The following is a 54,919-nucleotide window of genomic DNA, read 5'->3' on the forward strand; positions in this document are numbered from 1 at the left end:
GTTGTTTGCTCTGCCCATTACAGACCCACTGTCAGGGCTTGGCGGAAGGGCAGCCTAGTCAATATCCCCACCCTAAGCCGCGTAAAACTTTACCCCAGCGTCATACTAAAATGCTGATGCTACTGAATGAGCGGGGGGAGGTGTTGTTAGAGAAGCGTCCGCCGAGCGGTATCTGGGGAGGCTTGTGGAGCTTTCCGGAAGCTCCCGATCAGAGCAGCTTGGAGCAGTGGTTACAGGCTTGGCAGGTGGAACAGCAACAGTGTTGGCCACGCTTGAGTCACACCTTTAGTCACTTTCAATTGCATATTGAGCCCTGGTTGTGGCGCGGCCTCAGTGTGCGGCAAAGCATGGAAGGTCGTCAGCAGCTTTGGTATAACCTGCAAGCGCCGCCGCAATTGGGCTTGGCTGCACCGGTTAAAGCCCTATTGGCTCGGTTAGAGGAGGAGTTAGCATGAGTCGTCAGGTATTTTGTCGTAAGCATCAACAGCAGTTGGAAGGCTTGGAGCGTCCGCCTTTCCCAGGGCCGAAAGGGCTGGATATTTACGAAAACATTTCCAAGCAAGCTTGGCAGGAATGGCTGGCACACCAGACCATGCTGATCAATGAAAAACGTCTGAATATGATGGATCCCGCCTCGCGACAGTTGATTCAAGAGGAGATGGGGCGTTTCTTCAGCGGTGAAGACCTCACCAAAATTGAAGGCTACGTGCCGCCGGAGTCTTGACAGTTTTGAGGCGGCTGGTTAGAGTTGCGCCCGCTTGACGCGTATGGCATTGACAGAGACTTGCCAATCCTTATAATACGCGCCTCGTTGCCCAGATAGCTCAGTCGGTAGAGCAGGGGATTGAAAATCCCCGTGTCGGTGGTTCGATTCCGCCTCTGGGCACCACTTGCGGAAGTGGTGAAATTGGTAGACACGCTGGATTTAGGTTCCAGTGCCGCAAGGTGTGAGAGTTCGAGTCTCTCCTTCCGCACCATGATGCCCAGATAGCTCAGTCGGTAGAGCAGGGGATTGAAAATCCCCGTGTCGGTGGTTCGATTCCGCCTCTGGGCACCATCACAAAAGGCTGAAAAAGCCTGCGAAAATTTGTGATGGGGTGGCTTGCAAAGCCACAATTTTTGCGTAAGATACGCAGCACTTCGCGAGCCGCATGCAGATGTGGCGGAATTGGTAGACGCGCTAGCTTCAGGTGCTAGTGTTCGCAAGAACGTGTGAGTTCGAGTCTCACCATCTGCACCAAATCCGGCTCGCAAGTAACAGGTAAATCACCTGGCTTCGCTTTCTGGTTAAACCAATATTGTGCTTAAACCGAGTAGAAGCAAAACACGCCCTACGCAGATGTGGCGGAATTGGTAGACGCGCTAGCTTCAGGTGCTAGTGTTCGCAAGAACGTGTGAGTTCGAGTCTCACCATCTGCACCATAAAGTCCGGCTAATGCCGGATTTTTTGTTTCTTTTCCCTGTATTTTAATGACTTGTCTGAGCGCGACCTGGCGGAAAAAAATCTTGCCTTTGCGCAAAAATCACGTATAAATCCCCCCCTCGTGTTCAACTACGCATCAGAGTCTTATGTTTAACAGGGCCTGAGTGTACGCCCCAAGTCTGCTTTTGCACTTGCCGGCCGTGCACTTCACAAGTGACGGTTAGCAGGGTGCTCCCCTGAGGCTATGCCTTTCTTGAATCCCCCTTGCTTGTGCTCTTACCCTATTAGTCATGGCTTTGTTTATTGAGTTGACGCTCAGAAGTGAGGATCACGGGTGTGTCCGTTACTTGAGTGGCTTTAGGGCCTAAGTGACGGTGGGGTAGCTGAACTGGATTTCACTGCGTAGAGCTTCTATGCTCCCCCCATACCTACTTATGTAGGAGGCACCATGATCTGGTTGAGGTGTTGGCAAATGCGCCGATCTGAACCAGTAACCCTGGAGGTGATGCGTGAGGGCTTCAAACAAGCAGGTATCCACAGCCTGGTGTGCAGGCCGGAACAGCATGTTGGCGTCGCCTGATTGTGCACCTTCAGCCCGGAGCCAAGACGCTGTCTTGTCGAGGGCATCTTCGCTTAATGTTCGTAGTCCGGTGGCGTGTAAGCCGCCGGGTGTCCCAGCCTGGTGCTGGTTATCTCCATTACTGTTAAGGCAACCGATGCAATGAGCACGTGGAACAGCCGCGATGCACTGAAGCTTTATAACATCCCCTATTGGGGTAATGGCTATTTTGACGTCAATGAAACTGGCGATGTGGTCGTGCGTCCACGTCGGGACAAAGAGGCAGAGGTTAGTTTGCCCGAGTTGTGCCGGCAGTTGCACGAGAAGGGGATAGCCTTACCAGCCTTGGTGCGTTTTACCGATATTCTGCATGATCGGGTGAACTCGCTTTGCCGCGCCTTCCAGGATGCGGTGCAGTATTACAAGTACAAGGGACAGTACACGGCGGTTTACCCGATTAAAGTGAACCAACAGCGCCGCGTGGTTGAGGGGCTGCTGGATAGCCAGCGTCGTGATCCACTGGCCAGGGTGGGCCTGGAAGCAGGCTCCAAGCCAGAGTTAATGGCGGTACTGGCGTTGTCCGAGCAAACCAATTCCTCGGTGATTATCTGTAACGGTTATAAAGACCGGGAATACATTCGCCTGGCGTTGATTGGCGAGTCCCTGGGCCACAAGGTTTATATCGTTATCGAGAAGCTGTCAGAGCTGGATTTGGTCTTACAGGAAGCCCGAGAGCTGAAAGTGCAACCGCGTCTTGGTCTGCGGGCGCGTCTGGCTTCCCAGGGTAAGGGCAAGTGGCAGAGCAGTGGTGGAGAAAAGAGTAAGTTTGGCTTGTCGGCTTTCCAGATTCTCCAGGTAGTGGAAAAGCTGAAAAAAGCGGATTCTCTCGACTCTTTACAGTTGTTGCACTTTCACCTGGGTTCACAGATTGCCAATATCCGCGATATTCAAATGGGGCTGCGTGAATGCGCGCGCTTCTATGCTGAATTACGTCAGCTCGGGGCACCGGTAGATGTCGTGGATGTGGGTGGTGGTCTGGGTATCGACTATGAGGGTACCCGTTCTCAGAGCACCTGCTCGGCGAACTACTCCATGAGTGAGTACGCCAGTAATGTCGTCTATGCCCTGTCCGAGGTGTGCGCCGAGAGCAACTTGCCGCACCCTAATATCGTCAGCGAATCTGGCCGTGCGCTTACTGCTCATCATGCGGTGATGCTAGCCAACGTAATTGATATTGAAGCACCGAAAGAGGTGCAGCCTGTGCGTCCGGGGGCGGCGGATCCAAAGATCCTGCACTCTCTTTGGGCCGCTTATCAGGAAGCGCTGACCGAGGCGGATGAGCGTAATGTGGTAGAAATTTACCACGATGCTATTTATGACATTGCCGAGGTACAGTCGCTCTATACCCACGGTATGATCTCTATTACCGAGCGTGCTAAGGCGGAGCAGATTTATCTGGCGATCTGTATCCAGATTCGCCCCTGGCTCAGTCTGAAAAACCGTGCGCATCGTGAAATTATCGATGAGCTGAATGAAAAGCTGGCTGATAAGCTGTTCGTCAACTTCTCGGTATTTCAGTCTTTGCCTGATGTGTGGGGGATTGAACAGGTATTCCCGGTGCTGCCGATCAGCGGTCTGGATCAGGAGCCGACGCATCGTGCCATTATTCAGGATATTACCTGCGACTCGGATGGCACCATTGAGCACTACGTGGATGGTCAGGGGGTGGAAAGCACGCTGCCCGTGCCGCCCTATAATCCGGAAAACCCCTATGTAATGGGCTTTTTCTTGGTAGGGGCTTACCAGGAAATCCTCGGTGATATGCACAACCTCTTTGGCGATACCCACTCCATGGATGTGCAGATCGATGATGATGGCCAATGGCAAATTACCAATGAGGTAATGGGGGACAGCGTGGAGCAGATTCTGCGCTACGTAAACTTCGATTCGAAGAACTTCCTCGAAGCCTATCGGCGCCAGCTGGCCAACTCCAGTATGAGTGCAGAGTTGCAGGCAGACTGCCTGGCATTCCTGGAAGAGGGACTGGCGGGTTATACCTATCTCGAAGAGTAAGGGATAACTCGTTAAGGAGCAGAAATGGGCAGGTGCGAACCTGCCCATTTTTATTACGACTAGAAAGCCTCCTAATCCTGAAGATGGATTCACAGCGGTAGTCACACAGGCTAAGCTAGCGCCCAGTTGCACGAAGCAGGATGCCGTCGTTTCGTGGTCACCTTCCCGTTGTATAGGATGCCGACCCTTGGCTTCAACGCACCACGCCTTTGCTTTAACGACTGAATGGAGTAAAGCCCTTAAACAGGTCTACACCTGTTTAGAACGTCAGCAGTATTCTCGTTTTCGGACCGACCTGCTTAATCTCGCCGTCACCCTGCAGCACCATGCGGAATTGCACCCAGATGTGCTCCTAGGCGCTATGCAGGCGGATAAAGACATGCCGGAAATCCTTGCCCGGCCACTCCACTGCGCCATTCTCTGTGAACTAACCTGTCGTCGTTTAAAGTGGCCATTGTTTAAGCGACTGGAGTTAGTCGCTGCGGCATTAACCTATGACTTAGGCTTCCATGATTTGTTGGAGCGTCTGTTGCAACAGAGCAAGCCCTTAACGGAAGAGCAATGGCAACAGGTACGTGCTCATCCAGGTAAAGGCCATGCGTTATTAGTGGCGGCTGGTATTCATGATGCAGGCTGGCTGGATGCGGTGCTGCAACACCATGAGCGTCTTGATGGCAGCGGTTATCCGGATGGTCTGGCTGGGGACAAAATCAGTGAAGGGGCGCGTATTCTGGGTCTGGCGGATATCTACACGGCGATGATTCGCCCCCGTGGTTATCGTCGGCAAAAGTTAGCGCTTGAGGCGCTGCGGGATTTGTTTCAGGCCGAAGCGCTGGGGATGGATCCTAAATTGGTGAAGGTTTTCATCAAAGAGCTGGGGTTATTTCCACCGGGTAGCTTAGTGCGCTTGAGTAATGAAGAAGTTGCTATGGTCTATGCACGTAGTAAGCGCGGGCCCTTACCGAGAGTCGCGGCAGTGATGAGTGATAAGGACGACTATTACCCCACTCCGGTAGAGCGGGCGCTAAGTGATGAGTTGAGTATTACTACCATGCTCGGGCCCCAGCATTACAAGTCGCTAAAAGCCAGCCTTAGCAGTTACTGGTTACGCCAGGGTATGATTTGAGGATGAGGGTGTACAGGGTGGCGGGTCTGCCTTAGTTCCAGTCTATACCCAGTGCATGTCGGGCCCAAAGTAACCAGGCCTCTTCCTCCTGATGATCTTTCAGCCAGGCGAAACGCTGCCAGTTGACCCCGCTACCCTGCACGATCACCCCTTCTTCCTGTAAGGGTTGGGCAAAGGCTTGCCCGGCCGGGCTCGATAAAGGAAAAGGAAGCTGGCCACCACTGCGTAATACCCGATACCAAGGTAAGCCCGCTGAGGCCGGCTGCTGCCCCATCCAGCGCCCGACCCAGCGTGCCTGGCGACCGAGTCCGGCCAGGCGGGCCAATTGGCCGTAGCTGGTGATATGCCCTCTGGGTAACTGTTGTAATACCAGGGTAAGACGTTGGCTTTTTTGTGCGGTGCTAAGCATGAAGAGACTGTCCTATTGGCATGCACTGACCTTGGCAGTCCATCCTGGCCCTGTCAATCCTGCCCTTCCCATCAACAGTTAAAGCGGGATAATAGCAGCAGAACAACTGAGGCTAGCGCATGAAAGCAGAAGTCGATAGCAAGCAAAATAGAGGCCTAGCGATATTGCAGGATTTAAAAGCCGATATATTGCGTGGTTATTTTGCCCCTGGTGAGAAACTCCTGATGTCTGCTTTGAAAGAGCGTTATGGGGTAGGAGTTAGCCCTATCCGTGAGGCTTTATCACAGCTGGTGTCAGAACAATTAGTGGTGGCGCAAAGCCAGCGGGGGTTTAAAGTGAGCCCGATATCCCGCGATGAGCTACTCGATATTTATGAAACTCGGGCGCATATCGAGGCATTGGCACTGGAGTTAGCATTAGAGCGTGGGGATGACCAATGGGAGGCTCAGATAGTCGCTGAGGCTCATCGCCTGTTTAAAATCGATGTCAGTAGTTATGCCGCTGATACATTGCTGGAAGTATGGGAAGAGCGTCATCGTGCTTTCCACCAGGCCATGGTAAAAGGCTGCGGTTCAGTGCAGTTATTGCAGGTGCGGCAAATTCTTTATGACCGCGCAGAGCGTTATCGACGTCTATGGCTTAAAGAAACCTTAATGAATGCTGAGTCGTTAGCGCGGAGTAAGGCCTTGCACCAGGATTTATTAGAGGCGGTGTTGTCTCGGGATAAAGTAGCGGTGAAAGCCTTGATTCATCCGCATTTGATGAAACCTGTTGAAGTGATTAAAGCGACCCTTTCGGCCAAGCAATTCTTTTAAAACAATTAAGTAGGATGGGGGCGTAATAAAAAAACGCCAGCATGGCTGGCGTTTTTTATAGGGGAGATTCCGCTTAGCTCTTGATGCGGAACTCTTCCAGATCACGGCCTGCTGCCAGTGCTTCTTCAATCCACTTGGGCTTACGGCCTTTACCCGTCCAGGTTTGCTCAGGGGCGGCTGGATTGTAGTACTGAGGAGCAGATTTAGCTTTGATGCTAGAGCCCTTGCTGCGGCCGGTGCCTTGCAGCTCAGAGGCAACAGCATCCAGGCTCAGACCATTTTCAACTGCCAGAGCTTTGATGCGGGCAATGATTTCAGCCTGCTGTTCTTTGCTGGCAATGGCTTTCTCAACACTGGCTTGCAGATCTTGCAGCTCAGCCAAAGACATGGATTGCAGATCAAGTTTCATAATCGTTCAAACCGTTCTAATAATTAAGGAGTGACAAAAGTGTAGCCGAATTATAGCGATTGCCTAGCGGAAAGTTATAAGGCAACACTCATTTATTTGTTTCTATGCTGTAATTTATTGTTGTAATAGGGCTGTTTTCAAGTCCCGGGGTTAGATTCTAACCAAAATGTCACAGGGCCATCATTAATTAAGTGCACCTGCATATCCGCAGCAAAGCGCCCTTGCTCGACTTTTAAGCCAGTTTTTTTCGCTTGTTTAATAGTGTATTGGTAGAGCTCTTGGCCTAATTCAGGGTTGGCGCCACTGGAAAAACTGGGGCGTAAGCCTTTGCGAGTATCAGCAACCAGGGTGAATTGCGATACCAGTAGTAATTGGCCTTGAATATCGAGCAGGCTTAAATTCATTTTGCCGTCAGCGTCGCTAAAAACGCGATACTTCAATATCTTTTCCAATAGTTTATCGGCACTGGCGGGAGTATCGTCGCGCTCGACACCTAGTAATACCAATAAGCCTTGATCGATCGCACCGACGACTTCGCCCTCTACTTCGACTCGTGCTGATTTAACCCGCTGTATTAATGCTTTCACTGCTATATCCTCCTTTGCCGCTACAGCATAAGGGCAAAGGCGCTTGCATGCATCTGTAAAAGATTAGGCGCTGCGTAAGGCAAAATGGCGGCTGGCGCGAATCAGATTATCCACCATTGAAGGCTCTAGTGGGCTATGTCTCCCCCCTTTTACCCAGTTTAATTCAGCGCTGGGCCAATGCTGATAGAGTTGCCAGGCTTGCTCTGCCGGGCAGATGGTGTCCAGCTCCCCCTGGATCAAAATAGCGGGGTGCTGGGCAAGGTGAGTCATATGCTCCAGCAAAGGATGCTGCTGGAGAAAGCATTGCTGGGTCAGATAATGGCAATGAATACGGCTGCGATTGAGTAACTCCGGATGAGGCTGAGGCAGCTGATGGTGTTGTTCCCGCTCCATCCAGCGCCACCATAACCGGGCTGCCTGCATTTGTTCTAATTCATTGCTGGAGTGGAGGCGCTGCTGATAGGTTGCCAAGAGAGAGTCATCGATTAGTGGCTGACCCTGACAGAGTTCGTGCCAGAGGCTGGGATAAAGCCGACTGGCGCCATTGCCCGCTTGGTAGTTCCAGGCGATGTCCTGGGGGCGGGCCAGGAAGATACCGCGCAAAATAAAGCCAAGAATTTGCCGCGGGTGCAGTTGCCCATAATAAAGCGCCAGAGCACTGCCCCAGGAGCCCCCCCAGAGCAGCCATTGCTCAATACCTAGATGGAGGCGAATACGCTCCATATCTTCAACCAGAGCCTGACTGTGATTTTCGGTTAACACTTGGCTGGCGCGTGATTGGCCACAGCCACGTTGATCGAACAGGATGATGCGATAACGCTGCGGATCAAAAAAACGACGCAAGATAGGGGAGCAGCCACTGCCGGGCCCACCATGAATCACTAAAACTGGTAAGCCCAGGCGATTGCCGCTTTCTTCCAGGTACAGTTGGTGACCCTGGCCAACATCCAGCCAGTGTTGCTGATAAGGGGACAGCTCAGGGTAAAGGCTATACATGGCAGTTCCTTGGCAGCTGGGAGCCTATTGAGTATAGCCAAGAATAAAAAACGCCCCGATTGGGGCGTTTTGTCGTGGTCAGACGGGAGTCTAACTCATCCTTATGAGCGAGAAGCGCGCTTACGCTCGTTTTCGGTCAGCAGCTTCTTACGAATACGGATGCTTTTCGGGGTGATTTCCACCAGTTCATCGTCTTCGATAAACTCCAGTGCCTGCTCCAGAGAGTGGCGCACTGGCGGGGTCAGCAGGATGTTTTCATCACTACCGGAAGCCCGCACGTTGGTCAGTTGCTTGGCCTTGGTGGGGTTGACGGTCAGGTCGTTACCACGGCTATGCAGACCGATGACCTGGCCTTCATACACTTCCACGTTGGGGTCAATAAACAGACGACCGCGCTCCTGCAGGCTGAACAGGGCATAGGCCAGGCTCTTGCCGGTGATGTTGGAGATCAGTACGCCGTTGATGCGCTTGGCAACCGGGCCGGGTTTAACGGAGTCATAACCTTCAAAGCTGGAGGTCATGATGCCGGTGCCGGAGGTCAGGGTCAGGAACTGGTTACGGAAACCGATCAGACCACGGGAAGGAATGCGGTATTCCAGACGAACACGGCCTTTACCATCCATCTGCATATCGCGCAGGTCACCCTTACGACGACCCATTTCTTCCATCACCGGCCCTTGGTAGTCCTCTTCACAGTCAATGACGACCTGCTCGTAGGGCTCCATGATCTGGCCATCAATTTCTTTCTGTACGACTTCGGGACGGGAAACCGCCAGTTCATAGCCTTCACGGCGCATGGTTTCGATCAGTACCGACAGGTGTAGTTCACCACGGCCAGAGACGATAAAGCGGTCGGGGCTATCGCCTTGACGCACACGCAGGGCCACGTTGTGCAGCAGTTCGCGATCCAGACGGTCTTTAATGTTACGTGAGGTCACGAACTTACCTTCACGACCGGCGAAGGGAGAGTCGTTAACCTGGAAGGTCATGCTGACGGTGGGCTCGTCCACAGTCAGAGCAGGCATCGCCTCAACGGCATCGGGCTGACACAGGGTGTCGGAGATGTTCAGCTCGTCCATACCGGTCACGCAGACGATATCACCGGCTGCCGCATCAGCGACTTCGACACGCTCCAGACCCAAGTAACCCATGATGTTGAGGACACGGCCATTACGCACCGCACCGTCACGATCGATGACTTTTACAGGGGTATTGCTCTTGACCCGGCCACGGCTGATACGACCGATACCGATAACGCCAACATAAGAGTTGTAGTCCAGTGCGGAGATTTGCATCTGGAAGGGGCCGTCGCGGTCAACCTGAGGAGGTGGTACCAGATCAACGATAGACTGGAACAGCGGGCTCATGTCTTCGGCCAGTTGGTCGGCTTCGGGGCCGGCAACGCCATTCAGGGCAGAAGCGTAAATGATCGGGAAATCGAGTTGTTCTTCGGTGGCACCCAAGCGATCGAACAGATCGAATACCTGGTCGATAACCCAGTCAGGGCGAGCACCGGGACGGTCTACCTTATTGACCACCACGATTGGCTTCAGGCCACGGGCGAAGGCTTTCTGAGTGACGAAACGGGTCTGAGGCATGGGGCCATCAACCGCATCAACCAGCAGCAGTACGGAGTCAACCATCGACAGTACCCGCTCTACTTCGCCACCGAAGTCGGCGTGTCCTGGGGTGTCAACGATGTTAATGCGATAGCCGTTCCAGTTGATCGCGGTGTTTTTCGCCAGAATGGTAATACCGCGCTCTTTTTCCTGGTCGTTGGAGTCCATGACCCGCTCTTGGCCTTCGTCACGGCGGTTCAGGGTGCCGGACTGCTGCAACAGCTTGTCCACCAGGGTGGTTTTGCCATGGTCAACGTGGGCGATGATGGCAATATTGCGTAGATTCTCGATCACTACTTATTTCCTGCTAACTGGGTTTCCGCGGGGCGGAGGTGGCCGAGACCGGGGGCTAAACGCGTCCTGGTTGAAGGCCTGAGTCGAAAGAAGGCGGCCATTATACTCAAGCTACCGCTAATTGGCTGCTCTAACGCGGCTTTTGTTGGAAAATTAACCAACTTTTCCGTGATTTGTCTGGGTTGCGCCAAACTGGTGCGGTTTTTGACCCTAAAATTTCACCAAAACAGGGCAAAATAGTCTTTGTGCACTATATTGGTGCTCTAGTAAGGTGTTGTGCATTGTTTTGGTGCTTAGCCTGCCCCGCTTTGGCAAGGGGGAATGGCTGACTCCTTTAGAATCAAGGGTTTAGCTAGTTGGCACGGAGGTTGCTTTTACTTAAGCGACTCAGTTGACAGCAACAACCTTATGGAGGCGCAAGCCTCCACCTTTTTTAAGCCCTGCTGTTAACCACAGGACAACATATAAGCCTCGCCCCAAACTGCGGAGACCGATCATGTCAGAGCAATCCCTGAAGCTGATCAAAGAACATGGTGTGAAGTGGGTAGATTTGCGCTTCACTGATTTCAAAGGAAAAGAACAGCACGTTACCGTTCCGGCCAAATACGTTGATGAAGATTTCTTCGACAACGGTCAGGCATTCGATGGTTCCTCCATCTCTGGTTGGAAAGGCATCCAGGCTTCTGACATGATCATTCGTCCAGACGACAGCACCTCTGTTCTGGACCCCTTCACTGAAGAACCCACGCTGATCATTTACTGTGACGTTATCGAGCCTGCCACTGGTGAAGGTTACGAGCGTGATCCCCGTTCTCTGGCCCGTCGTGCCGAAGAGTACCTGAAGTCCACCGGTATCGCTGACACCGCTTACTTCGGTCCTGAGCCCGAGTTCTTCGTATTTGACTCCGTAACCTGGGCTGCCGATATGTCCGGCTGCCGTTATGAGATCAAGTCTGAAGAAGCTCACTGGTCCAGCGACAAAGAGTTTGAAGGTGGCAACACCGGTCACCGTCCCCGTGTTAAAGGCGGTTACTTCCCAGTTCCTCCCGTTGACTCTGCGTTCGAGCTGCGCACCGCGATGTGTAACGCACTGGAGGCCATGGGGGTAGAAGTAGAAGTACACCACCACGAAGTCGCTACCGCTGGTCAGAACGAAATCGGTACCAAGTTCGACACCATGGTGCGTCGTGCTGACAAGACCCAGATTTTGAAGTACGTGGTGCACAACACTGCCCACCTGTACGGCAAGACTGCGACCTTCATGCCCAAGCCCATCGTTGGCGACAACGGTTCAGGGATGCACGTTCACCAGTCTCTGGCTAAAGACGGCGTTAACCTGTTCGCTGGTGAAGGCTACGGCGGCCTGTCTGAAATGGCGATCTATTACATCGGCGGTATCATCAAGCACGCCAAGGCACTGAACGCCTTCTGTAACCCGCTGACCAACTCTTACAAGCGTCTGGTTCCTGGTTTCGAAGCCCCTGTTATGCTGGCTTACTCTGCCCGTAACCGTTCTGCTTCTATCCGTATTCCTCACGTACAGAGCCCCAAAGGCCGTCGTATTGAAACCCGTTTCCCTGATCCCGGTGCTAACCCCTACCTGTGCTTCGCTGCACTGCTGATGGCGGGTCTGGACGGTATCCAGAACAAGATTCACCCCGGCGATGCGATGGACAAGGATCTGTACGATCTGCCCCCAGAAGAAGCCAAAGAGATCCCCACCGTGGCGGCAAGCCTGGAAGAGGCTCTGGCTGCTCTGGATGCAGACCGTGCATTCCTGACCAAGGGTGGCGTGTTCACTGACGATCTGATCGACGCTTACATCAACCTGAAGAAGGCTGACGTACAGCGCCTGAACATGACCACTCACCCGGTCGAGTTCGACATGTACTACTCCGTATAAGCGGGCTGCTGCCAGCTTATCGACAGCCCCCGCCGAGTCGGGGGCTTTTTTTTCAGCCGATTTTGTCTTGGTGCATATCAATGCACTATTTTGGTGCAAAACGCGTGGGGTATTCCCATCCGTTAGCCAGAGCTCACTTGCTCTCTGCCGGCCTGAAGCGGCCAGCTGCGCTTTAGTGGCGCAAGCAGCAAAGTGGGTATGGGCTTTGCATTTCAATTTAGCTAACTAGCAGCGCGTTTCGGGCGCTCGGACTCAAGGCGGTGTCATGCTCTATCGTGTTCTACTCGACAACCTATCCACAGCGGTATTGCGTCTGGATCGGGATCTGCGTCTTGAGTACATGAACCCGGCAGCGGAAATGCTGTTGCAGGTCAGCGGTCGTCGTTTTCTCGGGGCACATATCAGTGCCTTATTTAAGGATACGCCTGAAGCGATGGAAGTATTGGAGACCTCGGTACGTACCGGTCACCCCTTTACCCAGCGGGAGGCTCACCTGACCTTACACCACGGTCAAACTCTGGTAGCGGACTACAGCGTGACGCCGCTGGCGGATGACGGTCAGGCATTGATTTTGGAGTTGCAAACCCGTGATCGCTTGCTGCGTATTACCCGTGAAGAGGAAATGTACGCCAAGCAGGAAACCACGCGGGTGTTGATTCGTGGCCTGGCCCATGAAATTAAAAACCCCCTGGGGGGGTTGCGTGGTGCAGCCCAGTTGCTGGAGCGTGCACTGCCGGATGACTCGTTAAAAGAGTACACCCAGATCATCATCGAAGAAGCGGACCGCCTACGTAATCTGGTCGATCGCATGCTGGGGCCACGGGTATTGCCGCAGATTCGCAAGGTAAATATGCACCAGATCATTGAGCGCTGTTGCGGCCTGATCAACGCCGAAACCCAGGGCGGTCTGACCCTGGTGCGGGATTATGACCCCAGCATTCCGGAACTGGACGGTGATGAAGAACAACTGATCCAGGCGGTGCTGAATATCATGCGCAATGCCATGCAGGCGCTGACAGAGTCGGGCACCGATGACCCCAGAATTACCCTGCGCACCAGAACGGTGCGCCAATTTACCCTGGGGGCCGAGCGGCATCGCCTGGTGTGTTCACTGAGCATTATCGATAACGGCCCAGGGATTCCCGATTCGATGCTGGAGAACATCTTTTATCCGATGATCAGTGGCCGCGCTAGCGGTACTGGCCTGGGATTATCAATTGCCCAGGCGATCATGCATCAACATCAAGGGCTGATTAAGTGTGAAAGTCAGCCCGGCTTAACCGAATTTACTCTCTTTATTCCTTTGGAGCAGGATCATGGCCAGCGACACTAATGTCTGGATTGTCGATGACGATCGTTCCATCCGTTGGGTGTTGGAAAAAGCCCTGGGACAAGCGGGATTGCCGGCCCAGAGTTTCGAATCGGCCGATCAGGCTATGCGCCAGTTGGGGCGCCAGAGCCCCAGCGTACTGATCAGCGATATTCGTATGCCTGGCACCGATGGATTGGGGCTGTTAGAGCAGATGCAAAGCCAGCATCCCGGGGTGCCAGTGATTATTATGACCGCTCACTCGGATCTGGAGAGCGCGGTGGCCTCCTATCAGGGAGGGGCGTTTGAGTATCTGCCTAAACCCTTTGATGTGGATGAGGCGGTGGCGCTGGTCAAGCGGGCCCTGGCTCATGCCCAGGAATCCAAGGCAGCGGCACCGGTGTCCGCCCAAGAGGTAGGCAAAGAAATTATTGGTGAAGCCCCTGCCATGCAGGAGGTGTTCCGTGCCATAGGTCGCCTGTCGCATTCTAATATCACCGTGTTGATTAACGGTGAGTCCGGCACCGGTAAAGAGCTGGTGGCCCATGCTTTACATCGTCATAGTCCTCGCTCTCACCAGACCTTTATTGCCCTCAATATGGCGGCGATTCCCAAGGATCTGATTGAGTCTGAATTGTTTGGTCACGAAAAGGGTGCTTTCACCGGCGCGGCCACCCAGCGCCGCGGGCGTTTCGAGCAGGCCAATGGCGGCACCCTGTTCCTCGATGAAATCGGTGATATGCCGATGGATACCCAAACCCGCCTGCTGCGGGTGTTGGCGGATGGTGAATTTTATCGGGTTGGGGGGCACACCCCGGTTAAGGTGGATGTGCGCATTATCGCCGCCACTCACCAAAACCTGGAAAACCTGGTGAAGGACGGGCGCTTCCGCGAAGACCTATTCCACCGTTTGAATGTGATTCGGGTGCATCTGCCATCCCTGCGGGAGCGGCGTGAAGATATCCCCCGTCTGGCGGCACATTTTTTAGGCAAGGCAGCGAAAGAGCTGGCGGTGGAGCCCAAGACCCTGCACCGGGAAACGGAAGACTATCTCAGCCACCTAAATTGGCCAGGTAATGTACGCCAATTGGAAAACACCTGCCGCTGGTTGACGGTGATGGCCTCCGGACGGGAAGTGTTGATCGATGATCTGCCACCAGAGCTGCTGCATGAGCAACCGGCACAGAACCAGGTGGCGGTGAGTTGGGAGCAAGCTTTCCGGCAATGGGTCGATGTCAGTCTGGCACGGGGACAACGTGGCATTTTGCAAACCGCCATTCCCAGCTTTGAGCGGATTCTGATTGAGACGGCTCTCAAACATACCCTGGGGCGTAAACGAGATGCGGCCGAGCTGTTGGGCTGGGGGCGTAATACTCTGACTCGCAAGATTAAAGAGTTAGGGATTGAAGACAGTGACGATGACCAGGACGAATAGCAGAAAAATTTCGCTCGACTAGTGGCCGTCTTGGCATTCGCGCCACATAATCAAGGCCAGTATTCCTGTGAAACAGAGATAGATGTATGGCTCTAGGCGTTACTCAGCGTATTGTGGCAGGCTTCGCTTTATTGCTGATCCTGCTGCTGGCAGTGGGGTTGAGCGGTTATCAAAGTACAGAGGCTATTAACACTAAGCTGCAGCTGGTAACCGATGAAACCAATCCTTTAACCCAGGGGGCACAGCAGCAGGTCATCAGCATGCTGCAGGCCAATAAGGCACTGCAGTACTTTCTGGTCTCGGAAGCGCGTGAGCGTTTGGACCAGGAAATGGCTCAATTCGAGGCGGACATTACCCGCTATCAGCAGACCATCGATGCACTGGAGCCTTTTTTGGCCGAGCGCCCGGCTCTGGCGGCGCAGCTTGACCAAGCTCGTATGGCAGGGCAGGCCTATGAACAAACCGCCAGGCAGCTCATGACGCTGCACCGTGATCGCCTGATGCTGGACCAGAAGGTGCGTCAGCAACGTCAGCAATTGGGGCGTCAGGTCGATAGTTTGAATAATGCACTACGTAATTACTCCCTAAGAGCCGAGCGAACCTATGGTGAAGGGGGACCGCAGCAGTATTCCAACCGGGTATTGCTGCTGGTGAACCAGACCATGGAACAGTTTGAGCGCTTTGGTGTTCACCAGGATGTGGTAGAGCTGGTGCGCGGGCTAGAGGGGCAAGCCAAGCAGCTTGAGGAGAGCTTCCAGGCTTTTGCGGCAGCCGACGACAAACAAGCACAAAAAGTACAAACCCTGGTCAAGCAGGTAGTTTTTAATCTGGATAATGAGCGTGGCATGCTTGCGCTTTTTCAAGCCCAGTCACAGCTGCACCAACAAATGAGCCAGGCATTACGTTTGGCCGAGCAACAAATTCAGGCGACCCTGGCGGCTGCCGAAGGCTTTGCCAGCCTGACTGATGCCGCTGCACAGCAGGCGAAAGACGCTGCGGCCGAGACGATTAGCAGTAGCCGGGTCTGGTTAAGTGCGATTAGTTTGGCCGGTATTCTGGCTGCAGTGCTGATCGGCTGGCGAGTGGTGGTTAGTATCCGCTCCCCCTTGACCCAATTCCGCACGGCGATCAATCAAATGACTGCCGGGGATATGCGGATAAGGATGAGTATTCAACGTCAGGATGAGTTTGCCGAGCTGGGTAAACACCTGAACGAACTCTGTAGTGCGCTCCAGCATACCTTGCAGGAATTGGCACAGGAGGCGGATCGCCTAACCGCTCTGGCTGAGCAGAATACCCAAATTAGCCAGCAAACCACCCAAGCGGTGGATGAGCAGCAGTTGCAGCTGTCTGCAACGGCATCCGCCATGCAACAGATGGAATCCACCGTACAGGAGGTAGCCAACCGTGCCGGAGAAACGCTGGCGGCGGTGGGGGATACCGAGCGCCTAAGCGTGCAGGTTAAACAGCATGTGCAGCGTACCCTGAGTAGCATTCGCCAGCAGGCTGAGCATATCCAACGGGGTGGCCAGGTCAGTGGCGAACTCAACACCTACAGTAAGCAGATTGACAGCATTCTCGAAGCGATCCGCGATATTGCGGCACAAACCAATCTGTTGGCGTTAAATGCTGCGATTGAAGCAGCGCGAGCCGGTGAGCAGGGGCGAGGGTTTTCGGTAGTGGCGGATGAAGTCCGTACTCTGGCCAGCCGGACTCAGGAATCGACGGGCGAAATTCAGCAGATGATTGAGCAGATGCAAGGACGTATTCGTGAGGTGGCCAAGGCCATGGAGTCAAGCCAGCAGCAAACGGAACAGTGCGTCAATCTGGCGGCGACCGCTGGACACACCCTGGAAAAAATCGGCCCGGCTATTCAACTGATTCAGGATATGAATACCCAGATTGCCAGCGCCACCCACCAACAAAGTGCAACGGCGCAAACGGTCAGCGATAGTGTGCAGGCAATACATAAGGCCACTGAGCGCAGTGCCGAAGGTGCCAAGCAAACTAGCAAGAGTAGTCAGAGCCTGCTGGATCTGGCGCAGTTTCAGCGTCGGGTGCTCAAGCGTTTTCAGGTTTGATGGCCGTGCCGTCGCTTGCTCGTCAAGGCTTGCCACACTGATTACAATGCCTCCCCTGTAATGCTCCTCGCCATCCATGGCGAGGAGCGGGGATGCTGTCAGGGGGCATGTCATGCTGCATATCATTCTTTATCAGCCGGAAATTCCGCCGAATACTGGCAATATTATCCGTCTATGCGCCAACACCGGCTTTCAACTGCATTTAATTCGTCCCTATGGTTTTGTCCTGGATGATAAACGTCTGCGCCGGGCGGGTTTGGATTACCACGAGTTTGCCCAGGTGCAGGAGCACAATAACCTCGCAGAGGCGCTTGAGCGCATTCAACCCACGACCCTGTATGCCTTTACCACCAAGGGCAGCCGTTGTTTCAGTGAAGCACAGTTTCAGGCCGGGGATGCTTTGTTGTTTGGCCCGGAAAGCCGGGGACTGCCTGCCGAGGTATTAGCCCAATTCACAGGGGAGACTCGCTTACGTTTGCCGATGTTGGAGGGCAGCCGTAGCCTGAATCTGTCTAATACCGTCGCAGTGGCGATTTATGAGTCCTGGCGGCAACTGGGTTATCCCCAGGGACGTTAAGACGGCAGGGCATTGGCTGGATAGAAAAAGCATTCAACCGGCTGGCCATGCATCACAACCGGCTCGCCGGGCAGAGCACCTAAACGCTGCGCCAGCCTGGCGGAACGCTGATTATGCGGATGGATCAGGCTGATAATCGGCGTATTGGCAGGCCAATGCTGGCGTGCGCAGTCAAGCGCCAAGCTGGCCGCCTCGCTGGCTAAGCCCTGGCCCCAGTGGCTGCGCTTTAGCAGCCAGGCTAACTCTAATCCTGGCCAGCCTTCCGGTTGAATAAAGCCGACCCGACCCAATAGCTCGCCACTATCACGCGCGCAGAGTGCCCAGATGCCAAAGCCCAGTAGCTGCCAATGTCCGGCCAGTACCGCCATGTTCATCCAGGCTTCTTGACGGCTGTAGGGTTGGCCGTGGCCGATATAGCGCACGGTTTCCGCATCCGCCAAGAGGGCTGCATAAGCATCCAAATCCTGTTGTTGCCACTGGCGTAGCTGGATGCGTTGACTGGTTAAACGGGGAGGCAGGGAAGCAGGCATCAGTAAGGTACATCCAGCGCGCGGCAGAGGAACTGCATCAGTGGCGTCAGTGCCCGATAGCTGTGCAGCAGCTCAGTTACTAAATCGATTGACAGCGCCTCTTCTGGGCTCATGCCGCGCATGGCATAGAAGCTCTTACGCTTGAGATCCTCCAGCTGAGGACTGTCTTTGCTGAAGCCCTTGGGTGGGCGCTGTAATTGTTCGCCCTCCACTCCACGTGGATAGAAACGCCGGAATTCATCGTCTGCCAGCACGGCTTGCCAGTCTTGCGGGCGTTTGGCAATGCGTTGGCGCACCCTGAGTAGCTCGGCGCTGGGCGGCAGCCATAAACCGCCGCCAAAGAAAACTTCATCAGGATCAAAATGCAGGTATAGGCCGGGTGCATGGGCATCCTTACCCAGACGATGGCGAAACTGGCAGGCGGCATGGGTCTTGTAAGGGGTTTTATCGTTACTGAAGCGGGTATCGCGGTAAATGCGGAACAGCGAGCCGTTATGAGCTTTGGCAATGACCTGGATTTCCGGGGCAAATTGCGCCAAAGGAGCCTGCAGGGCTTCCATCAGTTGGCAGAGTGGTTGTTGCACCTGTTCCTGGTAACGTGTCTTGTTGTCAGCAAACCACTCTTTATTGTTGTTACTGCGTAGCTCGCGTAGAAACTGAAAAAGTTCGGGGGAGAGGGTGTTCATTAAGCCTCCTGGCACTTTAATCTCTGTTTGACAACCAGACCGGTCGGTATATTATCCCGTTATGAGTATAAACACTAATCAACAGACTAGCAGTTCTCTGGCAACCAAGGGTGCCCAAACTCGTCAGCGTATTATTGAGGTGGCGGCGGAGTTGATTCATCGCCAGGGGTATCACTACACCGGACTGCAACAGATTCTGACTGAGGCGGGGGTAACCAAGGGGGCGTTTTATTTCCACTTTAAGGACAAGAAAGCCCTGGCCTTGGCGGTGATTGAGCACTTTGGCGGTTTTTTCCGGCAGGTGTTTGCCAAGTCACTGTTGGATCAAAGCCTCAGCCCTTGGCAGCAACTGGAAGGTTTTCAGCAGCAGATTCTGCAGCTGTTCTCGGCTCAGGAAGTCATTTGTGGTTGCCCGATTGGCAACCTGACCCTGGAAGTGGCGGCCATGGATGAGGATATGCAGCAGCATTTGGCAGCGGCCTTAGGCAGATTAAGTAATCGTTTTGCTGCGGTGATTAGCCAGGGTCAGCAACAGCAGTGTTTTATCACTCATGTGCCAGCCCAGTCGTTAGCAGACTTTTTGGTTAATAGTTGGCAAGGGGCGGTACTCAGAGTGAAGGCGGAGCAGTCTCTGCAACCTCTGCATGATTGGTTTAGTAGTGTGCGGATGATTCTACAGCCGCCGCAACGATAGGCGGTTTAACGCGATGGCAGGTCACTGCCATTTTTTTCGCCCCAGTTAAAAACAGACTGGTTGGTATATTGGAGGTGAGTAATGAAACTCTACGGTGCGCCTGTTTCCCCCTATACGCGTAAAGCCATGCTGGCCTTGGCTTATAAACAGCTTCCCTATGAGTTGGTAATGACAACACCCGGTAGTCAGGATGCTGCTTTTGTTGAGGCCAGCCCCCTGGGCAAGATTCCTGCCATGCGTACGGATACGGGCGCAGCTTTTGCCGATTCATCTGTGATTGTGGCCTATCTGGAAAGGTGCTATCCCGCCTATCCGCTTTATCCCGCTGATCCTGCTTTGCTGGCGAAAGCATTGTGGTTGGAAGAGTACGCTGATACCAAGTTAGCGGAGGCCTTGAGTGGGTTGTATTTCCAGCAGTGTTTAAGCGCCAAGTTCTTTGGCAAGGAGGCGAATGCTGAGCGTATCGAGGAGCTGCAGCAGAAGCTGGTCCCCAGCCAGTTGGCTTTGCTGGAATCACTACTGCCGGCGGAGGGCTGGAGTGTGGGGGATGCCATCAGTATTGCCGACATTGCCCTGGGAGCGGATTTGATCAGCTTGCTGCACACGGGTTATGACTTTGTGGATACAGCAGGGTATCCGCGTATCTGCCAATTGTGGCAACGCTTTAGTGAGCAACCATGGGTACAGCAGCAAATCAGCACTGAGCGCAAGATGTTGCAATTGTAAGGAAAACAGACCAGCCAGAGCGCGATCCTCTGCCATCTGGCTGGTGAGCTTAACGTCCCCCTGCTCCCATTCTGGAGCGATCGCTGTTGGCCACCAGTACTCCGGTGCCAATACGATTGATTTCCTCCCAGAGTTGGGGGGCTATCTGCAAGCCATGATCCAGGCTGTGGCTTTTATGGCTGGCGATCTGCTCAGGGCTGAGATAACGCCAACCCTGTTGTACAGGCTGCTCAGGTTGCAACGCGGTGCTGAGGTTAATCCGGGTGCTGCAGATGATGGTCAGGGTTTGCTTGGCATCCAGGGCGGCATCCTGGCTGAGCAGGGCTTCACTATAACTGGGGTAGCGTTGACCAGCGTGGATGGCGGCACAGTGCTCCCTGATTGATTGACTGCCATTTTGCCAATAGGCGGCCAGGCTGGCGCCACGCCGGCCACAGTCAGTCAGGGCTTTGAGAATAAAAATACGATTGTGACAGTTGAGCACTTTCACCGTCGCCAGACCGGTGTTGATGGCTTTGGCATGGGCCAAGTCGACACAGGCAGCCAGACAATTGAGGGCGCTGCGCCCCTGCACATCAATCACGGCGGAGGTATCGTCTTCATAAAGCACCTGACTGAAGGCTTTATTGGCGTCGGCTTGAATATAAGGCAGCACTCGTTGGAGTTCGTCTAACCCCTGCAGGCCATGCTTTTCCAGCCAGAGAATCATGGCTGCTGCATCTTCATAGTTGCCCACATAGTAGCCGCAGGCTTCAAAACAGCGGCGTAACGCCGCTTTGAGTTCATTCATGGAAACGTGCATTAGTGAGCTCCTTGCCAATCAGCCAGTGCGGGGGCCAGGGGCATGAACCAGTTATCGCTAAAGGGTTGACCGATATCCTCCAGCAGGGGAGCGCCCTGGAACATGGTGTTACGCACCCAGAGACGTGAGCGGGGATCAAATTTACTGACGCCGAAGAACGCCAGTTTGGCTCTGAGCATGTGCATGGGCAGGATGTCTGCATCCAGCAAGTTGGCCTGGATGTCGCCATAGTAACCAAGGTTCATGCTCTGGATACGGCGAATAATGCCGCGCCATTGGGGATGGGTCACCAAGAAGCGTGCACAGGAGTGATCGGGATGTTGGCTGAGGTAGGGGCCGAGCTGGTCATAGCACTGGCGTACTGCATAGGCGATCCCAAGGGCCATCTGCTTGTCTTGCCCCTCTTCTTCCTCGGCGTGGCCCAGGCGGGGTTCCATTTTTTCTTCGGAGCGATACCAGAAGGTTTGTCGGGTGCCGGGGTGGTTGAAATCAATTGCCAGGGCCCAGGCATAGCGTTGCTCAATGACCTGTACCAGCTGGGCTAACGGCATCACCGCATCAAGGTCTTGATGCTCTGCGCAGAGATAGTGTTCATCCAGGGGATCGACCAGGGCGGGGTAGAGCTCCAGCGCAATGGAAATCAGCAGTTCCTGTCCGGAGAGAGAGCAGTGCTGCTCACTCCACTGCAGGAGCGTCTGCCAGTCTGCGGGTGGCTGTTGGCATTGCTGTTGTAGCCGGGCCAGGTCTTGCAGCAACTGCTGGTTCTGGCTGCTTTGCCATTCATCCTCGGTGAAGGTTTGTTCAATGTGTTGGTGGCAACGTTGCAATAGTTGCTGTAACTGCTGATGGATAGAGGGGTTAATCTCCCCCAGTGTCTTGACCCTGGCCAGGCCTAGCTCGCGCATTTCCATCCACCGGTTGATTAGTTGTGGATGATTAATCAGATAAGGCGCCATGCCCAGACCGGTGGAGTTGCCAATGCCAATATAGCGTTTGAGTGCGGCCTGCATGGGGGTAAAGGTTTGGGGGTTCTGTTGGCGGGCAATGTGTTCCGCCTGGGCCAGGCTGAAACTGCGCAGCAGAAAACAAACAAACATTTCGGCGGCAAAGGGACGGGCAAAATCGGGGTAGCGAAGTTGGATTTTTTCCCAGTCCGCCATCCCCATTTTGCCACTGCCATAGACAGCGGTGGTGCGGTACAGATAGCCGACCTTCACCAGCATCTGCGGGTCAGGTTGTTGGCCAGCAGCCAGGGCTGCCACCACCTTGTCGAAGTTACGGGCACTGCGATTGGCGCGGGATAGCACCAGGACATTGGCATCCAGGCGCCCTTCCTCTTGCTTGGGGACATTGTCGCGCAGTCGCTGTAAGGTACTGGCATCAATATCGCCGGCGACCAGGGCCATGGTCAGATCCCACTGGGTGGCAATCACCCTGTCATTACGTTGTTCGGGCGCCAGGTAGGCGGAGAACACGACAAAACTGAATAGTGCCCGTGGGGTTTGGATGCGGTAGATCACTTCACCATAGCCATGTTCATCCAGGGCGAACAGGCTGGGGCTGATCTGCCAGCGCTCGCGCATAATGCGCCGTATCAGGGAGCGCATAAAACTTAGGCGACTCTGGTGCATGGCGCCCAGGCGCTCCAGTTGCATCACTTGTTCGGCGGGGCGGAGGGGTAGAGGTTGGGGCCCCCAGAGTTCGGCGTGAATCGGCGCTGAATTCATTATTGTTGTCCTCTTGCGTTGCCGCCTTGCACTGTCGATAGCGGCCGGTTGATTACCATCATCCGTCGCCGCCGCCAGTGCAGCAAATCAAAAGGTTATATCGTTTGATAAGTTGAACTTATCTTTTGTATGTAAAGTATTATTTTTGCTTTGCAATGTTGTCGGTTTGACTGAGGATAAAGTCGATTAACGCCTGAGCAGGAGGCGGCAGGGAGCGATTGCGTAATTGCACGATGCCAATGCGCCGGCTCACCCTGGGGGTGTGCAAAGGTATAAAGCGCAGGGTGGTGCTGTCCTGGGGAAAGGCATACCAGGGCAGGGTGGTAATGCCAAAACCGGCCTCCAGCATCGCAATCAGGGAAATCATGTTGGAGACATAGAACTGTGATTTGCCTAACAAGGGCTTGGCTTCACTGTCCTCCAGCAGGCGCGAGGTGCCGTTGGCGATCAGGCGGTGCTGGCCCAACTCCTGCCAGTGTAATTCCTCTGCGGCGGCCAGCGGGTGTTGGATGGGGCAGACCACACCGATGCGGTCTTCCCAGATGGGGGTAAAGCTTTTATCGCTGTGCTCATACTCGTGAAACAGATGGGCAATCCCAAAATCCACCTGCTGATTTTCCACCATCCGCATGACCGCATCGGAGTTATCGTCATAGAAGCTGATGTGCAGATTGGGGCTGGTGGCGACAAAGCGCAGCAATAAGGCCGGTAGCACCCGGCTGGCGATGGAGGGCACCGAGGCCAGACGCAGGTGCCCGGTTTTGTGCTCTGCCAGCAGCGCCATGTCTTCCGCCAAGCGATCGTGGTGAGCAATCAGCTCTTTGGCTTTGGGCAGGAACAGCTGACCAAAAGGCGTCAGCTCGGTTTTCGCCGCTTTACTGCTGTGCTTTTCAAATAGCTCCTGGCCGAGTTTGCTCTCCAGATCACGAATCGACAGGGAGATGGCGGGTTGGGTGCGGTGTGCTTTTTGGGCGGCAGCATGAAAACCCTTTAATTCCGCTACCCAGACAAAATGACGCAGCTGAGTGACTTTCAGTTCCGGCAGCATGATAAGTTTCGCTTATTGTTAGATTTTATTAATTAATTTTTATTATTAAATCACGGCTTCTATGATGCTTCCAATTGCATTTGGAGGTGATCATGTCAGAAGCACGTTTTCTTAACTATATCGCTGGAGACTGGGTGGATGGCGTCAACCTGTTGGCCAATGTCAGCCCAGCCGACCTGAGTGATGTGATAGGTCACTATGCCCAGGCGGATGCAGCTCAGGTGGAGCAAGCGATTGCGGCGGCCAAGGCAGCCCAGCCCCACTGGCAGCGCCAGGGCTTAGAGCAACGCCAGGCGGTGTTGATGGCCATTGGTGATGAGCTGATCGCGCGTAAAGAGGAACTGGGCACCGTACTGGCGCGGGAAGAGGGTAAAACCCTGGCCGAGGGCATGGGTGAGGTGTACCGCTCGGGTCAGTTTTTCCATTACTACGCGGCGGAAGTATTGCGTCAGATGGGGGAAAGCGCCGACTCCGTTCGCCCAGGGGTGGAAATCGATACCCGCCGTGAACCCGTAGGGGTGGTGGCCATCATTACCCCCTGGAATTTCCCCATGGCGACGGCGGCCTGGAAGATTGCTCCCGCCCTGGCCTTTGGTAATGCGGTGGTATTTAAGCCCGCCAACCAGGTGCCTGCCAGCGCCTGGGCGCTGACCGAAATTATTGCCCGTCAGGGCTTGCCGGCCGGTACCTTTAACCTGGTGATGGGGCCAGGAGCCAGCGTTGGCGATACCCTGATCCACTCCGCGGAGATTGATGCTCTCACCTTTACCGGCTCATTGGAGACCGGGCGTAAGGTGGCGGTCGCCACAGCGGCGAATCTGGTTAAATGTCAGTTGGAGATGGGCAGCAAGAATGCGCTGGTGGTGTTGGATGACGCCGACCTATCGCTGGCGGTGGAATGCGCGGTGAATGGCGCTTTCTTTGGCACCGGGCAAAAGTGCACGGCTTCTTCCCGTTTAATTGTCACGGCCGGTATTCACGACCGTTTCGTGGCGGCGATGATCGAGCGTATGCAGCAGCTGGTGGTGGGGCACCCCCTGGATGCCGGCGTGCAGATTGGCGCCGTCGCCGATGCCAAGCAGTTTGAGCAGAACCAGTACTACCTGCAATTAGCGCAGCAAGAAGGCGCCGTGTTGGCCTATGGTGGTCAGGTGCCGGACGTGCGAACCCAGGGTTATTACCTGCAACCGGCGCTCTTTACCCACACCCATAATCAAATGCGGATTAACCGGGAAGAACTGTTTGCCCCCATCGCCTGTGTGATCAAGGTGGCGGATTACCAGGAAGCGGTGGATACCCTCAACGACACCCCCTATGGCTTGACCGCCGGCATCATCACCCAGTCTTTGCGTTATGCCCATGACTTCAAGCGCCAGGCGCGTACCGGCTGTGTGATGGTCAACTTACCCACCGCCGGCACCGACTACCACGTGCCCTTTGGTGGACGCAAAGCCTCCAGCTTCGGCCCGCGTGAGCAGGGCAGCTATGCCAAGGAGTTTTATACCACCGTTAAGACCTGTTACCTGCGTGCGGGCTGAGGAGGGGGTATGCATAACGAACTGATCGTGATCGACGGCTTACAGTATTCCAACTGGAGCCGGGAGATCTTCCTGCAGTTGCAGCAGGGTGGCGTCACCATGGTACATGCCACCCTGGCCTACCATGAGCAGATTCGCGAAACCCTGGGCCGTTTCGCCCAGTGGAATCGCTTGTTTGAGCAGCATGGCGACCTGATTATGCCGATCAAAAGCGCGACGGATATTCGTCGTGCCAAGGCCTGCGGTAAGGTTGGCATCATGCTGGGAGCGCAAAACTGTTCGCCGATTGAGGATGACATCGGCATGGTGGAGGTGATGCGCGAGCTGGGGCTGATGGTGATGCAGCTGACCTATAACAACCAAAGCCTGCTCGCCTGTGGCTGCTATGAAAAGGAAGACAGTGGCGTGACCCGCTTTGGCCGCCAGGTCATCCGGGAAATGAACCGGGTAGGCATGCTGGTGGACATGAGCCACAGCGGCGAGCGCAGCACCCTGGAGGCGATCGAACTCTCCAGCCGCCCCATTGTGATTTCCCATGCCAACCCAGCCAGCTTCCATGCCGCCAAGCGCAATAAGTCGGATCGGGTACTGCGTGCCCTGGCGGAGTCAGGCGGTTTACTCGGTTTCAGCCTCTATCCCTTCCATTTGCACAACGGCTCGGACTGCAGCCTGGAGCTGTTCTGCGACATGATTGCGCGCACTGCGGAATTGATGGGGGTGGAGCATATTGGCCTGGGTTCAGACCTGTGCCAGCAGCAGCCGCAACAGGTACTGGAATGGATGCGTAATGGCCGCTGGTCAAAGGAGCTGGACTATGGTGAAGGCTCCGCCAGTAACGCCGAGTGGCCTCGTCCGCTGAGCTGGTTCCGTGATAGTCGGGATTTTCCCAATTTAACGGCTGGCTTACAGGCGCGTGGTTTCAGCAATGACGAGGTGGCACGCATCATGGGCCTGAACTGGTTACGGATCCTGGAGGAGGGGCTGCTACCGCAAACCGCCTAATTGTCTGTGCTTGGAGATCCTTTGGGCCGGAGTGCCACTAATAAATATAAAACTCTCAGGAGATCATTATGAGCAGTTCATCCACAGCAGCCGCCAAAGTTGCGCCTGCTACCTCGCAGTCGGGTTGGCTTAATGGCGTCGACATCCCGGTTTTCTTACTCAGTGGCGGAGCCCTGGTGGTATTCGCGCTGCTGGCGCTGTATGACCTGGCGCTGGTCTCTGCCTGGGTCAACAGCGCCTTTGCCACCTCAACCGCGCTCTTTGGTGCCTACTGGCAGGTGCTGTTATTACTGACCTTTGTGATTGGCTTATTACTGGCGCTGGGCCGCACCGGGCGAGTGGTGTTGGGGGGATTACCCAGTCCGGAGATGTCGACCTTCAAATGGACCTCGGTGATTATGTGTACCCTGCTGGCGGGTGGTGGGGTGTTTTGGGCCGCGGCGGAGCCGATGGCGCACTTTACCTCTCCTCCCCCTTTGTTTGGTGGTGATAGCGGCACCCTGCAGGCGGCCCACAATGCGTTGGCGCAAAGCTTCATGCACTGGGGTTTTTTGGCCTGGGCGATTCTCGGCAGCCTGACCGGCATCGTGCTGATGTATCTGCACTATGAGAAAGGTTTGCCCCTTAAACCCCGTACGCTGCTCTACCCGGTGCTGGGCCAGCGGGTGATGCAGGGCTGGTTAGGTGCCCTGGTGGATGCCTGCTGTGTGCTGGCGGTGGTGGCCGGAACGGTAGGGCCCATCGGTTTTCTTGGCCTACAGGTGAGCTTTGGTTTAGAAAAACTGTTTGGTATTCCCAACACCTATGCCACCCAAGTCAGCATTCTGCTGGGCTTGATTGTGCTCTATACCCTGTCGGCGGTGAGTGGCGTGACCAAGGGGATTCAGCTGCTCAGTAAGATCAATGTCCTGCTGGCGGCGTTGTTGATGGGCTTTATTCTGCTGTTTGGCCCCACGGCTTTCATTATTGATGGCTATCTGCAGGGCTTTGGCATCTACCTGGATCAACTGATCCCGATGGCTACCTTTCGTGCCAACCCCGGCTGGTTGGATTGGTGGACCGTCTTCTTCTGGGGCTGGTTTCTCGGTTATGGCCCTTTGATGGCGATGTTTGTTGCCCGTATCTCCCGTGGCCGCACCCTGCGGCAGATGGTGGTGCTGATCAGCCTGGTGGCACCGACGATCACCTGTTTCTGGTTTACCGTGGTGGGGGGCAGTGGCCTGGCCTTTGAGCTGGCCAACCCTGGGGTGATTTCCACGCCCTTTACCGGTTTTAACCTGCCGGCCGCCCTGTTGGCGATTACCGAACAGTTACCGCTGGGCTTCCTGATTTCCGTGCTCTTCCTGGTGTTGACCACCATCTTTGTTGCCACCACTGGTGACTCCATGACCTATGCGGTTTCCATGGTGATGACCGGTACGGATCATCCACATAGTGGTATCCGGGTATTTTGGGGGGTGATGATGGGGGTCACCGCGGCGTTGCTGATCTCCATCGGCGCGGGTGGGATCTCGGCGCTGCAATCCTTCATCGTGGTGACGGCGGTGCCGGTCTCTCTGGTCTTGTTACCTTCGCTGTGGACGGCACCTCAGATTGCCCGGCAGATGGCGGATGAGCAGGGGCTTTAAAGTCGATGCCCCTGCGGGGGCCTTAATTGAGATCAGTTAGATGAAATATGCGGTTAAAACCGAACTCTTTGCTGCCAAGGCGCCGTTGGAATGGGCGGTGGTGGCTAACCAACAACTCTATACGGCACAGATTCCTATTGATCAGCAGGGCCAGGTGGTGGCGGGGGGAATCGAAGCCCAGGCCAGACAAACACTGGATAATCTGCAACACACCCTGGCGGCGGCAGGGGTGGGGATGGAGGCCCTGACCCAGGTGCTGATTTATGTGACCGATCGCGCTTACCTGCCGGTGTTTAACCAGGTCTATGCCGAGTATTTGCAGCCACCCTATCCGAATCGTGCTGCCATGGTGGTGGCGGGTTTGGCGCGGGAGGAGATGCTGTGTGAGGTCGTGGCCTATGCCTGGGTGCCCGAGGAACGGAATCAGGCTTAAGCCTGCGCCCAGTGCAAACACCACTCTAATTGCTGGTGGCGCTCATCCTGCTGGCTATGCTGGTGGATAAAGCCCTGCTGTAAGAAGAAGCTGTAAGCGGCCTGATTATTGGCATAGACCAACGCCCCCAATTGGGGGCGTTGGCGTTTTACCTGCTGCAACAGGCGGGTGCCGATGCCTTGCCCTTGGTAGAGCGGATGGACATAGAGGGCGACAACAAAGTTATCCACCACACAGATAAAACCCGCGGGGCGGCCATAGTCTTCCCACAGCCAGGTTTGCCCCCGTGGCAGGTAGTCACGGTAGAGCGTATGGCGTTGCAACGGCCAGTAATTGGGTGGCAGGAAGGGATAGGCGCGTATGGAGGCAGCCAGCCAGATATCAATCAGCAGGGGGTAGTCATCTGGGCTGGCGGCTCTGAGCATGGCACCTCCTTGTGCCTGATAGCAGGGATTAGTGGTGGGGGATATCCAGGCTGGGATCAACCTGATGCAGACGCTGTTGGAACAGCCCACGAATGCGCTCCAGCGCTTCCTGGTTTTCCGCTTCAAAACGCAGCACCAGCACCGGCGTGGTATTGGAGGCGCGGATCAAACCCCAGCCATCGGGGAAGTCGACCCGTACACCATCGATCATCGAAGCATTACCACCGGGGTAGTCGAGTTGTTGCAATGCGCTGACAATCTCGAACTTGCTGGTGTCGGTCACTTCGATGTTGATCTCCGGGGTGCTGACATCTTCCGGGAAGGTGTGGAACAGTGCCTCGGCATCCAGGCTATGGCTGGCCAACAGCTCCAGCAGGCGGCAGGCGCTATAGAGGCCGTCATCGAAGCCAAACCAGCGCTCTTTAAAGAAGATATGACCGCTCATTTCACCGGCCAGCAGGGCGCCGCTTTCTTTCATCTTGGCTTTGATCAGGGAGTGGCCGGTTTTCCACATCAGGGGTTCACCCCCGGCTGCCTGAATCACCGGCGCCAGCAGGCGTGAGCATTTGACGTCATAGATAATCTGCGCACCGGGGTTACGCTGGGCGACATCCTGGGCGAACAGCATCAGCAGGCGGTCAGGGTAAATAATATGGCCTTGATTCGTTACCACGCCGACGCGGTCGCCATCACCGTCAAAAGCCAGACCGATATCGGCCTGGTGTTCAGCCACCGCAGCGATGCAGTCTTGCAGGTTTTTCGGCTTGCCAGGATCGGGATGGTGATTGGGGAAGGTGCCATCAATCTCGGTAAACAGCGGGATAATCTCGCAGCCCAGACGCTCCAGTAATTGTGGCGCCAGTTCACCGGTCACACCGTTACCGCAGTCGACCACTACCTTCAGGCGTTTGGCCGGTTGGATATCCTTGGCAATGCGATCCAGATAGGCTTGCTTGACGCAGTCCTGGCGTAGGCTACCGGCCCCGGCAGGGAAGTCCTGCTCGGCAATGCGGCGGTACAGATCCTGGATGTCATCGCCGGACAGGGTCTGGCCCGCCAAGACGATTTTAAAGCCGTTGTAGTCCGCTGGGTTGTGGCTGCCGGTGACCATGACGCCGGAGGGGATGCCCAGGCTGTAGGTGGCAAAGTAGAGCACGGGGGTGGGTACCATGCCCACATCCACCACATCACGACCGCTGGCGCGCAGGCCATCGCTCAAAGCTCCGACAAAGGCGGGGCCAGACAGGCGGCCATCACGGGCGACAATCACGCTTTGCTGGCCACGTTTGGCGGCTTCCGCACCTATGGCACGACCAATCTGGAAGACCACATCAGGGGTCAGGCTGGCATCGACCACGCCACGGATGTCATAGGCGCGGAAGATGGAAGGATCAACGGCAACCTGGGAGTAACTGGACATTGCGAGTTCCCTAATAAACTTGAGCGATTATTGACGGCCAGAATGGCCAAAGCCGCCAGCACCGCGTTCGCTGGCAGTAAATTCATCAACGATTTGCCATTCGGCTTGCACCACGGGCACCAGAATCATCTGGGCAATACGTTCACCTGGCTCAACCACAAAGGTGCTGTGGCCACGGTTCCAGCAGGACACCATCAGCTGGCCCTGGTAGTCAGAATCAATCAGGCCAACCAGATTGCCCAATACTACCCCGTGCTTATGGCCGAGGCCCGAGCGGGGCAGAATCATCGCCGCCAGATTAGGGTCAGCAATATAGATCGCCAGACCGGTGGGAATCAGTTCGGTTTGGCCGGGCTCCAGGGTCAGGGGCGCATCCAGGCAGGCGCGCAGGTCCAGGCCAGCGGAGCCGGGGGTGGCGTAGCTGGGCAGGGGGAACTCGTCACCAATACGAGGATCAAGGATTTTGACTTGCAGGTTGGTTGTACTCATAACTCCGGGTCTCAGGCGTGCTGATAATAGGCTTGGGCCAAATGATGAATAATTTGCTGGGCCAACAGGGCTTTGGGGGCCCTGGCCAGGGTCAGGTGGTGCTGGGGACGAATCAGGGTGACGGCATTGTCATCGCTGTTAAAGCCAATACCGGCGGCGCTGACATCGTTGGCGATGATCATGTCCAGGCGCTTACGGTTGAGCTTGTCCTGGGCGTAGGTCAGCACATCCTGGGTTTCGGCGGCAAAGCCGACGGTAAAGGGGCGTCGATCCGGCGGCAAAGCGGCTACGGTGGCGACAATATCGGGGTTTTGTACCAGGTGCAGCTTGAGATCTTGTTGCCCTGGGGTCTTCTTGATTTTGTGTGCGGCCACCTCAGCCATCCGGTAATCCGCCACTGCTGCGGCGGCGATAAAGATGTCACAGGCTTCGATACCATCCAGACTGGCAGCCAGCATCTGCTCGGCGCTTTCCACCTGAATACACTCCACCCCTGGCGGACAGGGCAAATTAACCGGCCCGCTGATCAGTTTGACGCGGGCGCCGGCAGCCTGAGCCGCGGCGGCTAGGGCATAGCCCATCTTGCCGGAGGAGTGGTTACTGATAAAGCGCACCGGGTCGAGGGCTTCACGGGTGGGGCCGGCGGTAATCCACAGGGTTTTGCCTGCCAGTAAGGGTTCACTTACCGGACGGCTAAGCAATTCAAAGATGTCGCTGGCTTCCAACATCCGCCCAGGGCCAACATCGCCACAGGCTTGGGCACCAGAGGCGGGGCCAAGGATTTGCCAACCGAGGCTGGCCAGGTAAGCCACATTGCGCTGGGTGCGTGGGTCTTTCCACATCGCTTGATTCATCGCCGGGGCTAAGGCAATGGGGGCCTCAGTGGCGAGGGTCAGGGTGGTGAGCAGATCATCCGCCATGCCGGCGGCGAGGCGGGCGATCAGGTTAGCGCTGGCGGGGGCGATGATGATCAGGTCTGCCCATTTGGCGAGTTCGATATGCCCCATGCCGGCTTCGGCCTGTTCATCCAACAGGTGTTGGTGTACCGGATGGCCAGACAGGGCCTGAAAGGTCAGCGGGGTAATAAACTCCGCCGCACCCTGGGTCAGTACCACCCGTACCTGTGCCCCGGCCTTGACCAGTAAACGGGTTAACTCGGCGCTTTTATAGGCCGCAATGCCACCGCTGACACCGAGCAGAATCTGCTTACCCGCTAACATGCCTTCTCCCATTATTCGGCCTGCAAAATAAGGTCGCTAAGATAGCATAAGGCGCTTAGAAAGGCTTGGCCTGGATGGCTGCTTGGGTTAATTTTTGCCCAGTTATGTGGACCGCATCGTAGTAGGCAGTGAGCGGATTTCAGCCTGAAGAGGAGCCTACTATGGCAATCAAAGATTGGCCCGCCAGCGAGCGCCCACGGGAAAAGTTACTGACCCAGGGGGCCGCTCAACTCACCGATGCCGAATTACTGGCCATTTTCCTGCGTACCGGCGTGGCTGGTAAAAGTGCGGTGGTTTTAGCACAGGAGTTGCTACATGGCTTTGGCAGTCTGGCGGCCCTGCTGAAGGCGGATTTAGCCAGCTTTAGCCAGGGCAAGGGCTTAGGTTCGGCCAAATATGCCCAGTTACAGGCAGTACTGGAAATGGCCCGCCGCCATCTGGGCGAACAGTTACGCCGTGACAATGTGTTTACTGCACCTGAGCAGGTGCGGCAGTACCTGTTGGCATTACTGCGCGCGGAGGAGCGGGAAATCTTTGCCTGTCTGCTGCTGGATTCCCAGCATCGCCTTATCCATATGGAGCCGCTGTTTATGGGCACCATTGATGCGGCCAGTGTGTACCCGCGTGAGGTGGTCAAACTGGCCTTGCGTTATAACGCGGCGGCGATGATTGTGGCCCATAATCATCCCTCCGGGATTGCTGAACCCAGCCGCGTCGATGAACTCATTACCCAACGGTTAAAGCAGGCCCTGGCCCTGGTGGAGGTGCGTCTGTTGGATCATATGGTAGTGGGTGCCGGGGAAGTGGTATCCCTGGCGGAGCGGGGATTGGTGTAACAAGGGTAGAAAACAGGCCAGTCAGGCTGTGCCTGAGGATAAAAAGGATAAGACCATGGCAATCGCACTGCAGATGGTGGATGTATTTGGCAGTGGCCCCCTGGCGGGTAATCCTCTGGCGGTGGTGATCTGCGAGGAAGAATTGGCGACTGAGGAAATGCAACGGTTAACCCGCTGGTTCAATCTGTCGGAAACCACCTTTGTGCTACCGCCAACAACGGCGGAGGCGGATTATCGCCTGCGTATCTTTACCCTGGAGCGGGAGATGCCCTTTGCCGGTCACCCGACCTTAGGCAGCTGTCATGCTTGGTTACAGGCTGGCAACCAGCCGAAGCATCCGGGGCAGGTGGTGCAGGAATGCGGCGCGGGGCTGGTGCCTATTCGGCAAGAGCACGGCCGTCTGGCATTTGCGGCGCCACCTTTGCTGCGTTTTGCCGCGCCCTCTTTGACGGAGCTTAACGATGCTTTGCAGATGTTGCGTCTGCAGCTGAGTGATGTCGTCGAGGCCAGCTGGATAGACAATGGCCCAGGCTGGTTAGGCATTCGTCTGGCCTCGGCGGAGCAGGTGCTGGCATTGCAGCCTGCGCGTAGCTGGTCAGGGCAAATGGATGTAGGGGTAGTGGGGCCTTATCCGGCGGGTGGCGAAGCGGCCTTTGAGGTGCGGGCATTTTTTAGCGACCACCTGGGCTGCATCGTCGAAGACCCGGTTACCGGCAGTCTGAATGCCTCCATCGCCCAGTGGTTGTATAGCACGGGGGAAGTGGAGGGCGATTATATTGCCGCCCAGGGGCGTTGCCTGGGACGGGATGGGCGGGTGTATGTCAGCCGTGACGAGCAAGGACAGGTTTGGATTGGCGGTGCCACCCGTAGTCAGGTGGTGGGGCAGCTCGTCGGGCTCGAATGAGGATGAGCCTGGGTTGGCTGGCTCGATGCTGATTAATTAATCACCTTTTACCTTGCTTGGTGGGGCTTAGCGGGTATAATGTTGCACCGCTTGTACCTAGGGTACGGGATTTTGCCCCTGAGGGTGGGGGCGCTCCGCCTGAGGCTGGTAACGGCAGACCCAAGTAATTTGGGTGCTGGACTATGCCGATAAAGTTTGGAAAACAAGCAATTAAAGGTATCGAGAATGTCTAAAGTATGTCAGGTTACCGGCAAGCGTCCTGCTGTGGGTAATCACGTTTCTCACTCCAATATCAAGACCAAGCGTCGTTTCATGCCCAACCTGCACTACCATCGCTTCTGGGTAGAGAGCGAGCAGCGCTTCGTACGTCTGCGTGTATCCTCTAAAGGTATGCGCATCATCGACAAGAAGGGTATCGACTCCGTTCTGTCTGAAATCCGCGCTCGCGGCGAGAAAGTGTAAGGGGATAAGTCATGGCTGCTAAAGGTGCACGTGAGAAGATCAAGCTGGTTTCCAGCGCCGGTACTGGTCACTTCTACACCACTACCAAGAACAAGCGTAACATGCCTGAAAAGATGGAGATCAAGAAGTTTGATCCCGTTGTACGTCAGCATGTGATGTACAAAGAAGCCAAGATCAAGTAAGCCTAGGCTTCAGACTGGTTCTCTTAAACGGCCACCTTCGGGTGGCCGTTTGCATTTCTGGGCAATAGCAATGGCTGATTCGCCATGACCTTAAGGGGCGGTTGCGGTGAGCTAGTGTTGGCATTGCTCAATCAGTTCAATCAGCTTGGGCATGGCTTTGCGCAGCCGTATATCCCGGTGCCAGTGGGCGAAGTTCAGGCGTACGCTATGGCGCAGCTGGGGCTGCTGACCAAAGAGGGCGCCAGGGGTTAGACTGATGCCGGCCTGATCGGCCCGTTGCCACAGTTGCAGACTGTCCACTGATGGAGGTAGTTGCAGCCAGCACAGATAGCCACCGGCAGGGGCATTGAGCTGACAGCCCTGGGGTAAGCCTTGCAGCGCTTGGGCCAGCTGGTGCCAGTTGTCGCCATATTGCTGACGCACCTGACGCAGGTGGCGGTCATAACCACGCCCTTGCAGCCAGGCCGCCAAGGCCTGTTGTTGTAGACCGGGACTGGCCATGCTGCTGACAAATTTGCGGTGGAGGAGGGCATCATGCCAGGGGCCAGCGGCAATCCAGCCCAGGCGCAAATCCGGATCAAGGGTTTTGGAGAAGGAGCTGCACAGCAGCACCCGCTCCGGCGCCAGGCTTTTTAACGCCAGTGGCATTTGTCCCTGATAGCCCAGCTCCGCGGTGACCTCATCTTCAATAATGGGTAATCGATAGGGCTCGGTCAGGCTGATCAACGCATGGCGGTGACTATCCGGCATGGCGTAGCCCTGGGGATTGTTATAGCTGGGATGCAGCAGCAGGGCTTTGACCGGCCATTGCTTGAGGGCGCTGGCCAGCGCCGCCAGGTCGATACCGTCCGGGCTGCGGGCGGGAATTTCCAGCACCTGCAGTTGCAGCACTTCCAGCAGCTGTAGCACGCCATAAAAGCAGGGGGACTCCACCGCGACGATATCACCTGGCCGGGTCAGGGTTTGCAGGGCCAGGGTGAAGGCTTCCTGACAGCCGTTGGTGAGCAGGATGTCATCGGCATCCAGCCAAATACCACGCTTGTGTAAGCGCAAGCGAATTTGCTCGCGTAGCCCTGGGTGACCGGGGGGCACCTGATAATGGCTATGGGCAGGCTTATGTTGGCGGGCACTGCGGGCCAGCTGGCGTTGCCAGCTATCCAGGCTGTCAAAGTGGCAGCAGGGATGGGCACTGCCCAGGGGCACCCAGTGGGGCTGCATGGCGGTGCGCACAATCTGCAGTCCAAGTTCGCCCAAGCTGGGGAGCTGTGGACTTAAGGGGGCAGGTTGCGGCTGCTGTAAGCGTGAGCGGGCACGAACAAAGTAGCCCTGGCGTGGCCGTGCTTCGATCCAGCCTTGTTGTTCCAACCACTGATAAACCGCAATGGCGGTGTTTTTGCTGGCCTGCTGCTGTTCGGCAAACTGGCGCAGTGAGGGCAGAGGTTGACCTGGGCGTAGCTGACCCTGATTGATTTGCTGCAGGAGCTGCTGGGCGAGAGCGAGATAACGAGGCATGGGCGACCGGCAAAACGTCAGGGTACAGATTGGGTTTGGTGGCAATAATAGCGCACTATTCTTTGCTCTGTACCCATAAAAGTCGATGCGGCTGTATCTGGGGCCTGGCGGCTCCCTGACTTATAGTGCCTCCAATAGGGGAGGAAATCTGAGATGGCGGCGTTATCCCTGGCCTGGGTACCCTGGGCCTTTGTGTTGTTATGGAGTACTGGCTTTATTGGCGCCAAGTTTGGTTTGCCTTATGTGGAGCCTTTTACCTTTTTATTGATCCGTATGCTGCTTACCCTGGCGCTATTTGCCGGGTTGATTGGCTGGATGCGTACCCCCTGGCCAAAGGGAGCGGCGATTGGCCGGCAAATGTTGGTGGGATTGCTGGTGCATGGTGCTTATCTGGGGGGGGTATTTGCGGCCATTAAAGCCGGGATGCCCGCTGGCGTGACTGCTATTTTGGTGGGCTTGCAACCCCTGTTGACGGCTTTGCTGGCACGGATCTGGTTTGCTGAGCGCTTACGTCCGGCGCAGTTTCTGGGGTTATGGTTGGGCTTTGCCGGGGTGTTGCTGGTGATCAGTGGCCGTGACCTCTGGCAGGGGCAGCTTAGTCTCACCGGTTTAGCCTGGGCGCTGACAGCCCTGCTGGGGATCTCCTGTGGCACCCTCTACCAGAAAAAATATGGCCAGGGCGTACCCTTGTTGACCGGTACCTTCTATCAGTATGTTTCCACCACCCTGTTAATGGCGCTGCTGGCACTGGTGTGGGAAGAGCGCAGTATCGTCTGGCACCCGGAGTTTATTGGCGCATTGCTCTGGCTGGTATTTGGCCTGTCATTGGCGGCTATCTTGCTGTTGATGTTGATGATCCGGGAGGGAGAGTCTGCCAAGGTGGCCAGTTACTTTTACCTGGTGCCCCCCCTGACCGCCCTGGAGTCTTGGTTATTGTTTAATGAAAACCTTGGCTGGATCAGTGTGCTGGGCATGCTGCTGAGTGCCGCCGGGGTGGGGCTGGCGTTGCGTGGTAGTCTGCACAAAGCCAGTCCCGCGCCCCAGACCAAGTTGGCTAATTAGGCTGTCAGGCTGGGGGAGGTCAGTCCTCTCCCGGCTCAATGCCGTGCATATAGACCAGTTCCCAAATCTGCCCATCCAGATCACGAAAGCCATGGCCATACATAAAGCCATGATCCTGGGCCTCGTTATAGAGGCTGCCGCCTGCAGCCAGGGCGCGTTGGACTAAATCATCGACTTCTTCCCGGCTGTCACAGCTCAAGCAAAACAAGGCCGCGCTCTGTTGCTGGCTATCGGCGATGGGTAGAGGGCTGTATTGCTGATAGCGGCTGTGGCATAGCAGCATCAGATGAATGTTATGCGCCAGGGTCAGGCAGCGTACCTGGGCATCAGAAAACTGCGGATTAAGACTAAAACCCAGTGCCTGGAAGAAACTCTGGCTGCGGGCTAAATCCCGCACCGGCAGGTTGAGGTAGAGATGGCGGGACATGGCAGCCTCCTAGTTGAGCTGTGCAGCTCAAGCATAGGAGGCAATTTGGGTGGGTGTCCAAGATGCAGGTGTGTTAGAGAGCAGCGAGACCTGCGTCGGCACATTGAATATCTTCACTGCCGCCAGGGGCGCCGGAAATACCAATAGCGCCTATCACCTGCCCCTGATGTTCAATCAGTTTGCCTCCGCCCCAGGTGATCATATCCGGCAGGTTATTGACGATGGCAGCCACTGCGGGATCTTGTTGGGTGGCTTCTTCAATAACGGCAGTGGGCAGGCGCCGAGAGACAGCGGTAAAGGCTTTGCGTTGGCTCACCAGGGCCGAGTGTAGAAAGGCACCGTCATTGACCAGCTGCACTTTGGGGCGACCACTGATATCCACCACCGTCACCGCAATACGATGACCATTTTGTTGGCACTGTTGTAATGCCGCCTGGGCAACTCGCTGGGCGGCATCCAAGCTGATCGTCGCTTGGTTGTAACTGGGAGCGGCGAAGGCCAGGCTGGTGGAGAGGCTGCAGAGTCCAAACAGGGCTGACAGAATACGCATGGTGTTATCCTCGTGTGTTAGTTGGAACGAAGTTGATCCTGTACCCAGGAGGCGGCAATGGCTTCCCGGGAGTCACGATCTGGGCAGTGTCCAGGGACGTCATAGATCAGGCGTTTGCTACGTTGGCTGTGTTGTTGCAATAAATCGATGTCGGCCAGGGGGGCAACGGGATCGGCGTTAGTACTCAGGATTAACAGAGGTGTGTTGCGTGGTTGTGGTTGCTGAGGGTTCAGTAAACCCTGCTGCAGCAAGGATAGCGGTTGGAGCTTGGCGCTGATGGCACTGGCGGGTGCGTCAGGCGGGAGGCCAAGACGGGTGCGTACGCCATCCATCGTAAAGGCGGGAAACTGTTCCAATGTCTCTGCGGGTGCCATAAAGGGGCGGTGAATAGGGCCACAGATATACACCAGGCCTGCCAGGTCCAGCTCTGGACGAGCCAATAGCATGCGGGCAACCGGCGTGCCGCCGAAACTGGCCCCCATCACAAAGATATTCTTGCTATCGATATTGGCGAGTGTGCGGCTGTAATTCACCGCAGCACTATGCAGTTTGTCTATATCCGCTGTGATGCGCCAAGCGCGCGAGTCACCCATGCCTGGCATATCAATCATCAGTAGAACAATCCCACGGGGGGCAAGTTGCTTTTCAAAAAATGGCATGCCCTCTTCTTTGGCAACATCCGAGCCAAATGACATAACAATCAACGGGAAGGGGCCGTTGCCCTGGGGCAAGTGCAGGTTGCCTTTGAAGTGTTGCCCCGCAAAGGGAATCTCCACTACCTGGAGAGGAACCGGCAAATAGCGACCCGCCTGACGATAGTTGATCTGCGCCTGTTGCAGGGCAGCTAGATTGGCGGGCTCATCAGTATGGGGCGAGGACGCCCGTAGATAATAGCTGGTGGCGGCTAAATACAGGCGCTTGGCACTGTCTTGATCGCCATTTTGCTCAGCGGCTTTAGCAAGCATCTGTGCTTGGTCGCCGGCTTGGCTCCATTCGTAAATCCAGTGTCCTGGGCCGTAGTTCACCAGGGTGTCAGGCTGCTCAGGATGGCGGCGTATGCCCTCTGCGGTAGCGATGCGGGACAGTACTTCTTCAATGACTGCGGGTTCAGCCCCTACATGGGCCCAAGAGTCGGGTTCAATCGGGTGATACCAGTTGCCTTCGGTGGGATCACGAAAGGATGCCCCGGAGGGATCGGGTTCTGTGGCTGCCTGAGCGTTAGGGATAAGGCAGGTGGCCAGCAAGGCGCTGGCAAACCAGTGTTGGCGAAACATAAAGCCTCCTTAAACGAGGGGAAAGTACCCCGATAGGATGGCCCGGGAAACTTAACAAAAACTGAAGAAGTTACAGGCGTGAAGGTAAACGATGATGGCGATACAGCAGATATAGCAGGCCCGCCAAAAGCAGCAGCACGAGGCTAAATTGGCCAGCCTGATTGAGCTGCTGCCATAGCTCACCGAGGTTGGGCAGCAGTTGATGACCGAATGCCCCCAGTAGCATGAATTGACCGGTCCCCAGGGTAACGGCAAAGGCTGATGCGAGGGCGAAGTGGCGATAGGGTAAGCGCAGACTGCCACTTAAGACGGGAGTGATCCAGGCTAAGGGCCCCAGTAAACGGGATAGCATTACCATCAGCATGCCACGGCGTCGCAGTTGTAAGCGAGCCCTGGCTAGATGGCGACGGTAGTGGCGTTGTCGCCCCCAGCGACGTAGCCAAGTGCTGCCGCGGTAGTAGCCTAATGCATAGGACAGCTGGTCAGCACTATAGGCTGCCAACCATACCGCGACCACCAATGGCCAGCCTTGACCGCCACGCCATTGGTAGCCGGCAGCGATAAAAGCAGGCTCACCTGGTACTAGCAGGCTGAATGGAAAGAGTCCATCCAGCCAGGCCAGCATGACTAAGGCCCCTTGGGTCAGCTCCGCCATGATTAGGCCGGATGGTAGTGGCCAAAGCGATACTGGTAGGGGTTGCCAAGCAGTTCTCCACTAAAGAAGCGGCGTACATTGGCGCGCAGATAGGTGAAGCCGGTGCGTAGATAGCCGTCTTGCTCCAGGCGGCGGGGGTGAAAAACAAAGCTGAGGGGAAGTAAGTTAAAGCGGAGTTGTGGGTGGCGATGGGCAGCCAGTGCATAGGCACAGTCTTCGCAGAGGCTGATTTGTTCATTAAAGCCGCCGATTAATTGATGGGCTCGGCGGGTGGAGAATAGGCAGGCGCCAATTGCAGTGGGGAAGAAGAATTGGGTAATCCAGATCCCTGCATTAAAAAGCGCATATCCTGGTTTTGCCTTACGGCTGGCATGTGCCACATCCATATAGACTGCGGCGACATCCGCTGGGCGTAAGGTGAGGCTCCAGTCAGCGCGGGCAAGGAAGTCCGGTGCCAGGCGAACATCGGCATCCAAAAACAGGAGGCGTTCATGCTGAGCAGCCTGGGCGCCGGTATTGCGTCCCAGACTCGCCCCCCGTTGTGCCATGGCGATGATCTTGAGCTGAGGCAGACGTTGTGCATATTGCTGTGCAATCTCTAAGGTGGCGTCGGTGCTGGCGCTATCAACCAGCACGACTTCAAAGTCCTGTTTGCTTTGTTGACAGAGATCCTCCAGCAGGTTGGCAATGTGTTCCGCTTCATTGAGCGTGATCACGATGATGCTTATTGCGGCCATGATGAGCTCCTCATCCTGAGTGGCGAGTAGAAAATGGGTAAGGGAGAGGTCGCGATCTGTTAAGACAGATCGCGGAAGTCGCGGTTGACTTGGTAACGACGTGAAGTGACGTAACTTTCGATCAGGCCAAGGCGCTCACTGAGTCTCTGCATGCGCTGATGCAGCTCCTTGACCCGGCTGGCGGGGGCGGGGCCATAGTGGAAGAAGGGCTTGGCCTCACCGCTGTCATGCTGGCAGCCATAGTGTTGTTGAGGCGCCTTTTCCAGCAGGAAGATTCCCGCCAGGTAGGCCAGCAGACCCAGGCTGCCGCTGAAAATAAACAGCGTCACCATGATCAGGCGGGCCAGCCAGACTGGCCAGCCGTGGCTATGCGCCACTCCGGCGCAGACCCCGGCGATCCAGCCCTCACGTGGGCGACGATAAAGATCGCGCAGGTAGCCATTGGCTTTAGTGGGCTTGTTCATGTTGGGCATCTCCCTTGTTGTCGGAGCTGTTACGCCAGTGCGGGTGTTCCTGGTCCAGAATGGTTTCCAGATGCCGTACCCGCTGCTCGAGCAGGCTGGCGGTTTGCAGAGCTTGCTCCAGGGTTTGCTGATCTTCATCGGACAGTCCCTTGCGCATCCTGGATTGAGTCCAGTAGTGCAGGATCAGCCAGATGGGGGCGACCAGGCCGAGAAAAATCACGGCCGGGACGAAGAAGAACACCATCCAGGACATTATTCTTTACTCCCTTTTTGCGGGCTCAGGTTGGCCTTGAGGGCGGCCAGCTCGGCCTCAACCTTGTCGTTACGCTCCAGATCGGCGAACTCTTCTTTCAGGCTGCGTGGACGGCCCAGGTCATCGGCTTCCAGCTGCGCTTCCAGGTTATCCATTTTGCGTTCGTAAGATTCGAACTTGCGGAAGGCTTCTTCCAGTTTTTCGCGGTTGCTGGAGCGGCGAATATCCATGCGGGAGCGCGAGGTTTGTTCGCGTACCACCAGGGACTTCTGCCGTGCTTTGGCATCATCAAGCTTAGCCTGCAGCTGGCTGATTTCCTCTTGGAGTACCTGGAGTTGCTCTTCGATGGCTGCCAGCTCACGGTTAGCCAGGTTGAGGTGTTCTTCCAGCGCTTTCTTCTCGGTGAGGGCGGCGCGGGCCAGATCCTCACGGTCTTTGCTCAGGGCCAGACGGGCTTTGCTTTCCCAGTCTTCGGTCTCCAGTTGCAGACGTTGAATGCGGCGCTGCATCTCTTTGCGTTCGGCCAGCACGCGGGCGGAAGTGGTGCGGACTTCCACCAGGGTTTCTTCCATTTCCTGAATCATCAGGCGGATCATCTTGGCAGGGTCTTCGGCCCGATCCAGCAGAGCGGTCAGGTTGGCGTTTACGATGTCGCTAAAGCGCGAAAAAATTCCCATGTTGTGTTCTCCCGTGTTGGTGAAATGGGGGACCACGTTCTCCCCGATGGCTAACTGAATAGCGAGAAGTGTGCCAATTTTTTATCTATTTGATTCTTAAGAGTATTTGTTAATTTAAACAGTAATAGAGTTGGCTGATTTGGCTAAATGAGCTATTAAATGGTTTTTTTAACCAATTGTTGGTTTTGCGATGGAAGCCTCTCGTCAACCCATTATCGGCAGTTCAGAAGCCCTGCATCAGGTACTGCAACATGCCTCACAGCTTGCCCCCTTGAATCGACCGGTATTGCTACTGGGGGAGCGGGGCACAGGGAAGGAGTTATTGGCGCAACGCCTGCATTATCTGTCGGAGCGTTGGCAGCAACCTTTTTTGCAAATTAACTGTGCCACCCTGTCCGATAGCTTGCTGGAATCTGAGCTGTTTGGTCACGAGCAGGGGGCCTTTACTGGCGCCAGCCGATCCCGGGCGGGACTGTTTGAGCGGGCCGATGGCGGTACCCTGTTTTTGGATGAGTTGGCGACGGCTTCCTTGGCGGTGCAGGAAAAACTATTGCGGGTGATCGAATATGGTCAATTTAGTCGTTTAGGCGGTAATCGCACTCTGCAGGTGGATGTCAGGGTGGTGGCGGCGACCCACGCGGATTTGCCTGGTCTGGCGGCCAGCGGGCGGTTCCGTGCCGATTTGCTGGATCGACTGGCTTTCGATGTGCTGAATCTGCCCCCCTTGCGTGTTCGCCGTGATGACATCCTGGAGTTGGCAGAACACTTTGCCCAGCGGATGTGTCTGGAGTTGGGGCAGAGCTGGTTTGCCGGTTTTAGTGAGGCAGCGGCCCAGGCGTTAGTGAGTTATCCCTGGCCTGGTAATGTGCGTGAGCTGAAAAACGTGGTGGAGCGCAGTCTTTACCTTCAGGTCAGCGGTGGCCAGGGGGAGGCGCGTATTGAGCAGGTGGTGTTTGATCCCTTCGCCAGTCCCTGGCAGACCCTCGCGACCGCTGATGCAACACCCTCGGCAGAGGTTAGTGTTAGTTCACAGCAGGCAGCACCTGCGGCCACGATGCCACCCCATGATTTGAAGGCTGCCCTGGCGGAACAAGAACAGCGCTGGATTGCCCAGGCGCTGGCGTTATGTCGCTACAACCAGCGTGAAACCGCCAGCTATTTGGGGCTCAGCTATCATCAGTTGCGTGCCGCACTGCGTAAATATCCCCAGCTGCTGGAGTTGGGTTAGTAAAGACTTACATAAGGCTATGACTCGATAAAAGCTGGGTTAGGGAGTGTTGCTGCAGGCGCTGCCAGCAGTAATCGGTAAAGAGACGTACCGCCCGGGAGGGGCTCAGGCGGCTGGGATACACCCAATGGTAGGCCTTGTCCTCGCCGCGCCAGGCGGGTAGTAAGGCGAGCAAACGCCCTTGTTTGAGATCTTCCGCCACCATGTACTCCGGCATTAGCGCCACCCCCTGGGCGAGCAGACAGAGATGATAGAGTGCCAACTGGCTACTGCTGCTGATACGCGCCTGCCCAGCGACTTGCAGGGTGAACTGGCCCTGTTGCGGGTGCTGCAGGTGCCATTGTGGATAAGGGTGGTAATGCAGTAACTGGGTGGCGTGGAGCTCCTGCGGGTGGCTCAACAGCGGCAAGTTGAGGGCGGGGGCGGCCACCATTTGTAGGCGGATGCCCTGGCCAGCCGGGGTGAGGGGGCGGGCAATCAAGTCCGGGCTGTCATCCAGCGGGCCGACGCGCAGGGCCAAGTCAATCTGCTCGGCAATTAAGTCCTGCCGACGGTCGGTGAGGATGAGTTCAAATTCGACGCCGGGATGCTGCTGGCTAAAGCCCGCTATCAATCTGGGCAGCAGTACCCCGCCTGAAACCTGGGGCGCCGCCAGACGCACCCGTCCTTTAATTTCTTCACTGAATTCACTAATCAGCTGACGGCTTTGTTGGAGCAAGCCTTGTAGCTGCTGGGCCTGTTGGTAGAGCTGACGTCCCGCCGGGGTCAATTGAAAGTGGCGGGAGGAGCGCTGTACCAATTTCACTCCATAGTGTTGTTCGAGCTGTTGCAGGCGCTGGGACAGGGTGGACTTGGCTACCCCGAGCTGACGGGCGGCGGCACTGATACTGCCTGCATCACAGAGGTTGGCAAAGGAGAGCAGGAGGTCGGCTTCTTCTTTCATGCTGTTCCGGTGTTGTTATCGTTCTGTTTACCGAACACAGGGGGCTGTTTTGCGCCCTTATGTCTGCCGTTTGGACTGACTATAGTCGAGACATACGGAGAGGGCAAAAGCCATAAGGGCGATTCGTCCTTGCATGAATAACCGAACGGTGGAGCTATCTTATGAAGGCTATCGAAACACCTACTAAAGCCACGGGGCTCAATCAGCAACAGTGGGCCACCCTGGCAATGGTGGCCGCGATGGGGCTGTCAGGTTTTATTGGTTTGTTTGTGAAAGAGTCGCAGCTGGACCCTTTATCCCTGATTTTTCTACGTTGCCTAATCGGCGGCCTGGGCTTGTGGCTGTATGCCTATTGGCGTGGTTTGGCCTTACCCAGCCAACCCCAGCAATGGTTCAGCATTATCCTGGCGGGGAGTTGTCTGGTACTGAACTGGTTTTGTCTGTTTCTGGCCTACCGCTATCTACCCGTGGCGGTGGCAACGGTGATCTATAACCTGCAGCCGTTGTTATTACTGCTGCTGGCCTGGGTGATTTTGCACGAGTCGGTGCAGCGCCAGAGTGTGGTCTGGATCCTTCTAGCCTTTATCGGCGTGGTGCTGGTGGTGGAGTTGCCGCAATTGGATTGGCAGGCCGATCAGGGCAGCTGGTTGGGTTTGGGGTTAAGTCTGATGTCTGCCACGTTTTACGCGGTGACCGCTTTGCTGACCCGGCGGGTGAAGCAGGTGGCGGCGGCGATGCAGGCGGCGATTCAGTTGAGTGTGGCGGTGATCCCATTGGGGTTGTTGTTGCTGTGGCAGCAACCGAGCTGGCAGGGGGCGAACTGGAGCATGGTATTGGCGTTGGCCCTGATTAATACCCTGTTGCAATACCTGTTGCTGTATTACGCCATTCAATTACTGGAGGTGCAGCGTTTGACGGTATTGGCCTTTATTTATCCCTTAACCGCATTGCTGGTGGATATTCTGTTTTATCAGGAGGCATTCAGCCTGGCGCAGATGCTGGGTATGGGGTTGATCCTGTTGGCTAATCTGGGGGTGATGAGTCTGCGTCAGGCCCACCCCCCCGTTCCAGCCACTGCTCAAGCGGAAGGCAGTTCCAGATGCTGAACCCAGGCCTGGGCCGCTGGGCTCTGGTAACGGTGCGGCAGGCGCACCAGTGATAACCAGCGGCTCAGATCCAGCTCTGCATGGTCAAGGATGCAGAGTTTGCCGTGTGCTACCTCATCCTGGACCGCCAGGGCGGAGAGGCAACCGAGTCCCAGCCCTGCCATTACCGCCTGCTTGATGGCTTCCTGCTGGCCCAGCTCCAATTGTACTTTCAGCTTGGGCATGTCTTTCCCCCAGGCTTGCTCGAAGATGGCACGGGTGCCGGAACCCGCCTCCCGCAGAATCCAGGGAGCTTGCAATAGGGTATGCCGGTCGATGCGCTGCTGGGCCCAGGGGGAGTCGCTGGCAGCAATGATGACCAGACGATCCTGGCGCCAGGGCAGGCACTCCAGCCGTTCGTCCTGGCAAAGACCTTCGATCAGACCCAGATCGGCCTCCATGCGGCTGACGCTGCTGAGCACATCGGCGGTATTACGCAGACGCAGTTGTAGATCAACCTCGGGGTAATTCTGCATATAGCGTGCGGCTAAGCCGGGCAGCAGATAACTGCCGATGGTCAGGCTGGCGGCAATGGTGAGTGGGCCCTGCACGCTTTGGTTAGCGACCTGCTCAAACTCCCGTACCTGGCTTAGGATACGCTCGGCCAGGGGCAGTTGGGTCTGGCCCAGGGCGTTGAGCTGCAGGCGCCGGCCAATACGGTCAAACAGTGGCGCATCCAGTTGGTTCTCCAGTTCCGCCAGGGCCATGCTGGTGGCGGACTGCGATAGCCCTATCTGTTCGGCGGCGGCGCTGACTCCCCCGGCATGGGCAATACTGACAAAGACTTGCAACTGGCGCAGGGTGATATGCATGCTGGCTCCGGCTCAATTTCATCAATGAGACGGAGTTAGTGTATCAGTAGAACTGATTAGTTGCAGTCAGCTGGCCTGCTTGCGGCGTACCAGCACCATCGCCTGCAGTTGCTGGCGGCCAAATTGGGCCATGCGCAAAAAGTCACGGCGGGGGATGGGCACATGGATGTTATCGGTGCTGGTTTTGTCTTTTTCCCACTCGATTTCCGGGTCATGGACATAGAAGAAATGCTCGTCCATACCGGATAACACGACCCAGTGCGGGGCTTTGGAGCGGCTCAAGCGATAACTGGAGATCAGTACCAGAGGCACCCAGCCTTCCTGCAGATGTTGTTGCAGGGCATCACTGCTGAGGCCGTGGTAGTAAATCGGTACCTGGGCTGCTTCCAGTTGCTGGAGGAAGTCGTAATGCACCAGCTCAATCACCGACTTTTTCTCCGGGCTGCGTACCCCATCGATAAAGGGCACCTGTTCGGTGTTGATATAGAGCTCCACGGCAAAGCCACGGCGCTGTGCGGCCAGGGCCAGCCCCTGGGGGCTGCAGCCGCCATGGCCGGAGGTCATAAAGATGGTGGTGGCTTCCCGCCACAGTTGCAGTTCCAGGCTGCGGCTAAATTGCACGCTGATATCCTGCGCTTTCATCGCCATCATCAAACTGGCTGGGCCGCAGGTGAAATCGGTGGTCTGGGCATAGAAGGGGACAGGGGGCAGCAGCACCTGTTTGGGATAGAGCAGGCGTTTTTCATAACGCAGGGCATCGGCGTGATCTTCGTAGTAGTCATGTACCACCTTGAACTTGCGGTAGCCCAGTTGTTCATAGAGGCGGATCGCCTGGCTGTTATCGGGACGTACCTCCAAACGCAGATGGCTGCAAGGATAGTTGAGAGCCTGGCTTTCACATTGACGGAGCAGGTGCTCCCCGAGTTGTTTACCGCGCCACTGAGGGTCGACTGCGATGGAGTATAAACGGGCCAGGCTGGTGCCCCGCCGATAGAGCAGCAGGGCATAGCCAGCCAGCTGATCGTTGACGGCGGCTACCAGCAGGCTGGCATGCTCGCTACGGATAAAGTGTTTGAAGGAGCGGCGTGATAAGCGGTCACCGCTAAAACAAGCCTGCTCAAGGGTGAGCAGTTTGTCCAGGTCACGATCTTGCGCTGGGCGGATTAACCAAGGGGCATGCATAGCGGTCTCCCAAACCTGAGCGTGGCGTCCAGCACCAAGCATGGGCGTGCCTTGCATGCATTGCAAGGCAGTACCAAGATATAGGGGCCTTTGTTGGTTGCTTGTCTTGCCTGAGGCTATGCGCTCAGTTGGGGATGAGCAACAGACAAAAGTGACCGTCAGGATGGGCGGCGGACTGAGCCTGTCTCCGACTTGAAGAGTGTCATGAGCAAACTGCTGCTATTGGTAGATAAGCGCGAGGATTGGGCGGCTTATTACCCCACGGAAGATTTGATGACGGCGCAGGAATACCTGAGTGCCAGTCAGCATCTGGAAGGCAAGGCGATACAGGTGATTAACCTCTGTCGCAGCTTTAAATACTTGGGTTCGGGTTATTACTGCTCGCTGCTAGCGGAAGCCAGGGGACATAAGGTTATTCCCAGCGTGCGCAGCCTGAATGATCTCAGTCGCAAGAGTATTTACAGCCTGGATACCGAAGATCTGGATGGCTTGATCAAGAAATCCCTGGCCAAGGATAGCCAGGAGCGGGTCGAGATGCTGATCTGCTTCGGTAAAACCACTGAGCCTGCCCTGGCGGATCTGGCGCGCCAGTTATTTGAGCTGTTTCCCTGTCCGATCCTGCGGGTTAGCTTCAAGCGGGAGGGCAGCTGGCGCCTGCATAGCATTCGTATTGGCAGCCTGCATCAGCTGAAAGGGGCAGAAGAGGATCAGTTTGCCCAGGCGCTGGATAAGTTCTCCCGCAAGATCTGGCGACGGCCGAAGGCCCGTCGCGGCGCCCGTTATGACTTGGCTATTTTGCATGACCCGGATGAGGCCTTGCCGCCTTCGGATAAGCGAGCGCTGAAGCACTTTATCAGGGTTGGCAAAAGCCTGGGACTGGCGGTCGAACTGATTGAGAAGCGCCATTACAGCCGTCTGGCCGAGTATGATGCGCTCTTTATTCGCGCCACCACGGCGATTAACCACCATACCTATCGCTTTGCCAAAAAGGCCGAAAGTGAGGGGATGGTGGTGATTGACGACCCTAACTCCATCCTTAAGTGCACCAACAAGGTCTATCTGGAGGATTTGCTCCGCACCCATAAACTGCCGACGCCGAAAACTGTGGTGATCAACCGTGAGCAGAGTAATCTGGCCGCCCAGCTGGAGGCGGAGTTGGGATATCCGCTGGTGTTGAAGATTCCCGATGGCGCTTTTTCTAAGGGAGTGGTGAAAGCACGGGATCGGCAGGAGTTGGAAGCCACCCTGGGGCGCCTGTTTGAGCAGTCGTTTTTACTGTTGGCGCAGGAGTTTTTGTATACCGACTATGATTGGCGCATCGGCATCCTTAATAACAAAGTGATCTTCGCCTGCCAGTATTTTATGACCAAGGGCCACTGGCAGATTTACAACCACAGCAAGGGCAAGGTGGAGAGTGGTGGCTTTACCACCCTGCCGCCGTCCAAGGTACCGGCCAAAGTGAAGAAGGTAGCGCTCAAGGCGGCGAGCCTAATCGGCGATGGTCTCTATGGGGTAGATCTGAAACAGCGTGGCGAGGATGTCTATATCATCGAGATCAACGATAATCCCAACATTGATGCCGGGGTGGAGGATGTGTACCTCGGTGAAGAACTCTACCGCGTGGTGCTGGAGGAATTTGTCCAGCGTTTGGAGCGTAAGCGCCTAAGGTTGTAAACCATGTCTCAGGCTGACTACCAGCCACAGCGGCCTTCTCGTTTACTGAGATGGCTGCTTTCCCTGCAAAGTTATCCACGCTTATTACGTATCCTGCCGCCCTGTTTACTGGTTATGGTGATAGTGCTTGATTACAGCACCGGTTTTCGCTGGGGTTTTGGCTTGCTGTATTTGTTGCCCGTGCTGCTGGTGGCGCTGCGTCCTGGCTATCGCTTGCTCTGGTCACTCATTGTGGCGGCCGGTTTGAGTTGGAGCTTGATTGAGATGCTGGCGGGTTTTCCCTATCAGCACTGGGGCCAGCCGGTGTGGAACCTGCTGATGCGGCTGGGGATGCTGGCGCTAGCTGGTTTTGCTATGCAGGGACTGGCCCAGTCCCATCAACAGGCCTGGAAATTGGCAACCCAGGATAGTCTGACTGGCTTGGCTAACCGGCGCGCCTTTCTCGATGCCCTGGCGAGTAATATCGAACGCAGTCGGCGTCATCCCAGTCATCGCTTTGCTTTGTGCTACCTCGATCTGGATCGCTTTAAGCATATTAACGATCACTACTCCCATCAGCAGGGTGATCAGCTGCTGGCGGCCTGCGGTGCCGCACTCAAGCAGCAGATGCGCCAGCATGAGTTGGCGGGACGTTTGGGGGGCGATGAGTTTGCCTTGCTACTCGAATGCCAGCAGTTAAGTACTTTGCGACAGGCACTGGAGCGCATTCAGCAGCCGTTAGCAGCCTTGCTGCAACCCTATCAGGCCGGGGTGAGCATGGGGGCGATGTTATTCGAACAGCCTCCCGATAACGTGGAGCAGGCCCTGCATGTGGCGGATGCCTTAATGTATCAGAGCAAACAGAAGATGCCGGGCAGTTTTCATTATCAGCGCTGGCCAACGCCAGTGGCTGATAGTCCTTAGGTCGCAGGTCAATATGTTGAGACAGCGCAAGCGGTTGCGCAGCCAAATTGATGCTGATTCGGAGGTGAAGTGTCACACAGGCGTTTGGAAATCCTTACGGTGTTGGTATTGTTGACCCCTGCAGCCTGGCGTTGGTGAGGAGGGACAAGGGTGGAATTGCTCAGGGCCTGTGCGCAGCGTTTAGTGGTGAAGGTGGGGGACATTACCCGGGAGCGAGTGGATGCCATCATTAATGCCGCCAACCCCAGCCTGCTCGGTGGTGGGGGCGTGGATGGGGCCATTCATGCTGCTGGTGGCCCGGTGATTTTGTCAGCTTGCCAGCGCCTGCGACAAACCCGCTATCCTCATGGTTTACCCGTGGGGGAGGCGGTGGTCACCCCTGGAGGTAGTTTGCCTGCCCCCTTTGTTATTCATACCGTTGGGCCGATATACCACCAGGCAGGTGCCAAGGCACCGTTGCTCCTGGCGCAGTGTTATCGCAACAGCATTAAACTGGCGCTGAGTCGTCAGTTACTGCTGCTGGCGTTTCCCGCTATCTCTACCGGTGTGTATGGCTACCCACGCGAGCAAGCGGCGCAGGTGGTGGGAGCGGTGCTGCAGGAGCAGCTAAACTTGCACCCTGAACTGCAGGAGCTACGTTTGCTGTTTCTGCGTGAAGAGGATGCCCGGGTGTTTATCGCTCATGCTGGGCTGAACCACTAACACTGACATCCCCTATTGGCAAAGGAGGTTCGCATGCAACCCTGGCAAGCGCTGCTGGATTACTGGTTTGGTGAAGGGACGCAATCCTGGCCACAACGCCTGGCAAATCAGCATTCACTCTGGTTTGGTAAGTCAGAGGCGACGGATCGGGAGCTGGATAACCGCTTTGGTGATCTGTACGAACAGGCCCTGGCCGGTGAGCTGGAGTCCTGGCGTCTGCAGCCGGAATCCTGCCTGGCCTTGATTATTTTATTGGATCAGCTGAGTCGTAACCTGTTCCGCGATACGCCGGCTGCCTTTGCCCAAGATCACAAAGCCCTGCAACTGACCGATGAGCTGCTACAGCGGCAGTGGTTGGCCGAACTGGCACCGGTGCAGCGGGTATTTGCGCTGTTGCCCTTGGAGCACAGTGAGCAACTGGCGCGGCAACGTCAGGCCGTTGCTAAGTTTCAGGCGCTCTATGAGGAAGTACGCCAACAGCAGCCGGAGTTGGAGACGGCATTTGCCAGCTTTCTCGACTATGCCAAACGCCATCAACAGGTAATTGAGCGCTTTGGCCGTTTTCCCCACCGCAATGCCATCCTGGGGCGCACCAATACTCCGGCGGAAACTTCCTACTTGGCGGAGCCTGGCGCGGGTTTTTGATCATCCTGCAAGACCAGTGAGGTCAGCCAATGACGGCGGCTGACCCGCCAGCTGCTGGCGAACAGCTTGGCCAATTCTTCCGCCAGCAATGCCAGCACCACCCAGCTCCAACTCTGTGGCCAAATCAGGGTCACGGCGGCCGTCAGGGGTAAGCCCCAGCACCAGAGTGCCAGCATGTCCTGCCACAGGCAGAACCGAGTATCGCCCCCGGCACGCAGCAAACCAATAATCATCGGCATGGTCAGGCTTTTCAGCGCCAGGGTGAGGCTAATCCATAGCAGCAAGGGCGAGAGCAGACTCTCCGGCACTTCGGCCAGGGCCGGAAACCATTGCGGGAAATGTGACCAGCTCAGACTAAAGAGTGCAGCCAACAGCAGGCCGAGTAGGGCGCTAAACCCCACCAGTTGCCAGCTTTGTTGATACAGCCTGGGTTCGGCCCCCTGCCCCAGACGCTGGCCCAGCACGATACCACTGGCACTGGCGATGCCAATCAGCAGAGCCAACATGGCGCTTTCGATGGGGCCGAGCAGGCTGAGCACCGCCAGCGCCTGGGTGTCCCGTTGGCCAACTAGGGCATGATAGGAAAATACACCCGAGGCCCACACCCCGCCGCTTAAACACAGTGGCCAAGCCTGCTGGCGAAACTGTTGCAGCAGTTTGGGCTGATGCGCACTGCGCCATAGCGCCAAGCGGCTAGGGGCCAGGCTGGGCTGACGCCAATGCAGCCAGAGTAATAACAAGCCCACCTCCAGCAGGGCACTGAGCAGGGTCGCCCAGGCCGCTCCCGCCAGACCCAGCTCAGGAAAACCTGCGTTGCCGAAAATCAGTAGCCAGTTCAGTAAGGCATTGAGCAATACGCCGATGGCGACTAACAGGGTGACGATGCTGGCATGGCCCAGATTGCGCAGCAGAATGCCATAGGCGTGTAGGCAGGCAGAGGCCAATAGTGACAAGGCGACTATGTGTAAATATTGCACCCCGGCACCCTGCACGAGCGGATCATGGCTGGCCAACTGCAACAACAGTGCGGCTCCGGGCCCGGCGGCCAGCATCGCCCCCGCGCCCGCCAGCAGGCAGGCCAACAAACTGGCCCGTGCCAACTGCTGTACGCGCTCGTTTTGGCCAGCACTTTGATATTGGGTAGCTAACAGACTAGCGGCGCTGGCTAAGCCGTAGAACACCAGTGCGAAGATAAAAATCAGCTTGCCGGCAATGCCGACCGCCGCCACTTCAACCTGGCCCAGGCGGCCTACCATCAGCATGTCGGTTAGGCCACGGGCCGAAAAGAGTAACACCTGAAGGGCAATGGGGAGTGCCAGACGCAGGGTGGTGAACAGCATGGAGCCTCCTTGTCCCGTTAGCCGGACAAAGCGGCATTATCCTCCTGCTGTCAGGCGCTGTCCTCCTCCCCGGGGGAGGAGGAGATCAGGGTGTAACCAAACGCTGATACAACTGAGCATGACGGGCTAATTGCAACTGAATCGAAAAACGTTGCTCGGCCTTATGGCGCGCCGCTTGGCTGTATTGTTGCCATTGTGGCGGTGCAAGCTGTAAGCACTGAATCAGTTGCTGGGTGATGGCGTGGAGGTCGCCCGCTGGGGTGAGCCAGCCATCGATCCCATGGCTGATATTGTCTTTGAGGCCGGCATAATCACTGGAAAGAAGGGGTTTGCCCATCGCCATCATTTCGCGGGCTGCGAAGGAGATGGTCTCAATCCGGTCACTGAGAATAAAGCCCAAATCAAACAGAGCGATGTAGGGACGGATATCCTGATGGAAGCCGAGATAATGGAACTCGGTTAAGCCCCGGGCATGGGCCTGCTGTTCGAGTGCTTTACCACTGCGCGGCTCGCCTAACACCATAACGCGGAAGCGGCGTTGTGGCAGGGCGGCCTTGGCCGCCAGGGCCGCCTCGATCATTAAATCCACCCGTTTGTAGTCACCGGTGCCGGCGCAGGAGCCAATGCAGAGTTCATCCTCCTGCAGCCCCCATTGTTGACGCAGTTGTGGGTCGGCAGGCTGGGGTTGAAATGCCTGCAAATCCACCCCGTTTTCGATCACCTCTACTGGCTGTGGTTGCAGCCCGTTGTGACAGGACAGTGCCAAGGCGCCCTGGCTGACATAGATATTGGCTGCTGTTACACCCTGATAGAGCCAGCGGTGATACCAATGGGGTTTGAGTTGGCGAATGGCATGATGGGTGCGTACTAATTGATAGCCCAGGCCGGGGCGGCTCAGGTTGGCAATAAAGAGATCCGCTGCGCCATTGCAGTGAACAATATCTGGCTTGAAGTCGGCCACAGTGCGGCGAAAGCGACCGATGGCAGCCCAAATTGCCCGGGGTTCTTTTTGCAGTTTGGCGGGAAAATCACAGGCATAGAGATGGGGATATTGAGCTGCTGCCAGGTATTGATACAGGCGGGAGCTGGCGGGGGTTGCCACCCCAATGCGTAAGCCCTGCTGATCATGCAAGCGAGTGAGCGCCTGAATATAGGGTACGTGACCACCCCCGCCATGGGGGTGGAAGTTGGTAAGTAATACTGAAGTCATCTTCCGCCTTGGATTGTGATCAATGTGGCTGGCTTAGAGCTGCAGCAGCAAACCTATGAGCGCAGCAGTGGCTATCACTTCCATAATGCCGCGCTTAAAGGTAAACAGCGCCAGGGTGGCGAGTAGGGCAATGGCCATGGCGGCAAGATCCAGACCATGCCAGATACCCTGTTGCAGGCCTTGGGGCCAGAGTACATGTTGGGCAAAGAATAGCGCCAGATTCACTATCACGCCCACCACCGCAGCGGTAATGGCCGTAAGTGGGGCGGTAAAGGAGAGTTTGCCGTGGGTGCTTTCCACCAGGGGGCCACCAATCAGAATAAATAAAAAGGCGGGCAAAAAGGTAAACCAGGTGACCAGCAGCGCAGCAACCAAGCCCGAGCCATATTGCCAATCCAAGCCCAGCGGATTAAACAGGCTGCCGCCGACAAAGGCGACAAAGGTCACCACCATTATCAGCGGCCCGGGAGTAGTTTCGCCGAGGGCCAGGCCATCAATCATTTGGCTGGGGCTAAGCCAGCCATAGTGTCCCACCGCGCCTTGGTAGACATAGGGTAACACTGCATAGGCGCCACCAAAGGTCAGCAAAGCCGCCTTGGTAAAAAACCAGCCCATCTGGGTATAGGTGCCTTGCCAGCCATATAGGCCGTAGAGCAGCAACATTGGCAGACACCAAAGCAGTATGCCCAGACTCAGGAGCAGCAACAGGTTACGGCGGCTAAAGCGGGCATGAGCGGGGGGCGGGGTGTGATCATCAATCAGGGCAGGGCCATAGTTGGCCTGTTTTTTCTGCTGATGGGCACTGCCTTGAAAGGCGGCGGGCTGCAACCGCCCACCCAGGTAACCTATCAGCCCGGCACTGATGATGATCAGGGGGAAGGGCAAGTGCAGGGCGAAGAGGGCGACAAAGGCGGCGATCGCCAGCGACCATAGCCAGGGGTTATGCAGGGTACGGCTACCAATACGCCAGGCAGCATGGACGACAATGGCGGTAACCGCCGGTTTAATGCCATAAAACAAACCCGCCAACAGGGGTTGATCGCCATAGGCCAGATACAGCCAGGACAGCAGCATTAACAGGAATAAGGACGGTAGTACAAAGAGTGCGCCGGCAATGATGCCGCCACGTTTGCCATGCAGTAGCCAGCCTAAATAAG

56 protein-coding genes and 5 tRNA genes (2 of these 61 running past the window's edge) are annotated in these 54,919 nt (G+C 56.1%); 32 read left to right on the forward strand and 29 right to left on the reverse strand.

Translation table 11 applies throughout. The annotated features are described in order from the left end of the window. From mutY to Q334_RS19770, 9 genes are all read left to right on the forward strand, one after another. Positions 1-455: the final stretch of an A/G-specific adenine glycosylase gene (gene mutY / locus Q334_RS0101570; RefSeq protein ID WP_027311675.1), read on the forward strand. The gene continues 592 nt to the left of window position 1, outside the view; only the last 455 of its 1,047 coding nucleotides appear in the window; its start codon lies beyond the left edge, outside the window; its stop codon occupies positions 453-455. Then, on the forward strand, positions 452-724 hold the full coding sequence (locus Q334_RS0101575) for an oxidative damage protection protein (RefSeq protein ID WP_027311676.1): 273 nt from the start codon (positions 452-454) through the stop codon (positions 722-724). Before mutY ends, Q334_RS0101575 begins: the two co-directional genes overlap by 4 nt. Before the next feature lie 89 nt (positions 725-813). Next, positions 814-889: transfer RNA gene (locus tag Q334_RS0101580), tRNA-Phe, on the forward strand. A gap of 3 nt (positions 890-892) precedes the next feature. Then, a tRNA-Leu gene (locus Q334_RS0101585) sits at positions 893-977 on the forward strand. Between the two features lie 4 nt (positions 978-981). Then, a tRNA-Phe gene (locus tag Q334_RS0101590) sits at positions 982-1,057 on the forward strand. A gap of 96 nt (positions 1,058-1,153) precedes the next feature. Next, positions 1,154-1,240 (forward strand) — tRNA-Leu (locus Q334_RS0101595). 95 nt (positions 1,241-1,335) lie between these two features. Next, positions 1,336-1,422: transfer RNA gene (locus Q334_RS0101600), tRNA-Leu, on the forward strand. 722 nt (positions 1,423-2,144) lie between these two features. Further along, positions 2,145-4,055, forward strand: coding sequence for a biosynthetic arginine decarboxylase (speA, locus tag Q334_RS0101610; protein WP_027311677.1), 1,911 nt, complete (start codon positions 2,145-2,147; stop codon positions 4,053-4,055). A gap of 187 nt (positions 4,056-4,242) precedes the next feature. Then, complete coding sequence (locus Q334_RS19770) at positions 4,243-5,181, forward strand: HD-GYP domain-containing protein (RefSeq protein ID WP_051527438.1); 939 nt, start codon at positions 4,243-4,245, stop codon at positions 5,179-5,181. A 31-nt stretch (positions 5,182-5,212) separates the two neighbouring features. Here the strand turns inward: Q334_RS19770 and Q334_RS17610 are convergent, their stop codons facing one another. Continuing rightward, positions 5,213-5,590 carry an MGMT family protein gene (locus Q334_RS17610; RefSeq protein WP_081414294.1) on the reverse strand — a complete coding sequence of 126 codons (378 nt, stop codon included), beginning with the start codon at positions 5,588-5,590 and terminating at the stop codon, positions 5,213-5,215. A 119-nt stretch (positions 5,591-5,709) separates the two neighbouring features. Here Q334_RS17610 and csiR point away from each other — a divergent pair, with 119 nt between their 5' ends. Further along, positions 5,710-6,405, forward strand: a complete 696-nt coding sequence (gene csiR, locus Q334_RS0101625; protein ID WP_081414295.1) for a DNA-binding transcriptional regulator CsiR — start codon at positions 5,710-5,712, stop codon at positions 6,403-6,405. A 73-nt stretch (positions 6,406-6,478) separates the two neighbouring features. On the opposite strand, the gene Q334_RS0101630 is transcribed toward csiR, so the two are convergent. The 4 genes from Q334_RS0101630 to typA all read right to left on the reverse strand — a co-directional run bounded on the left by Q334_RS0101630 (position 6,479) and on the right by typA (position 10,310). Beyond that, positions 6,479-6,814, reverse strand: a complete 336-nt coding sequence (locus Q334_RS0101630; RefSeq protein WP_027311679.1) for an H-NS histone family protein — start codon at positions 6,812-6,814, stop codon at positions 6,479-6,481. A gap of 137 nt (positions 6,815-6,951) precedes the next feature. Then, complete coding sequence (dtd, locus tag Q334_RS0101635) at positions 6,952-7,401, reverse strand: D-aminoacyl-tRNA deacylase (protein ID WP_027311680.1); 450 nt, start codon at positions 7,399-7,401, stop codon at positions 6,952-6,954. 63 nt (positions 7,402-7,464) lie between these two features. Beyond that, the gene (pip, locus tag Q334_RS0101640; protein WP_027311681.1) at positions 7,465-8,397 is read right to left on the reverse strand and encodes a prolyl aminopeptidase; all 933 of its coding nucleotides are present in this window, start codon (positions 8,395-8,397) and stop codon (positions 7,465-7,467) included. 101 nt (positions 8,398-8,498) lie between these two features. Next, entirely contained in the window at positions 8,499-10,310 is a 1,812-nt protein-coding gene (gene typA / locus Q334_RS0101645) for a translational GTPase TypA (protein WP_027311682.1), read from the reverse strand. A gap of 496 nt (positions 10,311-10,806) precedes the next feature. On the opposite strand from typA, the gene glnA reads away from it, so the two are divergent. The 5 genes from glnA (at position 10,807) to trmL (ending at position 17,615) form a co-directional block, all read left to right on the forward strand. Next, positions 10,807-12,213 carry a glutamate--ammonia ligase gene (glnA, locus tag Q334_RS0101650; RefSeq protein WP_027311683.1) on the forward strand — a complete coding sequence of 469 codons (1,407 nt, stop codon included), beginning with the start codon at positions 10,807-10,809 and terminating at the stop codon, positions 12,211-12,213. 265 nt (positions 12,214-12,478) lie between these two features. Beyond that, positions 12,479-13,546: a nitrogen regulation protein NR(II) gene (gene glnL, locus Q334_RS0101655; protein ID WP_027311684.1), complete on the forward strand. Its 1,068-nt coding sequence runs from the start codon at positions 12,479-12,481 to the stop codon at positions 13,544-13,546. Further along, the gene (gene glnG, locus Q334_RS0101660; protein ID WP_027311685.1) at positions 13,530-14,957 is read left to right on the forward strand and encodes a nitrogen regulation protein NR(I); all 1,428 of its coding nucleotides are present in this window, start codon (positions 13,530-13,532) and stop codon (positions 14,955-14,957) included. The genes glnL and glnG overlap by 17 nt, the downstream gene beginning before the upstream one ends. Before the next feature lie 86 nt (positions 14,958-15,043). After that, the gene (locus Q334_RS0101665) at positions 15,044-17,038 is read left to right on the forward strand and encodes a methyl-accepting chemotaxis protein (protein ID WP_027311686.1); all 1,995 of its coding nucleotides are present in this window, start codon (positions 15,044-15,046) and stop codon (positions 17,036-17,038) included. 112 nt (positions 17,039-17,150) lie between these two features. Beyond that, a complete protein-coding gene (trmL, locus tag Q334_RS0101670; protein ID WP_027311687.1) occupies positions 17,151-17,615 on the forward strand; it encodes a tRNA (uridine(34)/cytosine(34)/5-carboxymethylaminomethyluridine(34)-2'-O)-methyltransferase TrmL in 465 nt (154 codons plus the stop codon). On the opposite strand, the gene Q334_RS0101675 is transcribed toward trmL, so the two are convergent. Both Q334_RS0101675 and Q334_RS0101680 read right to left on the reverse strand, forming a co-directional pair. Further along, complete coding sequence (locus Q334_RS0101675) at positions 17,612-18,145, reverse strand: GNAT family N-acetyltransferase (RefSeq protein ID WP_035460496.1); 534 nt, start codon at positions 18,143-18,145, stop codon at positions 17,612-17,614. The genes trmL and Q334_RS0101675 overlap by 4 nt on opposite strands. Continuing rightward, positions 18,145-18,831 (reverse strand): DUF2461 domain-containing protein, encoded by a 687-nt coding sequence (locus Q334_RS0101680; RefSeq protein WP_027311689.1) that lies wholly within the window; start codon positions 18,829-18,831, stop codon positions 18,145-18,147. Before Q334_RS0101680 ends, Q334_RS0101675 begins: the two co-directional genes overlap by 1 nt. 61 nt (positions 18,832-18,892) lie before the next feature. Here Q334_RS0101680 and Q334_RS0101685 point away from each other — a divergent pair, with 61 nt between their 5' ends. Continuing rightward, complete coding sequence (locus Q334_RS0101685; RefSeq protein WP_027311690.1) at positions 18,893-19,525, forward strand: TetR/AcrR family transcriptional regulator; 633 nt, start codon at positions 18,893-18,895, stop codon at positions 19,523-19,525. Positions 19,526-19,606: 81 nt separating this feature from the next. After that, a complete protein-coding gene (locus tag Q334_RS0101690) occupies positions 19,607-20,251 on the forward strand; it encodes a glutathione S-transferase family protein (RefSeq protein ID WP_027311691.1) in 645 nt (214 codons plus the stop codon). A gap of 49 nt (positions 20,252-20,300) precedes the next feature. Here the strand turns inward: Q334_RS0101690 and Q334_RS0101695 are convergent, their stop codons facing one another. The 3 genes from Q334_RS0101695 to Q334_RS0101705 all read right to left on the reverse strand — a co-directional run bounded on the left by Q334_RS0101695 (position 20,301) and on the right by Q334_RS0101705 (position 23,828). Further along, positions 20,301-21,053 (reverse strand): DUF3726 domain-containing protein, encoded by a 753-nt coding sequence (locus Q334_RS0101695; protein WP_027311692.1) that lies wholly within the window; start codon positions 21,051-21,053, stop codon positions 20,301-20,303. Continuing rightward, complete coding sequence (locus tag Q334_RS0101700) at positions 21,053-22,780, reverse strand: hypothetical protein (protein WP_035460498.1); 1,728 nt, start codon at positions 22,778-22,780, stop codon at positions 21,053-21,055. The genes Q334_RS0101695 and Q334_RS0101700 overlap by 1 nt, the downstream gene beginning before the upstream one ends. Positions 22,781-22,919: 139 nt before the next feature. Continuing rightward, positions 22,920-23,828, reverse strand: coding sequence for a LysR family transcriptional regulator (locus tag Q334_RS0101705; protein WP_027311694.1), 909 nt, complete (start codon positions 23,826-23,828; stop codon positions 22,920-22,922). Between the two features lie 92 nt (positions 23,829-23,920). On the opposite strand from Q334_RS0101705, the gene Q334_RS0101710 reads away from it, so the two are divergent. The 4 genes from Q334_RS0101710 (at position 23,921) to Q334_RS0101725 (ending at position 28,429) form a co-directional block, all read left to right on the forward strand. After that, positions 23,921-25,366, forward strand: coding sequence for an aldehyde dehydrogenase family protein (locus Q334_RS0101710; protein ID WP_027311695.1), 1,446 nt, complete (start codon positions 23,921-23,923; stop codon positions 25,364-25,366). A 9-nt stretch (positions 25,367-25,375) separates the two neighbouring features. Continuing rightward, positions 25,376-26,368: a dipeptidase gene (locus Q334_RS0101715; protein ID WP_027311696.1), complete on the forward strand. Its 993-nt coding sequence runs from the start codon at positions 25,376-25,378 to the stop codon at positions 26,366-26,368. Between the two features lie 68 nt (positions 26,369-26,436). Then, positions 26,437-27,996 (forward strand): BCCT family transporter, encoded by a 1,560-nt coding sequence (locus Q334_RS0101720; protein ID WP_027311697.1) that lies wholly within the window; start codon positions 26,437-26,439, stop codon positions 27,994-27,996. Positions 27,997-28,036: 40 nt separating this feature from the next. After that, the gene (locus Q334_RS0101725; protein WP_027311698.1) at positions 28,037-28,429 is read left to right on the forward strand and encodes a RidA family protein; all 393 of its coding nucleotides are present in this window, start codon (positions 28,037-28,039) and stop codon (positions 28,427-28,429) included. Here the strand turns inward: Q334_RS0101725 and Q334_RS17615 are convergent. From Q334_RS17615 to coaBC, 4 genes are read right to left on the reverse strand one after another with little or no spacing between them, the layout of a single operon-like run. After that, positions 28,426-28,854: a GNAT family N-acetyltransferase gene (locus Q334_RS17615; protein ID WP_051527439.1), complete on the reverse strand. Its 429-nt coding sequence runs from the start codon at positions 28,852-28,854 to the stop codon at positions 28,426-28,428. The two genes, Q334_RS0101725 and Q334_RS17615, sit on opposite strands and share 4 nt — an antisense overlap. Before the next feature lie 28 nt (positions 28,855-28,882). After that, positions 28,883-30,274 carry a phosphomannomutase/phosphoglucomutase gene (locus tag Q334_RS0101735; RefSeq protein ID WP_027311699.1) on the reverse strand — a complete coding sequence of 464 codons (1,392 nt, stop codon included), beginning with the start codon at positions 30,272-30,274 and terminating at the stop codon, positions 28,883-28,885. Between the two features lie 27 nt (positions 30,275-30,301). Continuing rightward, positions 30,302-30,763, reverse strand: coding sequence for a dUTP diphosphatase (dut, locus tag Q334_RS0101740; protein WP_035460501.1), 462 nt, complete (start codon positions 30,761-30,763; stop codon positions 30,302-30,304). Positions 30,764-30,774: 11 nt separating this feature from the next. Continuing rightward, complete coding sequence (gene coaBC / locus Q334_RS0101745) at positions 30,775-31,983, reverse strand: bifunctional phosphopantothenoylcysteine decarboxylase/phosphopantothenate--cysteine ligase CoaBC (protein WP_035460502.1); 1,209 nt, start codon at positions 31,981-31,983, stop codon at positions 30,775-30,777. 161 nt (positions 31,984-32,144) lie between these two features. On the opposite strand from coaBC, the gene radC reads away from it, so the two are divergent. The 4 genes from radC (at position 32,145) to rpmG (ending at position 34,367) form a co-directional block, all read left to right on the forward strand. Next, the gene (gene radC, locus Q334_RS0101750; RefSeq protein WP_027311702.1) at positions 32,145-32,819 is read left to right on the forward strand and encodes a RadC family protein; all 675 of its coding nucleotides are present in this window, start codon (positions 32,145-32,147) and stop codon (positions 32,817-32,819) included. Positions 32,820-32,874: 55 nt separating this feature from the next. Beyond that, a complete protein-coding gene (locus tag Q334_RS0101755) occupies positions 32,875-33,723 on the forward strand; it encodes a PhzF family phenazine biosynthesis protein (protein WP_027311703.1) in 849 nt (282 codons plus the stop codon). Positions 33,724-33,948: 225 nt separating this feature from the next. Then, a complete protein-coding gene (gene rpmB, locus Q334_RS0101760; protein WP_027311704.1) occupies positions 33,949-34,185 on the forward strand; it encodes a 50S ribosomal protein L28 in 237 nt (78 codons plus the stop codon). 11 nt (positions 34,186-34,196) lie between these two features. Beyond that, complete coding sequence (gene rpmG, locus Q334_RS0101765; RefSeq protein ID WP_027311705.1) at positions 34,197-34,367, forward strand: 50S ribosomal protein L33; 171 nt, start codon at positions 34,197-34,199, stop codon at positions 34,365-34,367. Between the two features lie 111 nt (positions 34,368-34,478). Here rpmG and Q334_RS0101770 read toward each other — a convergent pair whose 3' ends face one another. Next, the gene (locus tag Q334_RS0101770; protein ID WP_027311706.1) at positions 34,479-35,879 is read right to left on the reverse strand and encodes an aminotransferase-like domain-containing protein; all 1,401 of its coding nucleotides are present in this window, start codon (positions 35,877-35,879) and stop codon (positions 34,479-34,481) included. A 153-nt stretch (positions 35,880-36,032) separates the two neighbouring features. On the opposite strand from Q334_RS0101770, the gene Q334_RS0101775 reads away from it, so the two are divergent. Beyond that, the gene (locus tag Q334_RS0101775) at positions 36,033-36,941 is read left to right on the forward strand and encodes a DMT family transporter (RefSeq protein ID WP_027311707.1); all 909 of its coding nucleotides are present in this window, start codon (positions 36,033-36,035) and stop codon (positions 36,939-36,941) included. A gap of 19 nt (positions 36,942-36,960) precedes the next feature. On the opposite strand, the gene Q334_RS0101780 is transcribed toward Q334_RS0101775, so the two are convergent. The 8 genes from Q334_RS0101780 to pspA form a co-directional block, all read right to left on the reverse strand. Further along, positions 36,961-37,368, reverse strand: a complete 408-nt coding sequence (locus tag Q334_RS0101780; RefSeq protein WP_027311708.1) for a VOC family protein — start codon at positions 37,366-37,368, stop codon at positions 36,961-36,963. A gap of 73 nt (positions 37,369-37,441) precedes the next feature. Further along, positions 37,442-37,918, reverse strand: a complete 477-nt coding sequence (locus tag Q334_RS0101785) for a GlcG/HbpS family heme-binding protein (protein WP_027311709.1) — start codon at positions 37,916-37,918, stop codon at positions 37,442-37,444. Positions 37,919-37,935: 17 nt separating this feature from the next. Next, the gene (locus Q334_RS0101790; RefSeq protein ID WP_027311710.1) at positions 37,936-39,192 is read right to left on the reverse strand and encodes an alpha/beta fold hydrolase; all 1,257 of its coding nucleotides are present in this window, start codon (positions 39,190-39,192) and stop codon (positions 37,936-37,938) included. Between the two features lie 70 nt (positions 39,193-39,262). Beyond that, positions 39,263-39,847 carry a DedA family protein gene (locus Q334_RS17620; protein ID WP_027311711.1) on the reverse strand — a complete coding sequence of 195 codons (585 nt, stop codon included), beginning with the start codon at positions 39,845-39,847 and terminating at the stop codon, positions 39,263-39,265. A 2-nt stretch (positions 39,848-39,849) separates the two neighbouring features. Further along, complete coding sequence (locus tag Q334_RS0101800) at positions 39,850-40,584, reverse strand: glycosyltransferase (protein WP_027311712.1); 735 nt, start codon at positions 40,582-40,584, stop codon at positions 39,850-39,852. Positions 40,585-40,643: 59 nt separating this feature from the next. Further along, entirely contained in the window at positions 40,644-41,048 is a 405-nt protein-coding gene (gene pspC, locus Q334_RS0101805; protein ID WP_027311713.1) for an envelope stress response membrane protein PspC, read from the reverse strand. Further along, positions 41,032-41,301 (reverse strand): envelope stress response membrane protein PspB, encoded by a 270-nt coding sequence (gene pspB / locus Q334_RS0101810; RefSeq protein WP_027311714.1) that lies wholly within the window; start codon positions 41,299-41,301, stop codon positions 41,032-41,034. The genes pspC and pspB overlap by 17 nt, the downstream gene beginning before the upstream one ends. Next, the gene (gene pspA, locus Q334_RS0101815; RefSeq protein WP_027311715.1) at positions 41,301-41,978 is read right to left on the reverse strand and encodes a phage shock protein PspA; all 678 of its coding nucleotides are present in this window, start codon (positions 41,976-41,978) and stop codon (positions 41,301-41,303) included. Before pspA ends, pspB begins: the two co-directional genes overlap by 1 nt. 190 nt (positions 41,979-42,168) lie before the next feature. Between pspA and pspF the strand changes: the two genes are divergently transcribed. Next, positions 42,169-43,206, forward strand: coding sequence for a phage shock protein operon transcriptional activator (gene pspF, locus Q334_RS0101820; protein WP_027311716.1), 1,038 nt, complete (start codon positions 42,169-42,171; stop codon positions 43,204-43,206). 7 nt (positions 43,207-43,213) lie between these two features. On the opposite strand, the gene Q334_RS0101825 is transcribed toward pspF, so the two are convergent. Then, positions 43,214-44,149 (reverse strand): LysR family transcriptional regulator, encoded by a 936-nt coding sequence (locus tag Q334_RS0101825; protein WP_027311717.1) that lies wholly within the window; start codon positions 44,147-44,149, stop codon positions 43,214-43,216. Between the two features lie 161 nt (positions 44,150-44,310). Between Q334_RS0101825 and Q334_RS17625 the strand changes: the two genes are divergently transcribed. Next, on the forward strand, positions 44,311-45,255 hold the full coding sequence (locus Q334_RS17625) for a DMT family transporter (RefSeq protein ID WP_051527440.1): 945 nt from the start codon (positions 44,311-44,313) through the stop codon (positions 45,253-45,255). On the opposite strand, the gene Q334_RS0101835 is transcribed toward Q334_RS17625, so the two are convergent. Continuing rightward, positions 45,228-46,106: a LysR substrate-binding domain-containing protein gene (locus Q334_RS0101835; RefSeq protein ID WP_027311718.1), complete on the reverse strand. Its 879-nt coding sequence runs from the start codon at positions 46,104-46,106 to the stop codon at positions 45,228-45,230. The two genes, Q334_RS17625 and Q334_RS0101835, sit on opposite strands and share 28 nt — an antisense overlap. Before the next feature lie 66 nt (positions 46,107-46,172). Next, positions 46,173-47,288: a GNAT family N-acetyltransferase/peptidase C39 family protein gene (locus Q334_RS0101840; RefSeq protein WP_027311719.1), complete on the reverse strand. Its 1,116-nt coding sequence runs from the start codon at positions 47,286-47,288 to the stop codon at positions 46,173-46,175. A gap of 204 nt (positions 47,289-47,492) precedes the next feature. Here Q334_RS0101840 and Q334_RS0101845 point away from each other — a divergent pair, with 204 nt between their 5' ends. The 4 genes from Q334_RS0101845 to Q334_RS0101860 all read left to right on the forward strand — a co-directional run bounded on the left by Q334_RS0101845 (position 47,493) and on the right by Q334_RS0101860 (position 51,212). Continuing rightward, positions 47,493-48,962 carry a RimK family protein gene (locus tag Q334_RS0101845; protein WP_027311720.1) on the forward strand — a complete coding sequence of 490 codons (1,470 nt, stop codon included), beginning with the start codon at positions 47,493-47,495 and terminating at the stop codon, positions 48,960-48,962. A gap of 3 nt (positions 48,963-48,965) precedes the next feature. Then, complete coding sequence (locus Q334_RS0101850; protein ID WP_027311721.1) at positions 48,966-49,865, forward strand: GGDEF domain-containing protein; 900 nt, start codon at positions 48,966-48,968, stop codon at positions 49,863-49,865. Positions 49,866-50,015: 150 nt separating this feature from the next. After that, the gene (locus Q334_RS0101855) at positions 50,016-50,567 is read left to right on the forward strand and encodes a macro domain-containing protein (protein ID WP_027311722.1); all 552 of its coding nucleotides are present in this window, start codon (positions 50,016-50,018) and stop codon (positions 50,565-50,567) included. A gap of 33 nt (positions 50,568-50,600) precedes the next feature. Beyond that, positions 50,601-51,212: a DUF924 family protein gene (locus Q334_RS0101860; RefSeq protein WP_027311723.1), complete on the forward strand. Its 612-nt coding sequence runs from the start codon at positions 50,601-50,603 to the stop codon at positions 51,210-51,212. Here Q334_RS0101860 and Q334_RS0101865 read toward each other — a convergent pair. From Q334_RS0101865 to chrA, 3 genes are all read right to left on the reverse strand, one after another. Continuing rightward, entirely contained in the window at positions 51,182-52,552 is a 1,371-nt protein-coding gene (locus tag Q334_RS0101865) for an MATE family efflux transporter (RefSeq protein WP_027311724.1), read from the reverse strand. The two genes, Q334_RS0101860 and Q334_RS0101865, sit on opposite strands and share 31 nt — an antisense overlap. 85 nt (positions 52,553-52,637) lie before the next feature. Continuing rightward, the gene (locus tag Q334_RS0101870; RefSeq protein WP_027311725.1) at positions 52,638-53,762 is read right to left on the reverse strand and encodes a glycosyltransferase family 4 protein; all 1,125 of its coding nucleotides are present in this window, start codon (positions 53,760-53,762) and stop codon (positions 52,638-52,640) included. A 33-nt stretch (positions 53,763-53,795) separates the two neighbouring features. After that, positions 53,796-54,919, reverse strand: the 3' portion of a protein-coding gene (gene chrA, locus Q334_RS0101875; RefSeq protein WP_027311726.1) for a chromate efflux transporter. 214 nt of this gene lie beyond the right edge of the window; only the last 1,124 of its 1,338 coding nucleotides appear in the window; its start codon lies beyond the right edge, outside the window; its stop codon occupies positions 53,796-53,798.

Origin of the sequence: Balneatrix alpica DSM 16621, from assembly GCF_000619885.1 — a bacterium.
Taxonomy (GTDB): domain Bacteria; phylum Pseudomonadota; class Gammaproteobacteria; order Pseudomonadales; family Balneatricaceae; genus Balneatrix; species Balneatrix alpica.

Bases quoted from the DNA above. Each gene is read 5' to 3' on its own strand.
- Q334_RS17610 (WP_081414294.1), bottom strand. From the start codon at position 5,590: ATGCTTAGCACCGCACAAAAAAGCCAACGTCTTACCCTGGTATTACAA.
- Q334_RS0101845 (WP_027311720.1), top strand. From the start codon at position 47,493: ATGAGCAAACTGCTGCTATTGGTAGATAAGCGCGAGGATTGGGCGGCT.
- pspF (WP_027311716.1), top strand. From the start codon at position 42,169: ATGGAAGCCTCTCGTCAACCCATTATCGGCAGTTCAGAAGCCCTGCAT.
- Q334_RS0101840 (WP_027311719.1), bottom strand. From the start codon at position 47,288: ATGCATGCCCCTTGGTTAATCCGCCCAGCGCAAGATCGTGACCTGGAC.
- rpmB (WP_027311704.1), top strand. From the start codon at position 33,949: ATGTCTAAAGTATGTCAGGTTACCGGCAAGCGTCCTGCTGTGGGTAAT.
- Q334_RS0101665 (WP_027311686.1), top strand. From the start codon at position 15,044: ATGGCTCTAGGCGTTACTCAGCGTATTGTGGCAGGCTTCGCTTTATTG.
- Q334_RS0101675 (WP_035460496.1), bottom strand. From the start codon at position 18,145: ATGCCTGCTTCCCTGCCTCCCCGTTTAACCAGTCAACGCATCCAGCTA.
- Q334_RS0101825 (WP_027311717.1), bottom strand. From the start codon at position 44,149: ATGAAAGAAGAAGCCGACCTCCTGCTCTCCTTTGCCAACCTCTGTGAT.
- Q334_RS0101710 (WP_027311695.1), top strand. From the start codon at position 23,921: ATGTCAGAAGCACGTTTTCTTAACTATATCGCTGGAGACTGGGTGGAT.
- Q334_RS0101790 (WP_027311710.1), bottom strand. From the start codon at position 39,192: ATGTTTCGCCAACACTGGTTTGCCAGCGCCTTGCTGGCCACCTGCCTT.
- Q334_RS0101835 (WP_027311718.1), bottom strand. From the start codon at position 46,106: ATGCATATCACCCTGCGCCAGTTGCAAGTCTTTGTCAGTATTGCCCAT.
- glnA (WP_027311683.1), top strand. From the start codon at position 10,807: ATGTCAGAGCAATCCCTGAAGCTGATCAAAGAACATGGTGTGAAGTGG.
- Q334_RS0101685 (WP_027311690.1), top strand. From the start codon at position 18,893: ATGAGTATAAACACTAATCAACAGACTAGCAGTTCTCTGGCAACCAAG.
- Q334_RS0101850 (WP_027311721.1), top strand. From the start codon at position 48,966: ATGTCTCAGGCTGACTACCAGCCACAGCGGCCTTCTCGTTTACTGAGA.
- Q334_RS0101705 (WP_027311694.1), bottom strand. From the start codon at position 23,828: ATGCTGCCGGAACTGAAAGTCACTCAGCTGCGTCATTTTGTCTGGGTA.
- pspC (WP_027311713.1), bottom strand. From the start codon at position 41,048: ATGAACAAGCCCACTAAAGCCAATGGCTACCTGCGCGATCTTTATCGT.
- Q334_RS0101860 (WP_027311723.1), top strand. From the start codon at position 50,601: ATGCAACCCTGGCAAGCGCTGCTGGATTACTGGTTTGGTGAAGGGACG.
- Q334_RS0101770 (WP_027311706.1), bottom strand. From the start codon at position 35,879: ATGCCTCGTTATCTCGCTCTCGCCCAGCAGCTCCTGCAGCAAATCAAT.
- Q334_RS0101780 (WP_027311708.1), bottom strand. From the start codon at position 37,368: ATGTCCCGCCATCTCTACCTCAACCTGCCGGTGCGGGATTTAGCCCGC.
- Q334_RS17620 (WP_027311711.1), bottom strand. From the start codon at position 39,847: ATGGCGGAGCTGACCCAAGGGGCCTTAGTCATGCTGGCCTGGCTGGAT.
- trmL (WP_027311687.1), top strand. From the start codon at position 17,151: ATGCTGCATATCATTCTTTATCAGCCGGAAATTCCGCCGAATACTGGC.
- glnG (WP_027311685.1), top strand. From the start codon at position 13,530: ATGGCCAGCGACACTAATGTCTGGATTGTCGATGACGATCGTTCCATC.
- coaBC (WP_035460502.1), bottom strand. From the start codon at position 31,983: ATGTTAGCGGGTAAGCAGATTCTGCTCGGTGTCAGCGGTGGCATTGCG.
- csiR (WP_081414295.1), top strand. From the start codon at position 5,710: ATGAAAGCAGAAGTCGATAGCAAGCAAAATAGAGGCCTAGCGATATTG.
- Q334_RS17615 (WP_051527439.1), bottom strand. From the start codon at position 28,854: ATGCTCAGAGCCGCCAGCCCAGATGACTACCCCCTGCTGATTGATATC.
- speA (WP_027311677.1), top strand. From the start codon at position 2,145: ATGAGCACGTGGAACAGCCGCGATGCACTGAAGCTTTATAACATCCCC.
- pspB (WP_027311714.1), bottom strand. From the start codon at position 41,301: ATGTCCTGGATGGTGTTCTTCTTCGTCCCGGCCGTGATTTTTCTCGGC.
- Q334_RS0101695 (WP_027311692.1), bottom strand. From the start codon at position 21,053: ATGCACGTTTCCATGAATGAACTCAAAGCGGCGTTACGCCGCTGTTTT.
- Q334_RS0101720 (WP_027311697.1), top strand. From the start codon at position 26,437: ATGAGCAGTTCATCCACAGCAGCCGCCAAAGTTGCGCCTGCTACCTCG.
- pspA (WP_027311715.1), bottom strand. From the start codon at position 41,978: ATGGGAATTTTTTCGCGCTTTAGCGACATCGTAAACGCCAACCTGACC.
- pip (WP_027311681.1), bottom strand. From the start codon at position 8,397: ATGTATAGCCTTTACCCTGAGCTGTCCCCTTATCAGCAACACTGGCTG.
- Q334_RS0101725 (WP_027311698.1), top strand. From the start codon at position 28,037: ATGAAATATGCGGTTAAAACCGAACTCTTTGCTGCCAAGGCGCCGTTG.
- Q334_RS17625 (WP_051527440.1), top strand. From the start codon at position 44,311: ATGAAGGCTATCGAAACACCTACTAAAGCCACGGGGCTCAATCAGCAA.
- radC (WP_027311702.1), top strand. From the start codon at position 32,145: ATGGCAATCAAAGATTGGCCCGCCAGCGAGCGCCCACGGGAAAAGTTA.
- dut (WP_035460501.1), bottom strand. From the start codon at position 30,763: ATGAGTACAACCAACCTGCAAGTCAAAATCCTTGATCCTCGTATTGGT.
- Q334_RS0101575 (WP_027311676.1), top strand. From the start codon at position 452: ATGAGTCGTCAGGTATTTTGTCGTAAGCATCAACAGCAGTTGGAAGGC.
- Q334_RS0101690 (WP_027311691.1), top strand. From the start codon at position 19,607: ATGAAACTCTACGGTGCGCCTGTTTCCCCCTATACGCGTAAAGCCATG.
- Q334_RS0101735 (WP_027311699.1), bottom strand. From the start codon at position 30,274: ATGTCCAGTTACTCCCAGGTTGCCGTTGATCCTTCCATCTTCCGCGCC.
- Q334_RS0101755 (WP_027311703.1), top strand. From the start codon at position 32,875: ATGGCAATCGCACTGCAGATGGTGGATGTATTTGGCAGTGGCCCCCTG.
- Q334_RS0101865 (WP_027311724.1), bottom strand. From the start codon at position 52,552: ATGCTGTTCACCACCCTGCGTCTGGCACTCCCCATTGCCCTTCAGGTG.
- Q334_RS0101700 (WP_035460498.1), bottom strand. From the start codon at position 22,780: ATGAATTCAGCGCCGATTCACGCCGAACTCTGGGGGCCCCAACCTCTA.
- glnL (WP_027311684.1), top strand. From the start codon at position 12,479: ATGCTCTATCGTGTTCTACTCGACAACCTATCCACAGCGGTATTGCGT.
- rpmG (WP_027311705.1), top strand. From the start codon at position 34,197: ATGGCTGCTAAAGGTGCACGTGAGAAGATCAAGCTGGTTTCCAGCGCC.
- Q334_RS0101715 (WP_027311696.1), top strand. From the start codon at position 25,376: ATGCATAACGAACTGATCGTGATCGACGGCTTACAGTATTCCAACTGG.
- Q334_RS0101785 (WP_027311709.1), bottom strand. From the start codon at position 37,918: ATGCGTATTCTGTCAGCCCTGTTTGGACTCTGCAGCCTCTCCACCAGC.
- Q334_RS0101630 (WP_027311679.1), bottom strand. From the start codon at position 6,814: ATGAAACTTGATCTGCAATCCATGTCTTTGGCTGAGCTGCAAGATCTG.
- Q334_RS0101775 (WP_027311707.1), top strand. From the start codon at position 36,033: ATGGCGGCGTTATCCCTGGCCTGGGTACCCTGGGCCTTTGTGTTGTTA.
- Q334_RS0101800 (WP_027311712.1), bottom strand. From the start codon at position 40,584: ATGGCCGCAATAAGCATCATCGTGATCACGCTCAATGAAGCGGAACAC.
- Q334_RS0101680 (WP_027311689.1), bottom strand. From the start codon at position 18,831: ATGAACACCCTCTCCCCCGAACTTTTTCAGTTTCTACGCGAGCTACGC.
- Q334_RS0101870 (WP_027311725.1), bottom strand. From the start codon at position 53,762: ATGACTTCAGTATTACTTACCAACTTCCACCCCCATGGCGGGGGTGGT.